Source organism: Micromonospora sp. NPDC092111 (assembly GCF_044755745.1).
Taxonomy (GTDB): Bacteria; Actinomycetota; Actinomycetes; order Mycobacteriales; family Micromonosporaceae; genus Micromonospora.
The window spans coordinates 230,310-287,980 of sequence record NZ_JBIVRQ010000006.1 but is presented as its reverse complement, the minus strand read 5'-3'; the positions used below and the strand labels follow the sequence as shown (position 1 = coordinate 287,980).

Annotated in this window: 39 protein-coding genes (2 of these 39 cut by a window edge); 15 read left to right on the top strand and 24 right to left on the bottom strand. The window is 74.1% G+C overall.

Translation table 11 applies throughout. From position 1 onward, the window contains the following. The 3 genes in view from ACIQG9_RS15485 to ACIQG9_RS15475 are tightly spaced (each overlapping or abutting the next) and all read left to right on the top strand, a layout consistent with a single transcriptional unit that may run on beyond the window. Nucleotides 1-118 carry the end of a glycosyltransferase family 2 protein gene (locus ACIQG9_RS15485; RefSeq protein ID WP_400402289.1) on the top strand. The gene continues 584 nt to the left of window position 1, outside the view, so the window shows 118 of its 702 coding nt (coding positions 585-702); its start codon lies beyond the left edge, outside the window; it ends in the stop codon at nt 116-118. Next, complete coding sequence (locus ACIQG9_RS15480) at nt 115-1,428, top strand: polysaccharide biosynthesis protein (RefSeq protein ID WP_400402287.1); 1,314 nt, start codon at nt 115-117, stop codon at nt 1,426-1,428. The genes ACIQG9_RS15485 and ACIQG9_RS15480 overlap by 4 nt, the downstream gene beginning before the upstream one ends. Further along, the gene (locus ACIQG9_RS15475) at nt 1,425-2,453 is read left to right on the top strand and encodes a glycosyltransferase family 2 protein (protein ID WP_400402286.1); all 1,029 of its coding nucleotides are present in this window, start codon (nt 1,425-1,427) and stop codon (nt 2,451-2,453) included. Before ACIQG9_RS15480 ends, ACIQG9_RS15475 begins: the two co-directional genes overlap by 4 nt. Before the next feature lie 115 nt (nt 2,454-2,568). Here the strand turns inward: ACIQG9_RS15475 and prcA are convergent, their stop codons facing one another. The 7 genes from prcA to arc all read right to left on the bottom strand — a co-directional run bounded on the left by prcA (nt 2,569) and on the right by arc (nt 10,507). Further along, the gene (gene prcA, locus ACIQG9_RS15470; RefSeq protein WP_400402283.1) at nt 2,569-3,402 is read right to left on the bottom strand and encodes a proteasome subunit alpha; all 834 of its coding nucleotides are present in this window, start codon (nt 3,400-3,402) and stop codon (nt 2,569-2,571) included. A gap of 58 nt (nt 3,403-3,460) precedes the next feature. Further along, entirely contained in the window at nt 3,461-4,300 is an 840-nt protein-coding gene (gene prcB / locus ACIQG9_RS15465) for a proteasome subunit beta (protein ID WP_400402281.1), read from the bottom strand. Further along, on the bottom strand, nt 4,219-4,401 hold the full coding sequence (locus ACIQG9_RS15460; protein ID WP_400402468.1) for an endonuclease domain-containing protein: 183 nt from the start codon (nt 4,399-4,401) through the stop codon (nt 4,219-4,221). The genes prcB and ACIQG9_RS15460 overlap by 82 nt, the downstream gene beginning before the upstream one ends. Before the next feature lie 191 nt (nt 4,402-4,592). Further along, on the bottom strand, nt 4,593-4,805 hold the full coding sequence (locus ACIQG9_RS15455) for a ubiquitin-like protein Pup (protein ID WP_328346538.1): 213 nt from the start codon (nt 4,803-4,805) through the stop codon (nt 4,593-4,595). Between the two features lie 108 nt (nt 4,806-4,913). Then, on the bottom strand, nt 4,914-6,431 hold the full coding sequence (dop, locus tag ACIQG9_RS15450) for a depupylase/deamidase Dop (protein WP_400402278.1): 1,518 nt from the start codon (nt 6,429-6,431) through the stop codon (nt 4,914-4,916). A gap of 58 nt (nt 6,432-6,489) precedes the next feature. Then, nucleotides 6,490-8,565, bottom strand: a complete 2,076-nt coding sequence (locus tag ACIQG9_RS15445) for a hypothetical protein (RefSeq protein ID WP_400402275.1) — start codon at nt 8,563-8,565, stop codon at nt 6,490-6,492. 160 nt (nt 8,566-8,725) lie between these two features. Then, nucleotides 8,726-10,507 carry a proteasome ATPase gene (gene arc / locus ACIQG9_RS15440; RefSeq protein ID WP_400402272.1) on the bottom strand — a complete coding sequence of 594 codons (1,782 nt, stop codon included), beginning with the start codon at nt 10,505-10,507 and terminating at the stop codon, nt 8,726-8,728. A 177-nt stretch (nt 10,508-10,684) separates the two neighbouring features. On the opposite strand from arc, the gene ACIQG9_RS15435 reads away from it, so the two are divergent. After that, complete coding sequence (locus ACIQG9_RS15435; RefSeq protein WP_400402269.1) at nt 10,685-10,981, top strand: ferredoxin; 297 nt, start codon at nt 10,685-10,687, stop codon at nt 10,979-10,981. 144 nt (nt 10,982-11,125) lie between these two features. On the opposite strand, the gene ACIQG9_RS15430 is transcribed toward ACIQG9_RS15435, so the two are convergent. The 3 genes from ACIQG9_RS15430 to ACIQG9_RS15420 form a co-directional block, all read right to left on the bottom strand. After that, on the bottom strand, nt 11,126-11,698 hold the full coding sequence (locus tag ACIQG9_RS15430; RefSeq protein ID WP_400402267.1) for a hypothetical protein: 573 nt from the start codon (nt 11,696-11,698) through the stop codon (nt 11,126-11,128). An 81-nt stretch (nt 11,699-11,779) separates the two neighbouring features. Further along, nucleotides 11,780-12,739, bottom strand: a complete 960-nt coding sequence (locus ACIQG9_RS15425; protein WP_400402465.1) for a tRNA (adenine-N1)-methyltransferase — start codon at nt 12,737-12,739, stop codon at nt 11,780-11,782. 44 nt (nt 12,740-12,783) lie between these two features. After that, nucleotides 12,784-13,938, bottom strand: a complete 1,155-nt coding sequence (locus ACIQG9_RS15420) for a M50 family metallopeptidase (protein ID WP_400402265.1) — start codon at nt 13,936-13,938, stop codon at nt 12,784-12,786. 82 nt (nt 13,939-14,020) lie between these two features. Between ACIQG9_RS15420 and ACIQG9_RS15415 the strand changes: the two genes are divergently transcribed. The 5 genes from ACIQG9_RS15415 (at nt 14,021) to ACIQG9_RS15395 (ending at nt 20,712) form a co-directional block, all read left to right on the top strand. Further along, nucleotides 14,021-14,935, top strand: a complete 915-nt coding sequence (locus ACIQG9_RS15415) for a RecB family exonuclease (protein WP_400402262.1) — start codon at nt 14,021-14,023, stop codon at nt 14,933-14,935. A gap of 202 nt (nt 14,936-15,137) precedes the next feature. Continuing rightward, complete coding sequence (locus ACIQG9_RS15410; RefSeq protein ID WP_400402259.1) at nt 15,138-16,331, top strand: sensor histidine kinase; 1,194 nt, start codon at nt 15,138-15,140, stop codon at nt 16,329-16,331. Nucleotides 16,332-16,357: 26 nt separating this feature from the next. After that, nucleotides 16,358-17,038 carry a response regulator gene (locus ACIQG9_RS15405; protein WP_400402257.1) on the top strand — a complete coding sequence of 227 codons (681 nt, stop codon included), beginning with the start codon at nt 16,358-16,360 and terminating at the stop codon, nt 17,036-17,038. A gap of 357 nt (nt 17,039-17,395) precedes the next feature. Further along, nucleotides 17,396-18,163: an ABC transporter ATP-binding protein gene (locus tag ACIQG9_RS15400; protein WP_400402254.1), complete on the top strand. Its 768-nt coding sequence runs from the start codon at nt 17,396-17,398 to the stop codon at nt 18,161-18,163. Continuing rightward, nucleotides 18,163-20,712 carry an ABC transporter permease gene (locus ACIQG9_RS15395; RefSeq protein ID WP_400402251.1) on the top strand — a complete coding sequence of 850 codons (2,550 nt, stop codon included), beginning with the start codon at nt 18,163-18,165 and terminating at the stop codon, nt 20,710-20,712. The genes ACIQG9_RS15400 and ACIQG9_RS15395 overlap by 1 nt, the downstream gene beginning before the upstream one ends. Before the next feature lie 61 nt (nt 20,713-20,773). On the opposite strand, the gene ACIQG9_RS15390 is transcribed toward ACIQG9_RS15395, so the two are convergent. The 7 genes from ACIQG9_RS15390 to ACIQG9_RS15360 all read right to left on the bottom strand — a co-directional run bounded on the left by ACIQG9_RS15390 (nt 20,774) and on the right by ACIQG9_RS15360 (nt 27,970). Continuing rightward, nucleotides 20,774-21,421: an HAD family hydrolase gene (locus tag ACIQG9_RS15390; RefSeq protein WP_400402248.1), complete on the bottom strand. Its 648-nt coding sequence runs from the start codon at nt 21,419-21,421 to the stop codon at nt 20,774-20,776. Nucleotides 21,422-21,542: 121 nt separating this feature from the next. Next, nucleotides 21,543-22,301, bottom strand: coding sequence for a neutral zinc metallopeptidase (locus ACIQG9_RS15385; RefSeq protein ID WP_400402246.1), 759 nt, complete (start codon nt 22,299-22,301; stop codon nt 21,543-21,545). A 125-nt stretch (nt 22,302-22,426) separates the two neighbouring features. After that, entirely contained in the window at nt 22,427-22,633 is a 207-nt protein-coding gene (locus tag ACIQG9_RS15380) for a hypothetical protein (RefSeq protein ID WP_400402244.1), read from the bottom strand. 172 nt (nt 22,634-22,805) lie between these two features. Continuing rightward, nucleotides 22,806-23,153 carry an Lsr2 family protein gene (locus ACIQG9_RS15375; protein WP_400402241.1) on the bottom strand — a complete coding sequence of 116 codons (348 nt, stop codon included), beginning with the start codon at nt 23,151-23,153 and terminating at the stop codon, nt 22,806-22,808. 260 nt (nt 23,154-23,413) lie between these two features. Beyond that, entirely contained in the window at nt 23,414-24,478 is a 1,065-nt protein-coding gene (locus ACIQG9_RS15370; protein ID WP_400402238.1) for a cobalamin-independent methionine synthase II family protein, read from the bottom strand. Nucleotides 24,479-24,554: 76 nt separating this feature from the next. Next, nucleotides 24,555-26,123, bottom strand: coding sequence for an LLM class flavin-dependent oxidoreductase (locus ACIQG9_RS15365; RefSeq protein WP_400402236.1), 1,569 nt, complete (start codon nt 26,121-26,123; stop codon nt 24,555-24,557). A 305-nt stretch (nt 26,124-26,428) separates the two neighbouring features. Next, the gene (locus tag ACIQG9_RS15360; RefSeq protein ID WP_400402234.1) at nt 26,429-27,970 is read right to left on the bottom strand and encodes a ricin-type beta-trefoil lectin domain protein; all 1,542 of its coding nucleotides are present in this window, start codon (nt 27,968-27,970) and stop codon (nt 26,429-26,431) included. Between the two features lie 272 nt (nt 27,971-28,242). Between ACIQG9_RS15360 and ACIQG9_RS15355 the strand changes: the two genes are divergently transcribed. Beyond that, complete coding sequence (locus tag ACIQG9_RS15355) at nt 28,243-29,841, top strand: beta-1,3-glucanase family protein (RefSeq protein ID WP_400402231.1); 1,599 nt, start codon at nt 28,243-28,245, stop codon at nt 29,839-29,841. Nucleotides 29,842-29,914: 73 nt separating this feature from the next. Here the strand turns inward: ACIQG9_RS15355 and ACIQG9_RS15350 are convergent, their stop codons facing one another. The 7 genes from ACIQG9_RS15350 to ACIQG9_RS15320 form a co-directional block, all read right to left on the bottom strand. Continuing rightward, entirely contained in the window at nt 29,915-30,910 is a 996-nt protein-coding gene (locus ACIQG9_RS15350) for a peptidoglycan-binding protein (RefSeq protein ID WP_400402229.1), read from the bottom strand. A gap of 34 nt (nt 30,911-30,944) precedes the next feature. Beyond that, on the bottom strand, nt 30,945-32,819 hold the full coding sequence (locus ACIQG9_RS15345; protein WP_400402226.1) for a hypothetical protein: 1,875 nt from the start codon (nt 32,817-32,819) through the stop codon (nt 30,945-30,947). A gap of 64 nt (nt 32,820-32,883) precedes the next feature. Next, nucleotides 32,884-34,803, bottom strand: a complete 1,920-nt coding sequence (locus ACIQG9_RS15340; RefSeq protein ID WP_400402224.1) for a hypothetical protein — start codon at nt 34,801-34,803, stop codon at nt 32,884-32,886. Continuing rightward, a complete protein-coding gene (locus ACIQG9_RS15335) occupies nt 34,800-39,497 on the bottom strand; it encodes a hypothetical protein (RefSeq protein ID WP_400402221.1) in 4,698 nt (1,565 codons plus the stop codon). The genes ACIQG9_RS15340 and ACIQG9_RS15335 overlap by 4 nt, the downstream gene beginning before the upstream one ends. Then, a complete protein-coding gene (locus ACIQG9_RS15330; RefSeq protein WP_400402219.1) occupies nt 39,494-44,449 on the bottom strand; it encodes a hypothetical protein in 4,956 nt (1,651 codons plus the stop codon). Before ACIQG9_RS15330 ends, ACIQG9_RS15335 begins: the two co-directional genes overlap by 4 nt. A 1-nt stretch (nt 44,450) precedes the next feature. Beyond that, a complete protein-coding gene (locus ACIQG9_RS15325; RefSeq protein WP_400402217.1) occupies nt 44,451-48,128 on the bottom strand; it encodes a DUF6603 domain-containing protein in 3,678 nt (1,225 codons plus the stop codon). Nucleotides 48,129-48,183: 55 nt separating this feature from the next. Continuing rightward, entirely contained in the window at nt 48,184-52,548 is a 4,365-nt protein-coding gene (locus ACIQG9_RS15320) for a peptidoglycan-binding protein (protein WP_400402215.1), read from the bottom strand. A 299-nt stretch (nt 52,549-52,847) separates the two neighbouring features. On the opposite strand from ACIQG9_RS15320, the gene ACIQG9_RS15315 reads away from it, so the two are divergent. The 5 genes from ACIQG9_RS15315 to ACIQG9_RS15295 all read left to right on the top strand — a co-directional run. Continuing rightward, nucleotides 52,848-54,938 (top strand): sensor histidine kinase, encoded by a 2,091-nt coding sequence (locus ACIQG9_RS15315; protein ID WP_400402213.1) that lies wholly within the window; start codon nt 52,848-52,850, stop codon nt 54,936-54,938. Next, nucleotides 54,935-55,585, top strand: coding sequence for a response regulator (locus tag ACIQG9_RS15310; RefSeq protein ID WP_400402210.1), 651 nt, complete (start codon nt 54,935-54,937; stop codon nt 55,583-55,585). Before ACIQG9_RS15315 ends, ACIQG9_RS15310 begins: the two co-directional genes overlap by 4 nt. A 269-nt stretch (nt 55,586-55,854) precedes the next feature. Continuing rightward, nucleotides 55,855-56,562 carry a GntR family transcriptional regulator gene (locus ACIQG9_RS15305; protein ID WP_400402208.1) on the top strand — a complete coding sequence of 236 codons (708 nt, stop codon included), beginning with the start codon at nt 55,855-55,857 and terminating at the stop codon, nt 56,560-56,562. 141 nt (nt 56,563-56,703) lie between these two features. Continuing rightward, nucleotides 56,704-57,588: a dihydrodipicolinate synthase family protein gene (locus tag ACIQG9_RS15300; protein ID WP_400402462.1), complete on the top strand. Its 885-nt coding sequence runs from the start codon at nt 56,704-56,706 to the stop codon at nt 57,586-57,588. Beyond that, nucleotides 57,588-57,671, top strand: the 5' portion of a protein-coding gene (locus ACIQG9_RS15295; RefSeq protein ID WP_400402205.1) for a proline racemase family protein. The gene runs 918 nt beyond the window's last position; only the first 84 of its 1,002 coding nucleotides appear in the window; it begins with the start codon at nt 57,588-57,590; its stop codon lies off the right edge, out of view. The genes ACIQG9_RS15300 and ACIQG9_RS15295 overlap by 1 nt, the downstream gene beginning before the upstream one ends.

Genomic DNA, 57,671 nt, shown 5'->3' with positions numbered 1-57,671 from the left:
GGTGCCGGTGGCCATGCGCAAGCGGATGGCGGGCACCCCCAGCCACTCCCCCGCCAAGGCGATGATCTACCTCGGTCGGGCTTTCGCGGTGCTCACCCTGGCGCTCATCCGCCGGTGATCCGGCGGCTGCTTCACCTCGTCCCGCCCGGCACCCTGGCCGTGGGAGGCGGGCTGGCCCTGCTCGGGCTCGCCTCCTACGTCCACCTCGCGGTCGCCGGGCACGCCCTCGACCTCGGCGACTACTCCTCACTGTCGGTGCTCTGGTCGATCGTGTTCACCGTCGGCATCGGCGTCTTCATCCCCGTCGAGCAGGAGGTCGCCCGGGTCGTCGCCGCCCGCCGCAGCCAGGGTCTGCCGCCCGGCCCGGTGCTGGCCCGGGGCGCCGCCGTCGCCGCCGCCGTCCTGGCGCTGCTGGTCCTGGCCAGCCTCGCCGGCTACCGGGCGCTGGCCGACCGGTTCTTCGCCGGCGACGGCACGATGGTCACCGTGCTGATCGGTGCGCTGGTCGCGATGGCCGTCGCGTACACCACCCGGGGCGTCCTGTCCGGGCTGCAACTCTTCCCCTGGTACGGCACCCAGCTCGGGGTCGACGGCGGGCTGCGCATCGCGCTGGTCGCCGGCCTCGGCCTCGCCGGGGTCACCGACCCCGTCTGGTACGGCGCGGTGCTGGTCGTCGCCCCGCTGCTGTCGGTGGTGGTGACCCTCCCGCCGGTGCTGCGGGCGGTCGGCGGCGGGGTTCCCGTCGCCTGGGGCACCCTGCTGCGCGGGCTCGGCCTGCTCACCGTCTCCAGCCTGCTCTCCCAGGTCGTGGTCAACATCGGCGTGATCAACGTACGGCTGCTCGACCCGGCCGACGTGGCCACCGCGGGCGCGCTGCTCTCCGCCCTGGTGCTGGTCCGCATCCCGCTGTTCGTCTTCGGCTCGATGCAGGCATCCCTGCTGCCCGGGTTGGCCACCACCGTCACCACCGGCGACGTCGCCGGTTTCCACGGGCTGCTGCGCCGGGCGCTCGGCGTCGTCACCGCCCTCGGCGTCACCGGGGCCGTCGGCGCGGTGGCGCTCGGCCCGTGGCTGGTCCGCCGGCTCTTCGACGCGCCGGGTGTGCTCGGTCACGGCGACTTCGCCTGGCTGGCCGTCGGCACCCTGGCCTACCTGTGGGCGATGGTCCTCGGCCAGGCCCTGCTCGCCCTGGACCGGCACCGTGCCCAGGCCCTCGCCTGGACCGTCGGGGTGGTCGCCCTGCTCGCCGTCACGGTCGTCCCGGCCCCGGTCGCGCTCCGCGTCGAACTGGCGTACGCCGTCGGCTCCGTCGTGGTGGCCGCCACCATGGCGGTCCTGCTGCTGCGCCGGGGTGCCAGCCCGACGTCCGCCCCCACCCGGCCGCTCGACGACGTGGTGGCCACTGGAGTCTCCGGAGGCATCCGATGAACCGTCCGCAGGTTTCCGCGGTGATGCTCGCCTACGGCGCCGAGCCCTACCTGGTCGACGCCGCCCGCGCCGTCCTCGACAGCACCGGTGTCGAGGTCGAGCTGATCGTGGTCGACAACGGCTGCACCGGCGACGGCATCGACGTGGTCAAGGGCTTCGACCGGGTCCGGGTGATCCGGCCGGAGGAGAACACCGGCTACTCCGGCGGTTGCCGGGTCGGTGCCGCCGAGGCCACCGGTGAGTGGCTGGCCTTCGTCAACTCCGACGCCGTCGTCTCCCCCGACGCCCTCGCCCGGACGGTCGCGGTGGCCGGCGAGCCGGGCGTCGGCGCGGCGATGGCCTCGATCCGGCTCGCCGAGAACCCCGAGCTGATCAACACCTCCGGCAACCCGTTGCACTTCATCGGCCTGTCCTGGGCCGGCGGCAACGGCGAGCCGGCCAGCGCGCACGCCGTGCGCACCACCGTTCCGTCGATCAGCGGCTGCTGCTTCGTCATCAACCGGGCGCTGTGGCGGGAGTTGGACGGCTTCGCCGCCGAGTACTTCGCCTACCACGAGGACACCGAGATCAGCCTGCGGCTGTGGCAGCGCGGGCTGCGCCTGGAGTACGTCCCGGACGCCGTCGTGGTGCACCACTACGAGTTCTCCCGCAACAAGCTCAAGCACTACCTGCTGGAGCGGAACCGGGTGATCTCGCTGCTCACCGCGTACGAGACGCGGACGTTGGTGGTGCTCGCGCCGATGCTGCTGCTCACCGAGGCGGCCATGCTGGTGGCCGCGCTGCTGGGCGGGTGGAGCCGGGAGAAGGTCCGTGGCTGGGGCTGGTTGTGGACCAACCGGGCCTGGGTGCGCGCCCGCCGCCGTCGCCTCCAGGAGGAGCGGATGGTCCCCGACGGCGTCATCGCCGAGCTGATGACCGCCAAGGTCGACCCGTCGAACGTCGAGTCGCCGCCCGGCATGGGCATCTTCAACGTCATCGCGGCCAGCTACTGGGCGCTGGCGAAGCCGCTGCTCCGCAAGCCCTGAAACGTTTCCGGATCCGCCGCTGACACGGGTCGGTGACGACGCCGGTTCGGGGGCGGTATGAGCTGGGGAGACGGTGCAGGGGCCGGGGTCACCCCGGCCCCTGCACCGTTCGACGCTAGGCTTCCGGCTTTTCCTGCGGCTGGCCCTCCAGGTCGGCCGAGCCCGCCGAGGTGGTCGGCTTGTGGGCCTCCTCGGTCGGCACCGCCGGGGTGCTGGCCTGGCCGTCGGCCGGCGCGGTGTCGCCCGCCGCGTCGCCGTCGAGCAGCGCGGTCAGCGCCGCCCCGGTGATCCGCCGGAACGTACGTCCCACCCGGCGACGGTCCAGGACCGCCACCTCCAGTTGGTTGGCGGCGATGGTCCGGGCCGCGCCGCCCTCGCCGCCGACGCTGCTCAGCGCCTGCACGGCCACCCGTACCGCTTCGCTGAGCGACATGTCGGGCCGGTGCTGGGACTTGAGCACTCCGGTGATCGCCTCGGCCTGGCCGCCCATGGCCATCCGGCCCGGCTCGTCGTTGACCGAGCCGTCGTAGGTGAGCCGGTACAGCTCGTCCTCGTCGGCCGTGGGGCCGACCTCCGCCACGCAGATCTCCACCTCGAACGGCTTGGACTGCTCGGTGAAGATCGCGCCCAGGGTCTGCGCGAAGGCGTTCGCCAGGGCCCGGCCGGTCACGTCGCGCCGGTCGTAGCTCAGGCCGTTCAGGTCGGCCATCCGCACGCCGGCGCGGCGCAGGTTCTCGAACTCGTTGTACCGGCCGACGGCGGCGAAGCCGATCCGGTCGTAGATCTCACTGACCTTGTGCAGGGCGCTGGAGAGGTTCTCCGCGACGAAGAGCACCCCACCGGTGTAACTCAGGACCACCGCGCTGCGACCCCGGGCGATGCCCTTGCGGGCCAGCTCGGAGCGGTCGCGCATGATCTGCTCGGGCGAGGCGTAGAACTGCATGGCCACGGCGGCGGTTCTCCTTCGGGCGCTGTGCTGGCGACTGCTGGTGGGTGTGGGAGCGGCGTCAGCCGCCCGGGTTCTCCATCCGCCCGGCGACGACCGCCTCGGCGATGGTCGCCGTCTCGGCCTCGGTGAGCCGGTGGGTGCCCTCGGCGGTCGCCGTCATCACCACCGGGTAGATCCGGCGGGTCAGGTCCGGCCCGCCGGTGGCCGTGTCGTCGTCGGCGGCGTCGTACAGCGCCTCGACGGCGAGACGGGTCGCGTCGTCGACGGAGATGCCGGTGCGGAACCGCTTCTTCAGGGCCGACTTGGCGAAGAGCGAACCGGAGCCGATCGCGTCGTAGCCGGTCTCCTCGTACGGGCCGCCGGTGACGTCGAAGCTGAAGATCCGCCCGGCCCGGGCCGGGTCCTTGGCGGCCAGGTCGAAGCCGGCGAAGAGCGGAACGACCGCGAGCCCCTGCATGGCCGCGCCGAGGTTGCCGCGGATCATCGAGGCGAGCCGGTTGGCCTTGCCGTCGAGGGAGAGCATCGCGCCCTCGATCTTCTCGTAGTGCTCCAGCTCCACCTGGAACAGTCGCATCAGCTCGATGCCGATGCCCGCCGTGCCGGCGATGCCGACCAGCGAGTACGCGTCGGCCGGGTGCACCTTCTCGATGTCGCGCTGGGCGATCAGGTTGCCCATGGTGGCCCGCCGGTCGCCCGCCATCACCACGCCGCCGGCGGCCGAGATCGCCACGATGGTGGTGGCGTGCGGCGCCAGGTCGGCGGCCATGCCCGGCGGCAGCGGCCGCCGACCGGGCAGCATCTCGGGGGCCACCCGGCTCAGGAACGAGGTGAAGGAGGACGTCCCCGCGTTGGTGAACACATCTGGTAGACGCCCGGATGGATCAAAGCCCGCTGCCACGTGGTTCCTCTCAGGTACGTGATCGCCCTGGCCAGCCTCGCGGGACTGTCACGGAACTGGCCAAGACCACCGTTGCAGTTGAAGCAGAGTATCCCGCGCACCCACCCGGTGCGATGATCGTGGTCCACATGTTCCCGATCGGGATCGTCAGGCCCAGGTGGACTGCCGCTCCGGCCGGAAGCGACGCCGGGCTGGCAGCGCGGAGCCGGCGCGGGTGGCCTCACCGTCGCGACCACGCCCGCCCGTCGTCGCGGACCAGCCCACCGAGCATGCCCGATGGACCCGGTATGCCCTATTCTCCGCCTTTTTGTACGTAACCCCTGACAAACTCCTCGGCGTTCTCCTCCAGCACGGAGTCGATCTCGTCGAGGAGGTCGTCGACGTCCTCGGTGATCTCGGCGTGCCGCTCCGCCACCTCGGGGTTGGCCTCGGTGGTGACGTCGTCGATCTCCTCGGCCTGGTGCGACTTGCCCGACTGGGTCTGGCCGCCCTCTTGTGAAGCCATCTCGCTGCCTCCTCCACGATCGTCTGCGATGAACTTACCTCGCCTGAGCGACGAAAAGCCCGTCGCGCGCCGGCATCCGGCACGCGACGGGCCACCGTCGTGGACGGGTCAGCCGCCGGTGAGGGTCTCCAGCAGATCCTTGGCGGTGTCGCACCGGTCGAACAGCGCCCCGACGTGCTTGCGGGTGCCCCGCTCCGGCTCCATCATCGGCACCCGGACCAGCGACTCGCGGCCCACGTCGAAGATCACCGAGTCCCAGCTCGCCGCGACCACCTCGGAGGCGTACTGGGCCAGGCAGCGACCCCGGAAGTAGGCCCGGGTGTCCTCCGGCGGCTCGGTCATCGCCCGACGGGTCTGCTCGTCGTCCAGCAGCGTCTTCATCGAGCCCCGGGTGACCAGCCGGTGGTAGAGCCCCTTCTCCGGCCGTACGTCGGAGTACTGGAGGTCGACCAGTTGGAGCTTGTGCGACCCCCAGCCCAGCTTCTCCCGCTCCCGGTAACCCTCCAGCAGCCGCAGCTTGGCCACCCAGTCCAACTCGTCGGCGCAGAGGAACGCGTCCCGGCCGAGCCGGTCCAGCACGCTCTCCCAACGGTCCAGCACGTCCAGGGTCTGCGCGTCGGCATCGGTGCCGTAGCGGTCCTCCACGAAGGACTGCACCCGCTCGAAGTAGGCCCACTGGACGTCCAGGGCGGTCAACCGGCGACCGTCGCGCAGCCGCATCCGATGCGTCAGCGACGGATCGTGGCTGACCGCGCGCAGCTCGTTGACCGGGTCGGCGATGCCCAGGTCGGCGCCGAGCGCCTTCTCCTCGATCATGGTGAGGATCAACGCGGTGGTGCCCACCTTGAGGTAGGTGGAGATCTCCGACAGGTTGGCGTCGCCGATGATGACGTGCAACCGGCGGTACTTGTCCGCGTCGGCGTGCGGCTCGTCCCGGGTGTTGATGATCGGCCGCTTCAGGGTGGTCTCCAGGCCGACCTCGACCTCGAAGAAGTCTGCCCGCTGCGAGATCTGGAAGCCGCTCTGCCCGCCGTCCTGGCCGATGCCGACCCGGCCGGCACCGCAGACGATCTGCCGGGTGACGAAGAACGGCGTCAGGTACGCCACGATGTCGGCGAACGGGGTCTGCCGCCGCATCAGGTAGTTCTCGTGGGCACCGTAGCTGGCACCCTTGTTGTCGGTGTTGTTCTTGTAGAGGTGGATCGGGTGGGTGCCCGGGATGGTGGCCGCCCGGCGGGCCGCCTCGGCCATCACCCGCTCCCCCGCCTTGTCCCAGCGCACCACGTCGAGCGGGTTGGTCACCTCGGGGGTGGAGTATTCCGGGTGCGCGTGGTCGACGTAGAGCCGGGCGCCGTTGGTGAGTATCACGTTGGCCAGCCCGAGGTCCTCGTCGGCGAGCGCCTCGGCCGGGTCGTAGGCGGCCCCGGAGTAGGTGAATCCCCGGGCGTCGCGCAGCGGCGACTCCTCCTCGTAGTCCCATCGGGCCCGCCCGCCACGGTTGAGTTCCGGACGCGCACCGTACGCGTTGACCACCTGGGACGAGGTGACCATCGGGTTGGCTCCGGCCTGGCCGGGCACCGAGATCCCGTACTCGATCTCGGTGCCCATGATCCGTCTAACGCTCATCGACCTACCCGCTCCGCTCGCCTCACCCGGTCCGCCGTCACGTCGAGCGTAGTCCGCCTCACCGGGGAAGTGGGCACGCCGGCTCAGCCGGCTCCGGTGTCGCCGGCGCGGTGCCGGGCGGCGGCGGCTCGTCGGAGACGGCCACCTCGCACTCGGGGACGGCCAGCGGCACCCAGCTCAGCCGGTGGCGCAGGGCGGGCTCCTGGCGGAGCATCCGCTGGACCCGACGCTCACCCTTCGGGTCGGAGGTGATGAAGCGGATCGGGCCGGCCACCCGCCGCACGATCAGTTCGGTGCGGTCGGGTTCGAGGAACGGCAGCGCGTAGATGCCCGGATCGGTCGCGGCGGTGGTGCCGTGCAGCGCGGACAGGCACAGCGAGATCCCGTACGACCGGTACGGGCCACGGTCGATGACCAGGGTGGTGGTGCCCGGCACCTCCGGGTAACGCTGCTGGGCGTCGGCGCACACCCAGGCCACTCTGGACGGCAGGGCGAGGTCCTGGTGGACCCAGCGCTGCGCCCAGGTCTGCTCGTCGACCACGAGCAGCCCACGGTGCCAGCCGGTGACCCCGCAGAGCGCGACGGCGACGGTCATCGTGAGCGTCCCGGCGAGAACCGCGGCGACGGTGCTGCCGACCCCACGGACGGTCAGCGCCGGCCGGGGCACCGGTAGCAGCCGGACCACCCCGGCGGTGCCGACGACGAGCAGCGCGGTGGCCAGGTGGGTCGCCTTGACGAAGTAGTAGCCGGGCGGCACCCCGGCGTCGGTGTTGAGCTGGGCGATGGTCAGCGGCAGGGCCGCGCCGACGACGCAGACCAGCAGCCAGCGCCGCCAGGCCGGATCGGCGCGGGCGACCTGGACCAGCAGGGCCACCCCGACGATGCCGCCGAGCCAGATCAGGGCGCGCCACCCCTCGACGGCCTGGGACGAGCCGATGACCAGCGCCTCGGTCTGCCCGGCCCGCAGCACGCCGAGCAGCGGGGCCACCAGGGCGAGCGCCCCGGCGAGCAGCCCCACGGACAGCACGGTGAACCAGCGGCGCAGCGCCTCCCGCCAGTGGGTGACCACCCAGCAGAGGACCAGGACGGCGGCGGGCGGGAGGAAGAGGTAGTAGGTGAACCCGACGGCGGCGAGGAGCGCGCAGAGCAGCACGACCTGTTCCCGGGTGCCGGGGACCGGCCGGGCGACCAGGGCGGCGAGCAGCACGGTCAGGGCCAGCCCGAGGACCTCGGTGGGGTAGCCGGAGTAGAGCAGGCGGGGCAGTTGGGTACCGAGCACCAGCGCGCCGACGACCACGGTGAGCACGGTGCGGTGCAGCAGGTGGATCGGGCCGGAGACCCGCTGGGCGGCCCAGACCATGGCCAGAGTGAGCAGCCCGAAGCCGGCGATGGTCCAGCCGGCGTAGTGGGCGACGAGGTCCGCGCCCCGGGACGCCCCGCCGGTGGGGACGAGGAAGCCGTCGAGCAGCGCGGTGATCAGGTGCCAGCCCTGCGGGTAGTAGACGAGTTGGGCGGTGATCTGCTCCCGGGCGGCGGCCGGATCGACGAAGGTGTAGCCGCCGAGGCGTCCCATGACGTCGAACAGGGCGAGGTGACGCCAGTTGTCCTCACCCAGGCCGAGGATGGTCAGCCGGTCGGCGAGATCGGTGGCGCGCAGCCAGGGTTGCCGCAGGTAGGCCACCATCGCCGCGGCGCCGGCGAGGGGGAACAGGTCGGCCCAGCCGGGGCGGGGCAGCCGGGGTCGGCGGCGCAGCGCGGCGGCGACGAGGACGAGCAGGGTGAGGGCGACGCCGGTGACCGGCACCGGCCGCATCCCCCAGGGCCAGACCGGGAAGAGCAGGCCGGCGACGGCGGCCAGGCCGAGGAGCAGGCCGAGGGCGAGCATCAGCCGGTCGAGCAGGGTACGGCCGCCGCGCAGCACGCTGGCGGTGGCGACCAGCACGACCGGGGGAAGCAGCCAGTCCCGGTGCAGGGCGTGCGCGGCGAGCGGCACGGCCCACGCCGCGACGAGCGCCACCAGCAGGACCGGGATCCACCGCCAGTGGCGCCGCACGGGGTTCGTCGGGGTGCTGGGGGGCGGCTGCTGCGCCACCGGGGACACCGGTGGCTCGACGACGGTCAACTCGGGCGGCACGCAGATCCTCGGGAAGGTTGACGACGCGGTGGGGGAAGTCTAGCGACGAGTCCGGCATTCCGCCCGCCGGACGCACCGGCGTCCGGTTAACAATGGGTGACATGGACGACGGGGCCCGTGGCGCGTCGCGCCACGGGCCCCGTCGCGGGGTGTTCGTCGGTCAGAGGTACTGGCCGGTGTTGCTGGCGGTCTCGATGGACCGGCCGGCCTCCGCGCCCTTGCCGCCGGAGACGAGCGTACGGATGTAGACGATCCGCTCGCCCTTCTTGCCGGAGATCCGGGCCCAGTCGTCCGGGTTGGTGGTGTTGGGCAGGTCCTCGTTCTCCCGGAACTCGTCGACGCAGGCGTCGAGCAGGTGCTGTAGCCGCAGCCCCTTGCGCCCGGAGGTGAGGAACTCCTTGATCGCCATCTTCTTGCCCCGGTCGACGATGTTCTGGATCATCGCGCCGGAGTTGAAGTCCTTGAAGTAGAGGACTTCCTTGTCACCGTTGGCGTAGGTCACCTCGAGGAAGCGGTTCTCCTCGGTCTCGGAGTACATCCGCAGCACGACCGCGTCGATCATTGCCGCCACGGTGGCCTGAGGGTCGCCGCCGTGCTCGGTCAGGTCGTCCGGGTGCAGGGGCAGCCCGGCGAGGATGTACTTGGAGAAGATGTCCTTGGCCGCCTCGGCGTCCGGCCGCTCGATCTTGATCTTCACGTCGAGCCGGCCGGGTCGCAGGATGGCCGGGTCGATCATGTCCTCCCGGTTGGAGGCGCCGATCACGATGACGTTCTCCAGCCCCTCCACACCGTCGATCTCGCTGAGCAACTGCGGGACGATGGTGTTCTCCACGTCCGAGGAGACGCCGGAGCCACGGGTCCGGAAGATCGAGTCCATCTCGTCGAAGAACACGATGACCGGAGTGCCCTCGCCGGCCTTCTCCCGGGCCCGCTGGAAGATCAGCCGGATGTGCCGCTCGGTCTCGCCGACGTACTTGTTGAGCAGCTCCGGACCCTTGATGTTGAGAAAGAAGCTGGTGTGCCGATCCTTGCCCAGCCGCTCGGCGATCTTCTTGGCCAGCGAGTTCGCCACCGCCTTGGCGATGAGCGTCTTGCCGCAGCCCGGCGGGCCGTAGAGCAGGATGCCCTTCGGCGGTCGGAGCTGGTGCTCCCGGAACAGGTCGGCGTGCAGGAAGGGCAGCTCCACCGCGTCGCGGATCTGCTCGATCTGCGACTGGAGGCCACCGATGTCGGAGTAGTCGACGTCGGGCACCTCCTCCAGCACCAGCTCCTCGACCTCGCTCTTCGGGATCCGCTCGTAGGCGTACGCCGAGCGGGGCTCGATCATGAGCGAGTCGCCGGCCCGGATCGGCGTACCGATCAGGGTGTCGGCCAGGTGCACGATCCGCTCCTCGTCGGAGTGCGAGACCACCAGCGCCCGGTCACCCGGTGCGCCCTCGGGACCCGCGAGGATCTCCTTGAGCATCACGACCTCGCCGACCCGCTCGTAGCCGAACGCGTCGACGATGTTGAGCGCGTCGTTGAGCAGGACCTCCTGGCCACGCCGCAGCTCCGCGGCGTCCAGCGAGGGTGAGACGGCGACCCGGAGCTTGCGTCCGCCGGTGAAGATGTCCACCGTGCCGTCGTCGTGCCGCGCGAGGAAGACGCCGTAGCCGGACGGCGGCTGTGCCAGCCGGTCGATCTCCTCCTTGAGCGTCACGATCTGCGCGCGAGCCTCCTTGAGGGTGCTCACGAGCCGGTCGTTGTTCTCGGTGAGCCGCGCCAACTGTGCCTGGGTGGCCGCCAGCCGCTCTTCGAGCTGCCGGACGTGTCGGGGGCTTTCGGTCAACTTGCGCCGCACCAGAGCGAGTTCCTCCTGAAGGAACGCGACCTGCGTGGAGAGATCGTGGGCCTCCTTCTCCCACCGTGCGGCGCGCGAGTCCGCGTCGTCGCTGCGTGCCACGTCCCACCTCCCCGGGGGCTTGAACGTTCTGCCCTAACACTAGCCGCTATGAGGCCGATTCGGTCCCACGCAACGCCCTCGTCACCGAACCTTGATCGCCAAGGGACGCCCGAGGGGCAGGTCCGGGCGTTCGGGTACCGTCGGGGGGTGGGACGGGAGAACATGGGGGGTGCACCGGTGGCCGAGGTCGCGACCGACCAGCTACAGGTCTGGGTGGACCAGGATCTCTGCACGGGCGACGGGCTGTGCGTGCAGTACGCGCCGGAGGTGTTCGAGTTCGACGTCGACGGCCTGGCGTACGTCAAGGGCGCCGACGGCGAGCTGCGGCTCACCCCGGGCAGCCGGGTCGACGTACCGGAGCACCTGCGCCTGGAGGTGATCGACTCCGCGAAGGAGTGTCCGGGCGATTGCATCCACGTGGTGCGCGGCAGCGACGGCGTCGAGGTCGCCGGCCCGGAGGCCGAGGACGACTGACCGCCGGCGACGGCGGCCCGGGCCGCGGACGACGCCTGTCGTCCGCGGCCCGTTCACCTACCGGCCGGACCCGGGTCCGGCCTCGGGCCGCGCCACCGCCGGTCCGGACCGCAGCCCGCCTCCGGGCTACGGTCCGTCTCCGGGCTACAGCAGCGGACGGCCGACCACCGACGCCACCAGCCGGGCGAACTCCTCCAGCCGGGCGATCTGACCGGCCCCGCCGTCGTCGAGGGTCTTGCCGAACCGCAGCGCGTCGTGCCGGGGCGCACCGACCGCCTCGTCGCCGGGCGGCGCCTCGTCCAGCGAGGTGAGCAGCAGGTACACGTCGATGCTGTCGACCCGCACCGCGCCGTCGTCGGCCCGGGTCAGCCGGCGCCGGCAACCGACCTCGGTGACCGTGGAGACCGGCACCACCCGCAGCGACGACGTCATCGACCCGGGCGGGCCCTCCCCGGGCGGCACGTCCTCACCGTGCCAGAGCACCAGCCGGCTGCCGTCGCAGACGACGACCTCCTGCCAGACCCCGTTGACCTCGTTGACGAAGCGTTCCAGGGTGAAGCCGAGCACCGAGGCGCCGCGCAGCACCCCGCCCAGCGCCTCCAGGGCGATGTCCGGGTCGCGCAGGTAGGCCCGCGCGGCCGACTCGAGGTCCTGGTACGGCGACCAGTCCGGGAACACGGCCGGCAGTTCGCCACCGCCGAAACCCGGCCGACTCATGCCCGCTCCCCCAGGTCGCGCCGCCGGCCCGCACCGGCCGGCGGGATCCGCCCGTTCACTCCCAGCCGCCCCGATCCGCCGTCACGGCCGGTCCACCTCGTCGGCCCCGGCGGCCTGTTCGGCCGCGGCCTGGCGGGCCGCCGCCGCCTCCCGCAGCGCCTGCTTGCGCTCGGCGTACGCCTCGGCGCCCTTGCTGGGCTTGCGGCGCCGGGGCGGCGCGGTGACGCCCGGAGCGAGCTTACGCGCGGAGACCAGGAACGCGGTGTGCGCGATCATCCGGTGGTCCGGGCGGACCGCGAGCCCCTCGGCGTGCCAGTCGCGGACCAGCGACTCCCAGGCCCGCGGCTCGGTCCAGCCGCCCCGTTCGCGCAGCGCCTCGACCAGCTCGGAGAGCTGCGGGGTGGTCGCCACGTAGCCGATGAACACGCCGCCGGGCAGCAGTGCCCGCTCGACCATGTCGAGGGTCTCCCACGGGGTCAGCATGTCCAGGATGATCCGGTCGAAGCCCGTCTCCGGGCAGTCGGCGACGTCGCCGACGTGCAGCCGCCAGGCCGGGTGCGGGGCGCCGAAGAACGCCTCCACGTTGCGCCGGGCGATCTGCGCGAAGTCGTCGCGCATCTCGTAGGAGTGCAGCTCACCGCCGGTGCCCACGGCGCGCAGCAGCGAGCAGCTCAGCGCCCCGGAGCCGGCGCCGGCCTCCAGCACCTTCGCGCCGGGGAAGACGTCGCCCATCGCCACGATCTGCGCGGCGTCCTTGGGGTAGATCACCTGGGCGCCGCGCGGCATGGACAGCACGTAGTCCGACAGCAGTGGGCGCAGCGCCAGGAAGGCCGTCCCGCCGCCGGAGGTGGTGACCACGCTGCCGTCGGGCTGCCCGATCAGCGCGTCGTGCTCCAGGATGCCCCGGTGGGTGTGGAACGCCTTGCCGGGCTCCAGGACCACCGTGTGCATCCGCCCCTTGGGGTCGGTCAGCTGCACCCGGTCACCGGGGCGGAACGGCCCCCGGTGCACCGGAGGAAGCTCCGGGATGGCGGCGGGCACCGGGGTGCCGTTCTGGGCCGAGGGGGCGGGGGGATGTGCTGCGGTCACCTGTTCATCTTCCGTGTGGGTTCGAGGACCTGCGCGAGATCCGCGATGTGCAGAACGCCGACGACATCTTCGCCTGACGTCACCACGTACCGTGCGCCCGGGTGGGTCTGGACGGCCGCCATCACCCGCTCACCGTCGAGACCGACCGGCAGGGTGGGCAGGCCGGCCAGCGGCCGGGCCGCCGCGTCCACCGCCAGCCAGGGCCGACGGGCCACCGGTACGGCGTCCGCCGCCGCCGGGTCCACCAGGGCGACCGGCCGGCCGGCGCCGTCGACCACGGCGAGCACGGCCCCCGGCGGGCCCTGCTCGGCCGCCCGGCGCTGCGCCTCGGCCAGCGGCATCCCGGTGGGTACGGCGAAGACCGGGCGGGCCAGCCGGGCCAGGTCGATCAGCGGGACCCGGCGGCTGATCCGGGCGTACCGGATCGCCTGGCCGGCCCCCCGCCACAGGGTGAACGCGACCAGCAGCATCAGCGGCAGCGCCAGCGGCACCAGGATCCGCTCGACGGTGAGCAGGACGACCAGCGCGGCGGTGCCCACCGCGACGGCCCGCCCGACCCAGCCGGCGACCTCGGTGGCCCGGTGCCGGTCCCGGGTGATCCCCCACACCACGGCGCGCAGCGCCCGGCCGCCGTCCAACGGCAGTCCGGGCAGCACGTTGAAGACCGCGACGATGACGTTGCTGAGCGCCAGTTGCAGCGCGAGCTGGTGGGCCAGGGTGTGCTCGGGCAGGGCCAGCGTGACGGTGACGGCGAGCGCGCCGAGCACCGCCGAGACCGCCGGCCCGGCCAGCGAGACCAGCAGGTCCACCCGGGGGGTGGGGGCGTCGCGGTCCATCTCCGTGTAGCCGCCGAGCAGTTCCAGGGTGATCCCGCGCACACCGATGCCGTACCGGCGGGCGGTCAGCGCGTGGCCCAGCTCGTGCAGCAGCACCGAGCCCAGCAGCGACACCACGAAGCCGAGGCCGATCAGGTAGCCGCCGAGCGGGGACAGGCCGAGCTGCTGCCGGGCGAACTCGGCGTAGGTGACGGTCACCAGCAGGGTCAGCAGCAGCATCGAGACGTTCAGGTGCAGCGGCACCCCGAACACCCGGCCGACGGTGAGGCCGGTACGCCGGGCGGGCCGGCGCGGTGCGCGGGGACGGGACTCCATCGCCCCGATGCTACGCGGTGCGCGATCATGCTCCGGTGCGCCGAGCGCGGCCCTGTCACACCGGTGTCCTAACCTTCGGGGCATGACGGCGGAACCGGTGATCGATAAGCAGCACACTCCGGCGGCGGCGCTGCCCGCCACGGTCCGGGCGTCGCTGTCACCGTCCCGGGCCGCCGACTTCAAGACCTGCCCGCTGCTCTACCGGTTCCGCAGCATCGACCGGCTGCCCGAGCGGACCACCGTCGAGCAGGCCCGGGGCACCCTGGTCCACGCCGTGCTGGAGCGGCTGTTCGACCTGCCCGCGACCGACCGCACCCCCGACGCGGCCGGTGACCTGGTGGCTCCGCAGTGGGACCGGCTGGTCACCGAGCAGCCGGAGCTGGCCGACCTGTTCGACGCCGGCGACGAGGCGGGCAGCGCCGAGTTCCTCCGCTCGGCCACGGCACTGCTGGCGGGCTACTTCGCGGTGGAGGACCCGCGCCGGTTGGAGCCCGCCGAGCGGGAGAGCCTGATCTCGGCGGTGGTCGACGACGAGCTGCTCATCCGGGGCTACCTCGACCGGCTCGACGTGGCACCCGACGGCGCGCTGCGGGTGGTCGACTACAAGACCGGCGGGGCGCCTCGGGAGGCGTTCGAGGCGCGGGCCCTGTTCCAGCTCAAGTTCTACGCGCTGGTGCTGTGGCGCACCCGGGGCGTGGTGCCCCGGGTGCTGCGCCTGCTCTACCTCCGGGACGCCGAGGTCTGCGACTACTCCCCCGACGCCGAGGAGCTGCTGCGGTTCGAGCGCACCGTGGTGGCGCTGTGGCAGGCCATCGAGCAGGCCACCGAGCGGCAGGATTTCCGCCCCCGGCCGAGCCGGCTCTGCGACTGGTGCAGCCACCAGGCGCACTGCCCGACCTTCGGTGGCACCCCACCGCCGTTCCCGCCGCGGTCGGCGACGGCCGACCCGTTGCGCGACGCCCGGTCCCGGCCGGCGGCCCCGGGCGCGGACGAGTAGCCGGCCGGGGCTGGCCGGGCACCACGGTTCGGGGGTCAGGCCCACCGTGGTCGGCGGGGTCCATCCGGGGAGGTGGGCTCGCGGCGCGGTGGATCCGCGCCGGTCGGGCCCGGCCGGGTGGAGCGGGCCTCATCCCCGAGGAGGAGAGCAGGTTCACCGCCGGCGACGACGGGCCGGCTCGCCGGGCGGATAGCGTCGCGGTATGACCGATGGACCCGAGCGTTGGTGGTCGCGGCGGCCGCTGGCCCGGGACGCGCTCTTCGCCGCCGCGCTGGTGGCGCTGGAGGTCGTCTTCACCCTGCTCGCCCCGCGCGAGTTCTGGCCCGGGCAGTTACCGGCCGCGCTGGGCTGGAGCGTGCTCTGCGCCGCGCCGGTGGCGCTGCGCCGGGTCGCCCCGTGGCCGGCGGTGGGCGGCGCGCTGGCCACCCTCGCCGTCCCGGCGCTGCTCGGGCACGCCCCGACCACCCAGAGCCTGGCCTTCGTGGTGCTCACCTACACGATGGCCGCCGACCGGCACGTACGCCAGGCGGTCGCCGCCACCGTGCTGCTCTGGGTGCCGGTGGCCGCGGTCAACGTCCTCACCCCGCTGGACACCGGTCTCGACGTCGGCCCGGCGTACCTGGTGCTCAACAACCTGCTCACCGCGCTGTTGGCGTACGCGGTGGGCCGTGCGGTACGGGCCCGGCGCACGTCGCTGCGGGCGCTGCGGGAGCGGGCCCGGGTGGCGGAGGCGAACCAGCGGTCGCTGGCCGAGCAGGCGGTGGCCGACGAGCGCCGGCGGATCGCCCGCGAGCTGCACGACGTGGTCGCCCACCACGTCAGTGTGATGGGGGTGCTGGCCACCGGGGCGCGCCGGGTGCTGCGCCGGGACCTCGACGCCGCCGACGAGGCGATCGCCACCATCGAGGACACCAGCCGGGTCACCCTGCGGGAGATGCGTCGCCTGCTCGACGTGCTGCGTACCGACGCGGAGCCGGCCGCCGATCTCACCCCGCAGCCCGGCCTGGCCGGCATCGGGGCGCTCGTCGATCAGGTCCGCGAGGCGGGGCTGCCGGTCACCCTGGAGGTCGACGGCGTCGTCCCGGCGGTGGAGGAGGGCGTCTCGCTGACGGTGTACCGGATCGTGCAGGAGGCGCTGACCAACGCCCTCAAGCACGCCGGGACGGCCACCGCGGTGGTCCGGCTGGGCGTCGAGGGCGGCGCGCTGACGGTGGAGGTCACCGACACCGGGCGCGGCCCCGGCCCGCAACCCGACCGGATCGGGCACGGTCTGGTCGGGATGCGGGAACGGGTCGGGCTCTACGGTGGGATCCTGCGCACCGGGCCACGCCCCGGCGGCGGCTTCCGGGTGCACGCGAGGATCCCGGTCGAACCGGTCGGGGCGGTCCCGGCGTGACGGAGCGGGCAGAACGGGGAGCGCGGATGGGCGAATCGACGGGGCGGCCGGTACGGATCCTGCTCGCCGACGACCAGCCGTTGCTGCGCACCGGCTTCCGGATGGTGCTGGGCACCGAGGACGACCTGGACATCGTGGCCGAGGCCGGGGACGGCCAGGAGGCGGTGGAGCTGTCCCGCCGGCTGCTGCCCGACGTGGTGCTGATGGACATCCGGATGCCCCGGATGGACGGGGTGGCCGCCACCCGGGCGATCGTCGACGCCCGGCTGCCGGTGCGGGTGCTCATCCTCACCACCTTCGACCTCGACGAGTACGTGGTGGGCGCGTTGCGCGCCGGGGCCAGCGGCTTCCTGGCCAAGGACGTGCCGGCGGAGGACCTGGTGACCGCCATCCGCACGGTCGCCGCCGGGGAGGCGGTGGTCGCGCCCCGCATCCTCAAACGGCTGCTGGACCGGTTCGCCACCGTGCTGCCCGATCCGGCGGCCAGCCCGCCGAAGGCGTTGGGCACGCTGACCGAGCGGGAGCGGGAGGTCCTCGTCCAGGTGGCCCGGGGGCTGTCGAACGCGGAGATCGCCGCAGCACTGTCGGTGAGCGAGACCACCATCAAGACGCACGTCGGGCACGTGCTGACCAAGCTGGGGCTACGCGACCGGGTGCAGGCGGTGGTGCTGGCGTACGAGTCGGGGCTGGTCCGCCCCAAGGCGTAGCGGGACGGGTCCGGGTCCGCCTCGGGGCGTACCCGGGGTGACGCCGGCAGGACGACGACGGCGTTGTCGCGCTCACCTACCGTGACGAAAGGCGGCACGGCGCGGTTGACCGTGACGTGGCGTCAGGTCCTACGGTCGACGCCGCCGCCGGTGGAGACGGGCGGCGAACGGGTGCGGACGTCGCTGACTCAGGGGCAACCCTGAGCCGGACTCCGGGCCGACCCGCAGCGGGAAATCCGCGACGGGTCAACCCGGAGTCGGACGGATCGGCGCCGGCCGGCACCGAGGATGGTTTCAGCCCCACCGACCAGCGGGGGCGGTGGGGACAGACACAGCCAGACGGAAGAGGTAGATGACGTGACCGCGACGGTAGGCCAGCATGGGCAGGCCGCGGCCCGGGCGAACGACGTGTGGAAGGTGTACGGCAGCGGCGAGGCCCAGGTCGCCGCGCTGCGCGGGGTCAGCGCCGAGTTCGAGCGGGGCCGGTTCACCGCGATCATGGGTCCGTCGGGCTCGGGCAAGTCGACGCTGATGCACTGCCTGGCCGGGTTGGACTCGGTCAGCAAGGGGACGGTGCAGATCGGCGACACGATGGTGACCGGGCTCGGCGACGCGGGCCTGACGAAGCTGCGCCGGGACAAGGTGGGCTTCATCTTCCAGCAGTTCAACCTGCTGCCCACGCTCACCGCGCAGGAGAACATCCTGCTGCCGATGTCGATCGCCGGACGCAGGCCCGACCCGGCCTGGTACGACACGGTGATCGACACGGTGGGCCTGCGGGACCGGCTGGGGCACCGGCCCGCCCAGCTCTCCGGCGGCCAGCAGCAGCGGGTCGCCTGCGCCAGGGCGTTGGTCGCCCGCCCCGAGGTGATCTTCGCTGACGAGCCGACCGGGAACCTGGATTCCCGGTCCGGCGCGGAGGTGCTGAACTTCCTGCGCAACTCGGTCCGCGAGCACGGGCAGACCATCGTGATGGTCACCCACGACCCGACCGCCGCCGCGTACGCCGACCGGGTCGTCTTCCTCGCCGACGGGCAGATCGTCTCCGAGCTGATCGAGCCGACCGCCGACACGGTGCTGGACACCATGAAGAAGCTGGACGCTCCCATCGAGGTGGCGCGCTGATGTTCCGCGCCACTCTCAAGAGCCTGCTGGCGCGTAAGTTGCGCCTGCTGCTGTCCGGCCTGGCCGTGGTGCTGGGCGTCATGTTCGTCTCCGGGGCGTTCGTGCTCACCGACACCCTCGGCCGGTCGTTCGACGCGGTCTTCGCCGACGCGTACGAGGGCATCGACGTCAACGTCGCCGCCAAGCCGAAGGTCGCGCTCAGCGAGACCCAGGGCGAGCAGGTGCCGGCGGCGGTGCCGGCCGCGACACTGGAGCAGGTCCGGGCGGTCACCGGGGTGGCCGAGGCCACCGGGGTGGTGGCGGCCGACGGGGCCCGGCTGATCGGCAGCAACGGCAAGGTGGTCACCTCGTTCGGGCCGCCCCAACTCGGTGAGAACTGGGTGGGCGAGAGCGACCTGGTGAAGCTGCGTGAGGGTCGTGAGCCGCGGGCGGCCGACGAGATCGTGGTCAACGCGGCGCTGGCGCAGGCGGCGAAGGTGAAGGTCGGCGACCGGGTCGGCGTGCTGACCCTGGAACCGAAGAAGGAGTTCACCCTGGTCGGGATCTTCGGTTACAGCGGTGACCGGGATTCGGTCGGCGGGGTCAACGAGGTCGCCTTCACCACGCCGGTGGCGCAGCAGCTCATGCTCGGCGAGCGGGACGTCTTCAACAGCATCACCGTCAAGGCCGCCGACGGGGTCAGCGACACCAGCCTGCGCGACGAGGTCGCCCGGGCGCTCGGCGGTGACTACGAGGTCAAGACCGGCGCGCAGGTGTCCGCCGACGCCTCGGCCGGCCTGAAGGAGGGGCTGTCCTTCTTCAACAAGATCCTGCTCGGTTTCGCCGCGGTGGCGCTGCTGGTGGGCACCTTCCTGATCCTCAACACCTTCTCGATCATCGTGGCCCAGCGGACCCGGGAACTGGCCCTGATGCGGGCGATCGGGGCGAGCGGGAAGCAGGTCATCGGCTCGGTGGTGCTGGAGGCGGTGGCGGTCGGCCTGATCGCCTCGGTGCTGGGGCTGGCCGCCGGCATCGGGGTGGGCGCCCTGCTGGCGTACCTGTTCGGCACGCTGGCCGGTGGACTGTCGCTGGCCGGGGTGGGGGTGCCCGCGTCGGCGGTGATCGGTTCGTTCGCGGTCGGCCTGGTGATCACGGTGGTGGCGGCGCTGTTGCCGGCGCTACGGGCGTCCCGCATCCCGCCGATCGCGGCGATGCAGGACGTGGCCACCCCGGACCGGCCGTTGACGAAGGTGACGGTGGCCGGGGGTGTGGTCACCGCGATCGGCGGCGTGCTGCTCTTCCTAGGGCTCAGCGGCAACGCCGGGGGCAGCACGCTGGCCACCATCCTCGGCGGGGTGCTCTTCGCCTTCATCGGGGTGGCGCTGCTGACCCCGCTGATCAGCCGGCCGGTGGTGTCCCTGCTCGGGGCGGTCTTCGCCTGGTCGGTGCCGGGCAAGCTGGGCCGGCTCAACTCCGGCCGCAACCCGCGCCGCACGGCGATCACCGCGGCGGCGCTGATGGTCGGCATCGCCCTGGTGACCGGGGTGACGGTGATCCTGGACTCGGCCAAGGGCAGCATCAGCGCGCTGGCCCGGGACACCATCAAGGCCGAGCTGGTGATCTCGGGTGCCCAGAGTGGCCCGCGCCCGCCGAGCTTCGACCCGGCGGTGCTGGAGAAGGCCGCGGCCCTGCCCGGCGTGCAGTTGGTCGACGGCGAGTACGGCGACATGGCCACGGTCAACGGCCAGAACACCTGGGTGTCCGCGTCGAGTGACGTCACCGCGCTGGAGCGGATCTTCGGGGCGAAGGCCACCGCCGGTGACATCAGCCGGCTCGGCCCGGACCAGATGCTGTTCAGCTCCGACAGCGCGACGTCCCGCAACGTGTCGGTGGGTTCGCAGGTGACCGTGCAGCTCTCCCGGGGCGAGGCCCGCACCTACACGGTCAGCGGCATCTACGAGAGTTCCCAGCTCACCAATCCGGTGGTGCTGCCGGCGCAGGCGGCGAAGAGCTTCGCCATTCCGCAGCCCATCCAGGGCTTCGTCCAGCTCGCTCCGGGCACCCGGGCCGCCGACGTGCAGCCGCAGGTGGAGGCGCTGCTCGCCGACAGCCCCGAGGTGTCGGTCGCCGACCGGGACGCGTTCATCGCGCAGCAGACCAGCTCCCTGGACGGCCTGCTCACGATGATCCAGATCCTGTTGGCGCTGGCCATCGTGATCGCGGTGCTCGGCATCATCAACACGCTGGCCCTGTCGGTGCTGGAGCGGACCCGCGAGCTGGGCCTGCTGCGGGCGATCGGGCTGCGCCGGGCGCAGACCATGCGCATGATCACCGTGGAGGCGGTGGTGATCTCGATCTTCGGTGCGCTGCTCGGGATCGCGGTCGGTGTCGGTCTCGGCGCGGCGGTGGTCGAGGCGCTCAAGGACGAGGGCATCACCGACCTGATCCTGCCCTGGGGTCAGATGGTGGTGTTCCTGGTGCTGGCCGCGATCATCGGGGTGGTCGCCGCGGTGCTGCCCGCGGTGCGGGCGGCGCGGATCAACGTGCTGGGCGCCATCGCCCACGACTGAGCTGCGGCGAAGTCGTCGAGGGGGTCCCGCCGGCCGGCGGGACCCCCTCGACGTGTCCCGCTCAGGCCGGCGGTTCGCCGAGCAGCGCCGCCAGCAGCGCCAGGTCCGCCGAGATCAGGCTCGCCAACTGGTGTACGCCGTCGGTGGGCGGCAGCGGCACCTCCGCCGGCACCGCCAGCACCGCCGCCCCGGCGGCGAGCGCGCTGGCCACCCCGGTCGGGGAGTCCTCGATCGCCACGCACCGGCCGATCGGCACGTCCAGCAGCCGGGCCGCGGTCAAGTACGGCTCGGGGTGCGGTTTGGCGGAGTCCACCTCGTCGCCGCAGACCACGGCGTCGAAGCTGTCCCGGCCCAGGGTGTCCAGGGCCACCTCGACCAGCGGCCGGCCGCTGGAGGTGACCAGCGCGGTGGGGATGCCGGCCGCGCGGACCGCCCGGAGCAGGGCCAGCGCGCCCGGCCGCCACCGCAGCCCGGTGCGGAACAGCTCCAGGATCCGGTTGTTGATCCACTCCGCGCTGGACCGCGGGTCCCGCCCGGGTTGCCCCAGGTCGTCGTGGAGGATACGCATCGACGCGGCCATGCTGGTGCCGATCATCGCGCGGCGCGCCGGGTCGGAGAGCGTGCCGCCGTACTCGGCGGCCAGCTCCTGCAGCGCGACGTCCCAGAGTTTCTCGCTGTCGACCAGGGTGCCGTCCATGTCGAAGAGCACGGCGGCGGGGTGTGGGCTGCTCAGCGGATCCTCCGGGCGGTCGACAGGAATGGTCTCGGGGCGATCCTGCCAGCCCGCCGTCGCCCGCCCGGCGGCGTACCGCCGGGACGTGACCAGTTCCTCAGCGGAGGTCGCAGGCGTCCACGGATTTCTCGTAGCCCCGGAAGAACGAGTCGGTGCGCTGCTCGGCGGTGCCGTGCGAGCCCTCGGCGAACCACGGCTGGTCCGGGTCGTCGCCGACGGCCAGCAGCCCCTCCCGGAACTCGTCGAGGTCACCGGCGTCGAGCTTCAGGGTCCCGTCGCGGACCGAGTCACCGAGGTACGCCCCGGCCATGCAGTCGGCCTGCAACTCCTGCTGGATGGTGAAGTCGGCGCGGATGCCGAGGCGTACCTGGACGCCGTGCGCGTACTCGTGGCCGAGCAGGTAGAACACGAACGCGTCACCGACCTGCCGGAACGCCGCCACCGACCAGTTGACGTCGTAGGCGATGAAGTCGCCCTGCGAGCAGTAGACCGCGTTGTTGCGCGGCAGCGCCTGACCGCCGCAGGAGACCTCCCCTTCCCGCTGGTAGGGCAGGATCCGGCGGATCGGCTGGAACTGCTGCCCGGACGCCTGGAACTCGGCGGTCCAGTAGCGCTCGGCGATGTCGACGGCGTCGTTGATGTCGCTCGTGAACTCCGCCACGCTGGTGGTGCCGTCGGCGCGGGTCGTCTGCGCCTCGGGCGACGTGGCCGGCCGGGACCGCTGCGGGGCCGGTTCCGCCGGCTCCCGCGCGCCGTCGTCCCCCACCCCGCCGGCCGCGCAGCCGACGGCCACCAGCAGCGCGGCCAGCGCGGCGAACAGCGGCCCGTGCGAGCGACGTCCCCAGCGTGCCGTCACCGTTGCCTCCCCAGGCGTTCCAGCCGATGCGGTCGGCAGTACCCGACCGTGGAACGATCATGCCCGGCCGGAGGCCCACTGACCATGGGCGGCCCGGATCCACCCGGCCGGCCGGGCGGACACCGTCATTGCTGGACCTGGCCCCGGTGGACGACCGTGCCCTGGCTGGCGTGCCGCGCCCGCTCGGACCGCTGCTGGTCCACCAGGGCGGACTGCCCGGCCGCCCGCTCCTCGCTGGCAGCGGTCCGCGCCCGGTCACGCCAGGCGACCCAACCGAACGAGCCCACCGTCACCAGGACGGCCACCCCGAGCACCACCCACATCGTCGTCATCACACCAGGGTAGGTCACCGATACGAGGCCGACCATCCCGTCGCTGTACGGGACGGGCCTTCGCCGCGCGTTCGCGCCCCGGGCGCAGCAGTGCGCCGGGGGCGACCGCTCGACGTTCCGCGCTACCGCGGCCGTCGGCCGGGTGCCGGGGTAGCGCGGAACGGGCGGGTGCTCAGCGACCCTTGTACGCCTCGACGACCGACACCGGGATCCGGCCACGCTCGGAGACCTCGTAGCCGTTCTTGGCGGCCCACGCGCGGATCTCACTGCTCTGCTTCCGATTGTCGGCCGTGGACCCGGACCGTGTCTGGCCGCGGGTGACGCGCCCACCGTCCGGCACGCCCCGACCGATCCGCCGGCCCGCGCTGAGATAGGGATCCAGCGCCTTCCGGAGTGCCCCGGCGTTCGCATCGGACAGGTCGATGGTGTACGCCACACCGTCCAGGCTGAACTCGATGGTCCGGTCCGCCGTCCCACCGTCGAGGTCGTCAGTCAGTACGGTGAAGACTTTCCTTGCCATATAGCTACTCCTCAACGGAAAAAGACCACGAGTCAAACCAGCAGAGCGTAACAACATGGCAGGCCAGTAGTGGAATATGGTAGCCATTGAGCTGGTGGAACTACAGGCTACCCATAATGGCCGGTGACTCTCGGCAACATCTCGTTACTAACTGAAGACATTGACCCGATCCGACACCGCGCCGGATCCACCGTGGTCGTCATGGCAGCGGGGCCGATCCGCCCGCCGATCGTCGAGAGGGCCGGTGACACCGACCCGGATCACACCCCCAGTTGCGCGGCGGCGAGCGCGGTGCCCTCGACGCGGGCCCGCACCTTGGCCCAGGCGGTCTCCCGCGAGGTCGACACGTCGTCGCCGAACGGCGCGAATCCGCAGTCGTCGCAGGTGCCGAGCCGTTCCGGCGCGAGGTGCTCGGCGGCGCGCAGCACCCGGTCACGCACCTGCTGCGGGGTCTCCACCACGGGGTCGATCGGGTCGGTCACCCCGACGAAGATCCGCTGCTCCGGGCGCGCGTGTTCGGCGATCGTCCGCAACACCCGCTCCGGGTCGGGCTCGCTCGCGAGCTGCACGTAGAACACCCCGGCGTGCAGCGCGAACAGGCTGGGCAGCAGCTCCGCGTAGTCGACGTCGGCGCTGTGCGTCGAGTCCTGGTCGCCACCGGGGCAGGTGTGTACGCCGATGCGGGCCTGTTCGGCGGGGCTGAACCGGTCCAGGACCCGGTTGTTGAGCGACACGAACGACTCCAGGATCCCTTTGGACGGGTCCAGCTTCACCGACAGCCGGGCCTCGGTGAAGTCGATCTGCACCAGGTGGGCGCCCGCGTCGAGCGATCCACGGATGTCCGCCTCGGCCTCGTCGACCAGGTCGTCGAGGAACGCCGCCTGGTCGTACCCCGGGATGCCGCCCGGCGGGTAGAGCAGGCTCATCGCGGACGGCGCGATCACCGCCTGCTTGACCGGCACGCTCGCGTGCCGCTGCGCGGACCGCAGGTACTCCGCCGATCGGGTGGCGTAACGGAACGGCCCGCCGGTCAGGCGGGGCAACTGCCGGGTGTGTCCGTCGGCGAACGGGATGACGACGCCGTCCGGCGCCAGGTGGTCGAGGCCGTCGATCGGGTACGTGGCGAAGCTGGGCTTGCGCTGCTCGCCGTCGGTGACCACGGGCGAGCCGAGCTTCTCGAAGCGGGTGACGGTGTCCTGCACCGCCCGGTCGTAGAGCACGTCCAGCGCCACCCGGTCCAGCCGCCCTGCGGCATGGTCGGCGAGGCCGGCGAGGAGCTCCGGTGAACGAGGCATGCTGCCGATCGGTTCAGTAGGAAGACTCATGCACCAGAAAGATAGACAGGCGTACAAGTCAATGCAATGGCCGTCCCGGTCCGCTTCCGCCGCCGACGGGGCCGGCTCACACCTGTCCGGCGTAGAAGCCGTACCGGGCCAGCGGCTCGGCGATGTTGCGTTCCTCGTACGAGAGGTGGGACAGCAGGGTGTCGGTGAGCACGTCCACCGCCTGTTGGAGCCCGGTGTGGTCCCCCGGCTCGCGGATCAGCGCGACCAGGGCCCGGTCGACCCCCTCCACGACGTCGTGGATGACCAGGTGCTCCTGCTCCAGCCGGTCGAGCACCGGGCCGAGCCCCGGATCGGCGCGGCGCAGGTGCGGGAAGACGGAGTTATCCTCCAGCCCGTGGTGCTGGGTCACCACCGCGCAGTACGCGGCGCAGTACGCCCCGAGCGTCCAGTCGTTCTGCCGCATGGTCATCCGGTTGAGCACACCCCGGGCGTCCCCGGCCGAGACCACCCCACGGCGGACCTGGTCCAGCAGGTCGCGGACCTGGGTCAACTCCTGCCGTAGGTGGTCGTGCACGTCGACGAGGTGCCCGCCGACGGCCTGCCCGTGCGGGGTGTAGACGTGCCCGGCCGGGGCGGGCGGCGCGACCGGGCGGGTCGACTCGTCCCAGAGCTGGTGGTTGCTGCGGCGTACCCCGGGGTCGGGGGTCGGGGTGACGGCGAGCGTGCTGGCACCGCCGGCCCGGATCGCCTCCCGCCGCGCCGTGGCGGACGTGGTGCCGGTACCCGGCGCGGCGCGCTCGACGTCGACCAGTTCGCGCACCGCGGGCGCGACCTCCTGGGCGAACAGTTGGATCGCGGTCGAGTCGTCGGCACCCAGGATGAACGCGGAGATGCCGTGCTCCAGGACCAGGCCGGCGAGTTCCTGCACCCACTGCTCGGGCGGGCCGTCCAGGAAGCCGGACCGGGTGCGGGTGAAGCGTCCGGAGATGTTGAGCAGCCGCCGGACCGCGCCCGGGTCCCGCCCGGCCGCCGCCGCGCCCTCGTCGACGAGGGCGTTGAGGTCGGCCAGCTCCGCCGGCCCGTTCGGCAGGTACGCCAGGGACGGCAGCCAGCCGTCCGCCGCCCGGCCGACCAGCCGCAACAGCCGCGGCTTGTACGCGCCGACCCAGATCCCCACCGGGTGGGCCGGGGCGGGCCCGCGTTTCGCGCCGACCACCCGGTAGTGCTCGCCGTCGACCCGGACCCCGCCCCGCCGGTCGGTGGCCCACACCTCCCGGATGATCCGGATCGCCTCGTCCAGCGCGTCCACCGCCTGGCCGGGGGTGCGCCGCCGGCCACCGTTGGCCTCGATGGCCTCCCAGAACGCGCCCGCGCCGAGGCCGAGTTCGACCCGGCCGCCGCTGAGCAGGTCCAGGCTGGCGACGCTGCGGGCCAGCACCACCGGCTGCCGCAGTGGCAGGTTCAGCACGTTCCCGGCGAGCCGGATCCGGCTGGTCGCCGCCGCCAGGTACGACATCAGCGTCCAGGTGTCGAGGAAGCCCGACTGGTAGGGGTGGTCCTGGAAGGTGACCAGGTCGAGGCCGACCTGCTCGCAGAGCTTCGCGCGGGCGACCACCTGCTCCGGCTCCCCGGCGTCCGGGGTGAGGAAGCCACCGAAGATGAGCTGGTGTCCGTAGTCGGTCATGACGCTGCCGCCACCTGTCCCCTCGTACCGTCCGGCTCGCCCGTCGTGGCACTGCCCGCCGGTGCGGTCGCGGCGCGCGGTGCGGGGCGACCCGTGTCACGGTAGCGCCCGCCGGCGGTTCGTCCGACGGAAGCGGGTAGGGCGGTGACCGACGGCGCGACCGCGCCGGCCGGACCGGGGCCGGCACCAGGTCCGACGGCGCGACCGGGCCGGCCGGACCGGGGTCGGCACCAGGTGGACGGGTGGCGACGGACGGTGGCCGGGTCGGCCGGCGACGAGGCCGACCGACCCGACCGGACCTACCGTCAGCCGCGCCGCCACTTCTGGTTGGCGCCGCCGTGGCACTCCCAGAGCAGCAGCCGCGCGCCGTCCGCGCTGTTCCAGTCCTGCACGTCGACGCACTTGTTGGCCTGCGGGTTGACCAGGTCGCCGGCGCCGCTGAGCACGAACTGCTGGGCGGGGTTGCCGCTGCAGTTGGCGAGCTGGATCACCGCGCCGTTCGCGGTCGACCCCCAGGCCACGTCCATGCACAGGCCGAGCGCCCGGACGGTGCCGTCGCCGGCGAAGGTCCACCGCTGGGCGTTGGTGCCGTTGCAGGTCCACAGTTGCAGGTACTGGCCGTCGGTGGCGTTGGAGTTGGGGACGTCGATGCACTTGCCGGCGTACCCGATGATCTGGCTGGCGCCGCCACCCCCGGTGGTGGTGAGGGCGAGCCCGTACGCGCCGAGGATCTCGTTCACCGGCTGGTAGACGGTGGTGCCGCCGGAGTTGCAGTCGCCGCCGGCACCGGAGGTGACGCCCTGGGCCTGGTTGCCGGAGATGAACGAGCCGCCGGAGTCACCGGGCTGCGCGCACGCGCTGCTGGCGACCAGCCCGTAGACCAGGGAGCCGGAGTAGTTGACCGTGACGTCCCGGGCGGTGATCGTGCCGCAGCGCCAGCCGGTGGTCCGGCCGGAGCGGCAGACCGAACTGCCGACCGCCGCCTCCGCGGAGCCGGCCACGCTGGTCGTGCCGCCGTTGTAGGTGTTCACCGTCGGCGTGGCCACCCAGGAGGAGTTGACCTGCACCCAGGCGTAGTCGTTGCCCGGGAAGGACGAGCCCCGGAAGGTGCCCTGCGCGACGCCGCTGCCGCTGGTGCTGCTACCCACGCCGCCGCAGTGTCCGGCGGTGACGAAGCCACCGGCGACCGCGAACCCGACCGAGCACAGCACGCTGTTGTTGATGACGTACTGGTCGCCGCCCCGGACGTCGTACACCGGGCGGTACGGCTGCGCGCTGGGCACGGTGCGCACCGCGTCGGCGGTGGCGCCGGTGGTACGGACGAACGCGCGGGCCGTCGCGGTGTCGGCGGCCCGGACCACCACGCTGTTGCTCGCCGGATCCACGTACCAGGAGTGCACGGTCGCCCCGGCGCGGCCGGCCCGGCGGTCGAGGGCGGCCTTGGTCCGGTCCAGGTCGGCCTGGCTCCAGCGGACCACCTGCGGCTGGGCGCCGGCGCTGCGGACCCGGGCGGCGCGGGCGGCGGTGGTCACCCCGACCACCAGGGTGGTGCCGTCCGCGGCGATCCAGGACCCGCCGTAGGCCGTGCCCAACTCGGCGCGTAGTCGCCGTTCGATCGACGGCGCGCCCGCCTCGACGGTCGACCGTTGCCGGATCTGGTCGTCGGTCAGGCCGAGGTCGCGGCGCAGGGCGGCCCGCTGGCCGGCCGGGAGGTCGGCTGACGGGTCGGCGGCGGCCGACGACACCGGGCCGGGCGCCGGGGCGGCCGACGCGCGGTCGGCGGGCGCCGAGGCCAGCGCGGTGACGAGCGTCGCGACCCCCAGGACAACACCCAGTTCGCGGATCATAGTGCACCCTCCAGGGTGGATTGACTCGGGCGCGAGAGCGCTCTCAAGCAACAATCCTTACTAATCGACTGACGGATGTCAATATCCGCAAGCCGCCGGGAGCCGGGCCACCCGCGACGCCATCAACCAGCACGTATTGACACCCATCGAGCTGGCAAGGATTCTGAGAGAGCGCTCTCAGCGACGCGTGTTCCGGCGACCGGCCACCACCGTCAGTGCCTCCCCGGAGCGGAGCGCGCGCCTGTCCACACCCCGAAGCGGAGGAGTCGTCCGTGTCCACCAAGAGAAGGTTCTTCCACGCCCTCGCGGCGTTCATGTTGGCGGCGACGGCCGTCGCGGCGGCACCGCCACCGGCCCAGGCCGTCGGGCCCAACCTGCTGCCGTTCACGGTCACCAACAACACCGGCCGGGGCGACGCCGTCTACCTGTACGTGCTCGGCGTCAACCTGAGCACCGGCCGGCTCGGCTACGTCAACTCCGCCGGCGCCTTCACCCCCTGGGGCGCCGGATCACTGCCGCCCGCCCCGGCGCCGGACGTCTCCATCGCCGGCCCCCGCAACGGCGCCAGCACCACCATCCAGCTTCCCCGGGGACTCTCCGGCCGGGTCTACATGTCCCTCGGGGAGAAGCTGAAGTTCTTCCTGGCGCCCGGCGGCCTCGTGCAGCCCGCCCCCTGGGCCGCGGGCGACCCCAACCAGAACATCCTGTTCGACTGGAGCGAGTTCACCTACAACGACGCGGGACTGTGGCTCAACAGCTCGCAGGTGGACATGTTCGCGGTGCCGCACGCGGTCACCGTGACGGGTGCCAACGGCGCCACCAAGAAGACCGGCGAACTGCTCTCCAACGGCCGGGACAACGTGATCAACCAGATCCGGGCCCAGGCCGGCTGGGCGAACACCGTACGCACCCGCGCCGACGGCACGGTGCTGCGGGTGCTGGCCCCGGGCAAGGCCGCGGACGCCGGGCTGTTCAGCACCACCTACCTGGACCCGTACATCACCAGCGCGTGGGCGGCCTACGCCGGCAAGACGTTGACCGTGGTGCCGTTCACCGACCAACCGAACACCAGGTACCTCGGGCGCACCGCCGGCAACGTGATGACCTTCACCAACACCTCCGGCCAGCAGGTCGCCTCCTTCAACAAGCCCTCCAGCGCGAACGTGTGGGGCTGCGACGGCAACCTGGCCGCCCCGAACGACCAGGTCGTCGGGCCGATCGCCCGGACGCTCTGCGCGGCGCTGCACCGTGGCACGCTCGGCACCATCGACACCCAGCCCGGCGGCGGGCCGGCGGACTTCTACCGGGGCACGATCACCAACCACTACTCGCGGATCATCCACGCCAACATGGCCGACGGTAAGGCGTACGGCTTCGCCTTCGACGACGTGCAGGCGCAGGAGTCGCTGGTGCACGACGGCGACCCCCGCGCCGCAGGCATCACGCTCACCCCGTTCGGCGCGGGCGGGCCCTCGAACCCGCCGGGCACCACCAGCGCCGTCGTCAGCAACTGGCACAACAAGTGCATCGACGTGCCGAACTGGAACTTCAACGACGGCCAGCGCCTGATCGTGTGGAACTGCACCGGCGGCACCAACCAGGCGTGGACCTTCGTCGACGGCACCCTGCGTATTCAGAACAACAAGTGCATGGACGTGGCCTGGGGCTCGACCGCGAACGGCGCGGCCATCCAGATCGCGACCTGCAGCGGCAACCCGGCCCAGCAGTTCGTGCTCAACGGCGCGGGAGACCTGGTCAACCCGCAGGCCAACAAGTGCGTGGACATCGCCGACTGGAATCCGAACAACGACGCCGTGCTCCAGCTCTGGGACTGCAACGGCGGCGCGAACCAGAAGTGGCGGCGCGGCTGACCCACCGCGCCCTCGTGCGCACCGCACCCCGCGCGGGCGCGGCGGTCCTCGACGACCGCCGCGCCCCCGCCGCTCAGTAGCTGACCGTGACCTGCATCTGCCGCCAGGTCTGCGGGCCGACGACCCCGTCGACCGTGATCCCGCGCAGGCCCTGGTACCACCGCACGCCGACCTCCGTGCGCGCGTCGAAGCCGCCGGTCGCCCGGCCACACCGCCGCTCCCCCACGAACCGCTGGACGAAGGCCACGTCGTCGCCGCTCGTCCCCCGGCGCAGGGTGCGCGAGCCGGGCGTCCGCTTGGGCGGCGTCGGCGCGGGGGGCCTGGTCGCCTCGCGCAGGGCGGCCACCGTACGCAGCCCCACGACGCCGTCCACCGCCAGCTTCCGGGCCTGCTGGAAGGTGCGCACCCACGCCTCTGTGGCGGCCCCGAAGTCACCGTCGACCGCCAGCCTGGCGCCCAGCCGGTTGGCGACGGCCTGCAACTCGCGGACGTCGCCGCCCCGGTCGCCGCGCCGCAGCACCCGGTCACCGAGCTTCGGCACCGGCGCCGCCAGGATCCCCCAGCTCCGGTCACTGCGCTCCAGGGCCGGCTGGTGGCTGACGCTGACGTGCAGGTGCCTGTCGTGCGGGTTGCTGCCGGTGTACCGGGCCGGGGCGAACCCCCGGGTCCGGCTCCAGATCGTCCGGTCGAAGATCACGTACTGGGTGGCCGGGTGGGCGATGCACTTGCGGATCACCAGCGCCGGGTCGATGCCGTCCCGGTCGATGTCGAGCGCGTTGACCGAGCGGTCGTCCGCGTCCGGGTTGTGGTCGGAGGTGCCGGCCTGGTGGGCGGCGTCCCCGATCCAGCCGTCCGAGGCACGGTCCCGATGCGGCCAGCGCCGGTCGACCTCGTCGCGCAGCAGCCGCAGCGTCGGCGCCAGGTGGTACGCCGCGAGCGCGGGCGGCTCCGGGGGCGGCTCCTCCTCGGCGGCGAAGAGGTCGTACTCGACCGCCTCCCCGATCCGGCTGCCCGGATCGTCGTCCTCCGGGACCGGACCCACGTCGACCTGATCGATCACCGCGTCCATCTCGTACTCCTGTCTGCTGACCGCCGGTGCGGTGTCACGCGGCGGTGGGGGTGGCCGGCACGGCGGCGGGCGTCGGGTCGACGTCGGCCGGGGCCGCCCGGCGGGCGTGCTGCGCCGCGGGCACCTCGACGGCCAACGGTTCGAGATCGGCACGGATCGCCGAGACCTGCCAGTAGAAGGCGTGCGACGCCTTCGCACCGTCGACGGTGCGGACCCGGAACTCCCCGGCGGCGACCCGCGACGCCGCCAGCGGCGACACCGGCTCGTCGTCCTCGAAGACCGGGGTGAGCTGGACGGTGCGGCCCTCCAGCCGGGTCAGCGCCTCGAAGTAGGCGGGCAGGTCGACGGTGGCGACGCCGTCGACGAGCCGCCCCTCGCCCCGGTAGTAGACGCCGTTCTCGGGGCCCTCCAGCGCGGCGTGCACCAGCAGCCGGCGGTCCGGATCGGCCGGATCGTCGAGCGGGTGGTCGATGACGAACTGCTTGGTCCGGCCCACGATCTTGCCGGTGCCGGCCTCCAGGGTGATCGGGTACGGGCCGCCGGCCGGGCCGGCGTACATCGCCCCGGCGACGAACAGGTCGAAGGTGCTGACGCCCCCGCCGCTCCAGGCGGGAATCGAGTTCCGCTGCTCCTTCACGCTGAGCGAGCCGTCGACCTGCACGTCGCCGCCGAAGGTGGCCTGCCGCTCCACCGACAGGGTGCCCGCGGTCGGCGCGGTGCTGCCGCCGTGCCCGACGTACACGCCCTGGGTGTTGAGCAGGTACAGCCGCTCCGGGCCGCTCAGGTGCAGCCGGCCGGCCCCGGCGAGATACCCCCCGGCGGGGAGGTTGACGGTCCCGGCCACCCCGAGCGCGCCCTGCACGGTCAGGTTCCCGCTGGCACCGGACTCCTTGACCACGGTCAGCCCGGCACCGGCCTTGACCGCGACCTGGCCGTCGCTGATCAGGGTCAGCCCGCCGCGGCCACGGACCCGGGCGGCCCGCAGCTCCTGCACCTCCAGGTCCGCGTACGGCTGGCTGTGCAGCGGGTAGCCCAACCCGGGGGCGTTGCTGCTGCGGTCGACCAGTTCGAAGCCGCGCCCGGCCCGGAAGGAGAGCTGCGCGTGCTGGACGCCCGGCCCCCAGAAACCGAGGCCGGTGACCACCTGGTCGGCCTGCACGGCGGCGCCGTCCAGGCTGCCCAGGTGCAGCATGCTCTGGCTGATCCGCAGCCGGTCCCCGCCGGCCTGGTGGAAGGCGATCGCGTCCTCGGGATCGTTGTTGTTGCCGATCCGCAGGATGGTGTTCTCGCCGGCCGCCGCCCAGTAGCGGATGAACGCCTCGTCGCCCACCCCGCCCCCGGGGTTGGCGGGGAACTGGATGCCGGCCGACGGCGAGTTGCCGACGGCCGGCACGATCGCCCCGACCGGCATCCGCAGCCCGGCGACCAGCCGGCCGGTGCTCTGCACCGTCACCACGCCCCGGCTGCTGACCACCTGGCCGAGCACGATGGTGCGCTCCGGGTCGGCCGCCGGGGCTTTGGTCAGCTCCAGCCGGCCCTCCTCGGTCCACCGGGTCTCGCCGGCCACCCCGCCCTCGTTGCGCGGGTCGGTCAGCGTCTCCAGGTAGCGCAGGGTGACCTGGAACGTGCCGTCGCCGGGCGGGCTCAGCCGCCGGCTGCCGGGCACCACGATGAGCAGCCCGTCGGCGTCGACGGCCGCGCCCTCGGCGACCGTGACGTCGCTCCCGGTCGCGCTCAGCTCCAGGCCGCTGACCACGCCGACCGGTTGCCGCAGCCGGGCGGTGAGGTGCTGCCGGGACAGCAGGTAGTCCACCGCCTGGGCCAGGTCGGCGGCCCGCAGGTACTGGTGGTCGTAGTAGCGGGGCCGGGCCATCGGCAACGGCACGTTGTTCTTCCAGTTGATCGTCATCGGTTTCTCCGCGCGAGGTCGAGATCGGTGGGTACGGGCGGGGCGTCCGCCGGGGTGGCGAGGCTCATCGGGGCTCCACGGCGTCGTAGCGCAGACCGCTGGACACGGCACCGCCGGTGGCGTGCCGGGAGCGACCGAGCCACAGGTGCACCGAGCCGTCCACGCCCCGGGCCAACTGCCACCGGCGGAGCACCCGGACCCCGGACCGGCCGATCTCCTCCTCGGGGACGGCCAGCTCGACCACCCCGGCGCCGCCCGGACCGGGCCGCCAGTCGAGCACCCGGCTGTGCCCGAGCACCGGGACCGGTGGTCCGTCGCGGGTCGGCTGCTGGATCGGCACCCGCCGCAGACGCACCGCGGTCGGGTCGCCGGGCAGCGGGGTGGGGACGAGCGGCACCCAGTTCTCCGGCACCGTGGTGGCGAACGCGTAGGACAGCTCGGGCACGGTCAGCGGGCGTCCGGTCGCCGGGTCGACCGGCGGCGGATCGGGCACCGGCGGGCGGGGCGGTACGGCCGACCGGGCGACCTGCGCGCTCCGGTCGATGGCCCGGCCGGTCGCGCCGGTCACCGTACGCTCGATCGCCCAGGCCAGGTTCGCCATCTCGTCCCGGCCGAAATGGACCTCCTCGATGGGCTCGGAGTCCAGGGTGGCGGCGGCCGTCGCGGGCAGGACCAGCACGTCGGCGGGCCCGTCGGTGACCGCGCCGGACGGCCGGAACAACGCCCAGCCGCGCCCGCCGGGTGCGGCCGGCACCAGGGTCGCGGTGCCGAACGTGTCGGTGACGATCAGCGACCGGATCCGGGTGGCCGAGCCGACCGGCAGTTCCAGCGGGACGATGAAGTGGTCGTTGGCGTAGACCAGGCCGTACTCGATCAGGAACATCCGGGCCAGGTCGCCGGCGCCCGCCCCGACCTGGGCCAGGTTGATCCGGGAGTCCTCCATCTCCCAGAACCGGGTGGCCGGCATCCCGGCGTAACCGACCGGCGTGGGCAGGGTGGTCCGGACCAGCTCCTCGCTGGTCGGCTGCGCCTGCAACGTGTCACCGGGCGCGTGGTCGAAGTGATACCAGTCCAGCCGGTCACCGTCGTACTCCCGGGCGGCGAGCACCAGCTCACCGGCCGACCCGGCGGCGGCGACGGCGAACTCGTACTCCATCCGCTCCCGCTGCCAGGCGGTGTCCTCCAGCCCGGCGGTGCTGATCAGCGGGTGGAAGTCCGCCGGCGGCCACGGTGGACTCGCCGGCCGGGGGTCGACCCCGGGCGAGATGACCGCCGGTAGCTGCAGCAGGTACCCGCCGGGTGGGCCGGGCGGGCGGGGCGGCACCCCCAGCCAGGCCAGCCAGCCGGTGATCGCGGTCCGCACCGCGCCGGTCAGCGCCGGCGGCACGGGCACGTCGGACTCGACGGTCCCGGCCGCGCAGGCCCGCAGCAGCAGGTCGCCGTGCGGCACCCGACCGGCGACCACCCGCAGGTAGCCGACCGTGGCCGGGTCGGCCGCCGACGGGGCGTCCGGCGGCACCGCGGGGATCCGGTAGCGGCCGGCGACCGCCGGTCCCAGCTCGCCGGCACCGGCCTCGGCCAGCAGCCGCAGGAACTGCTGGCCGGTCTCCGCCGCCAGGCGCAGGTCGACGGCGGTGGCCGCGCCCTCCCGCTCGGCCAGCGCCTCCAGCGGGATGGTGGCCGGCAGCCCGATGGTGCTGCCCGAGGCGGCACCCGGGCGGTACTTGATGAACGGGGTCACCTCGGCCTGCACCCGGGCGACCACCGGCGAACCGGCGTCCTCTCCGGTGAACTCGCCGAACTGCCACTGCCGGCCGAGCAGCCACAGCGGATCGGCGGTACGCGCCTCCAAGGCCGGGCTCAGGTCGCCCCGTCGGGTACGCGGCTCCAGCCGGGTCCAGGTCGTCACCGACGCGGACGGATCCGGCGCGGCGGCCGGGGGCGCGGCCGACGCCGACTGGTGATCGTGCCCGGGGTGGCTCATCGGCCCTCCTGCTCACCCGGCACGGCGGGCGCCGCGTCCGGAACGAAGTCGGTGGTGGTCGCCGCCTCGGCGACGTTGGTCGGCAGGTAGAACGCGGGCAGGAACTGCCCGCCGGCACCGAGCGAGTCGAGGTCGGTGACCCGGGCGATCGCCAGGTCGAGAGCCTCCTCGACGGCCTGGGCGAGGCCCGCCGGCTGCCAGCTCGTGGTCCCGTCGGCGCTGACCGCCAACAGCACCGCCTGGGGAGCGGCGGCGGCCGGCGCGTCGTACTCGAAGGTCAGGCCGGTCCGGGTCCGGGCGGCCGGCACCACCTCGGTCCACTCGTCGACGAGCAGGCCGTGCACCGGCTGGGTGAGGTCGAGGTCGCCGAGGCTGACCAGGACCAGCGAGGTCGGCTGGCTGTCCGGCTTCGGCGCGGCCTCACCCACCCACCGGTCGTCGGCCTGGAAAGGCAGTTGGGCGACCCGGACCCGCGACGGCACCCGCACCACCCCGCCCGCGTCGAGCGCGTCGGCGTGGGTCAGCGCCTCCTGCAACCGGGCCACCGCCGGGCGGACCCGACCGTAGCGGGCCAGCCAGCGCCGTACCGGGTGGGGCGAGCCGCCCTGGAGGGCGTCGCTGGCGGCGAGCGCGGTGGCCAGCGCGGCCGGATCGGGGGCCCGGCTGGCCGACAGCACCGGCATGTCGGCGCCGAGCAGGGCCCGTACCCGCGCGACGTGCAGCTCGCGGCGGGCCTCCGGTGACGCGCCCGGGTCGTCGAAGTCGGTCTCCGGGTCACAGTCGCAGCCGTCCAGCGGACACGGGACGGTGCCCCGGGCCTCGGCGATCAGCCGGCAGTGCGCGGCGATCCGCCGGGCCAGTTCGTCGCCGGCGGACCGGCCGGCCTCCGCCACGGCGGCACCGCTGTCCGGCGGCGGGAACACCCCGACCACGCCGAAGCCGGCGGCCGTACGCAGCGCGCCGCGCACGGTGGCCCCGCCCCCGGCCGGGTCGTCCGGGCCGCCGGTGGGACGCAGGTCGCCGGCCGTGGCGCGGGCGAGCTGCCACAGCTCGGTGGCCTCGTGCCGGGTGGTCTGGTCGACCTGCACCGGCGCGTCGGACTCGGTGCCCAGGTCGGCGGCGAGCAGTTGCCGGCTCCGGCCGAACAGGTCACGCAGCGCCGCGACCGCGGACAGGAACTCGGCCAGGCTGACCCGGGAGGCCGGCCAGTCGGGGTTCCGGTCGTAGTCCAGCTCCAACCGCCAGTCGGGGGTCACCCGGGGCGGCGCGAAGCTGCTCCAGGCGACCAGTTCGATCCGCCGGTCCAGGTCGGTGCCGGACGGCACGCCCGGATGCGGCGGTGCGGCGAGGTGGTCCACCGCCGCCGCCTGGAGGAAGTCCAGGCTGCCCTCGACGGGGTCGGTGACCTCCCCGCCGTCGGGTGCGTGCCAGCGCATCCGCCAACACACCCGGTTGGCGGGCGGCAGCAGCGCGGCGGTCAACGCGTCGACCGCCGCGCCGATGATCCGGGGCTGCGCGGACCGGCCGGCCGGCCAGTCCACCCGCCGGTCGGCGAACCGGGCGTCGAGGTTGAACAGCAGGGCGACCCGGTGGGTGACGGTCACCCCGCTGGCCGGGGTCCGGGTGAAGTGCAGCTCCGGCGGGCTGCCGGCCGCGCCGGAGGCGACGTCCACCGCCGCGGCGGCGCGGTCCATGTCGCCCACGGCGAGCTGGTGCACGCCCTCGGCGAGCAGGGCGTCGGCGACCGCGTCGGCGTGGTCGGCCAACTCGGCCAGCACCTCGCCGACGGCGACCCGGGCGGCACCGGGCAGCTTCGCCAGCTCGCCGGCGAGCGCGCCGGCCCGGTGCAGCCGGTGCAGCTCCAACCCGTCCGCGACGGCGGTGGACGCGACGGTGTCGACGATGCTCGGCAGGCCGCCGTCCTCGGCCGGGTCGACCCGGTGCGCGCGTACCGGGGCCAGCCGGCGGAACAGCGGGAGGTACTGGTCGAGCGGGCCGTCCGGATGGTCGTGCAGGCCGCGCTCGAAGCGGTAGCCGAGCAGCTCGCCCAGGGCCTGCCCGTCGCGCATGCCGGCGAGGAGCTGCCCGGCCAGCCGGACCCGGCGCGAGGAGAGGTCGACCGCGACCGGGTTGTCGTCGCCGCCGCCGTGCGAGCGCCACGCGCTGCGCAGCACGGCGGCGGTGGCCGCCTGCGCCGGGGACGGGGCGTGCACGTGACCCGCGCCGGCCGGGGCCGCCACCAGCCTCGCCGGCACGCTGGTGTCCAGCACGTGCGCGGGCCGGTCGACCAGGGTGGGCGGCGGCGCCGGGTGCAGGTCGGTGAGCCAGCCGTACGCGCCGACGTGCAGCCCGTCGGGCGTACCGGCCGGCCGGGTGGCGGGCAGCCGGTCCAGCCGGGTGCTGGCCAGCGAGGTGACCCAGGCGTCCAGCCGGTGCGCGGCGAGCCCGAGCGTGCCGGCGACGTACCGGTCCAGGTCGTCCGGGTCGAGGGTGGCCGTGTCCAGCCCGGTCGCCAGGTCCTCCAGCACGCCGCGCAGCTCGCGCAGGTCGGCGGTGGCCGCCCGGTGCCGGGCGTCGTCGTCCCCGGCCTCGGCGGCCAGGTACTCGCCCACACTCCGCCCGCCGGTGCCGGGCACGGTGACCGCCAGCCGCCGACGCAGCGTCGGGGTGACCTCGCCCGGTCGGACGTCGACCAGTTCCGGCTCGGGGATCTCGGCGGCGGCCGGCAGCCCCGCGGCCTGCGCGAGCAGGTCGGCGGCGGCCGAGTGTTCGGCGATCAGCGCCGCCCGCAGCAGCCGGTGGAACAGCGGCACCGGCCCGTCGGCGGCGGGTGCGACGGGGATCTGGTCGCCACGCAGGCCCACCACGGCGAGCGCGTCGAGGTAGGCCCGGATCCGGTCGGCGCGGGCCGGACCGGGTGCGGCCACCAGCGGGGTGCCCAGCGCGAAGGCGCCCTCGGCGAAGACCGCCAGGGACAGCCGGGGATCGACCGGGCCACCCAGACCGAGCGCGGCCAACAGCGCCCGGCCGGGTTCGACGACCTGCTGCCGCCAGTCCGCGCCGAGTTCGAGCCGGGCGAACCGCCACAGCCAGCTCACGTAGTCGTTGCCGAGCATGCTGCGGGCCCGGACCTCCAGCACCCGGGCGTCGGTGGCCAGGATCTCCACCATGGTCAGCTCCGGGTCGGGCAGCCCGGGCCGGATCCGGGGCGCCGGGGTGGCCAGCCAGACCTGCCGCCAGAGCTCGCGCAGCACCGGGACCGCCCGTGCCTCGGCGGGGCCGGCCGGCTGCCAGCGGCGCAGCGCCGCGATCGGCAGCAGTCCGTAGGGCTGCGCACCGATCCGCAGGGTGGGCAACGGCCCCTCCGGGTGCAGGTGCTCGACGAAGTGGGCGCGCAGCCTGCGCTGCTCGTCCGGAGTGGCCACCGGCAGCAGGTGCCGCAGCATGCTGCCCGGCCCGGCCGGCCAGAGGGCCCGCCGGACCAGCCGGGCCATCCGCCGTTCGTCCCGGTCGGCGGCGGCGGCACGGGCCAGCGCGGTCGGCGCGTCGGCGCGTACCGGCCGACGGCGGACGGTCGCCAGGTCGTCGGCCGGTGGCGCGGTCGTGGGCGACCCGGCCGGTGCGGCGCGCAGCGGTACGGCCAGGGCCCGGCTGGCCAGGGCGGCGGCGTTCTCGTCCGGCGCCCCGGTGCCGCCGGGTACCGCGTCGGTGCCGGTGACCCGGGCGACCGGGGGACGCTCGGTCACGGTGACCGTCTCGGTGTTGTTGGTCGGGGTGCCCGGCGGCAGGAAGGCCAGCCCGTCGGTGGCGGCGTGGGCCTCCAGCAGCCGGCCGAGCCGGGCGGCGGAGATGTCCGGGGCGGTGTCGGTGTCGACACCGAAGACCAGCAGGCGGTCCACCGGTTGGGGCCGGCCGGCGCTGTCGGTGGGCACGTCGACGGCGAAGGCCATTCCGGCGGCCACCGCGGCCGGGTAGTCGACCATCCAGCGCATGCCCTCGTCGGCCGGGGGTGACTGGGCGCCACCCGCCCCGACCGGGGTGCCGGTCACCGGGGCGTCGGGCAGCACCGGGGTCGGTCCGGCGGCCAGGTCCCGGGTCACCGGTGGGGAGATGCCGGTGAACAGCGTGTTGCCGGTGGTGCGGCCCACCGCGTACCAGCGGGTGGGCAGCAGTCGGACCCGGGCCGGCTCGCACCACGGCGCCGGCCGGCGCAGCGGATCGGGCAGGTCGCCGGTAACCGGGTCGGGCTCCATCACCCGGGCGATCCAGCCGGCCCGGGTCTCCCCGAACCGCCGGACCAGCTCGGTCCAGGCCTCCGTACCCGGTCCGGCCGGCAGCGGGTCGCCGGCCGGGCTGACGCCGGTCGGTGCGGCACCGTCGACCAGGGCGGTGCCGTCGGCGGTCGGGCCACGCCAGTACGCCTCGCCGGCCGCCACCTCGTCGTCGGTGAGCCGGGGCTCGTGGCTGTCGATGTGGATCTGGTCGGGATAGACCCGGATCCGCAGGGAGGCACCGTCGAACCGGGTCTCCAGCCGGACCGGCAGCAGCGCCAGCGGGTATCCGGTGGACAGCGTCCACGGGGTGCCGGTGAGCGCGTCGGACAGCGGCGTCGGGGTGGCCGGCGGCTCGGCCAGCGACGGCCGGGTGGCCCGCGGGACGGAGATGGTGCCGGCGGGGCGGGGGGTGACGGTCATGGTTGGGTCTCCGGCGTGAGCAGCAGGTCGCTGGCGTGGCGGGCGAGCATGACGGGCCGTTGCAGCGCCACCCGGGCCATGTCGGCGGCGTTGCGGCCGAACACCGCGCCGTCCACCGGCGTGGCCGGGAAGCCCGGCGCGTACGGGGAGAGGAACCGCGCCCCGGCGGGCAGGTCACCCCAGTGCAGGTCGTCCCAGTGCTGACCGGCCCAGACCGGGGCGCCCGACGCCGGCCGGTCGGCCGGCTCGATGTCCAGACCGAACCGGGGTGCGGTGGGCTGCTCCCGCAGGACGAAGAAGTAACCGGGGTCGCCGTGCGCCTGGTCGGTCGCGCCCCGGGCCTGTTCGGCGGTGAACGGGAAGCCGAACAGCAGCAGGTCCGGGGAGAGCCAGGCGTTGAAGATCGGCGGCAGGTCCACCCCGGTCGGCTCCCGCCGCTGCGGCCCGGTCCAGCGGGCCCGCCGCATGGTGACCACGGTGGACGGGAACCGGCGCAGCACCTCACCCCGGATGACCAGGACCAGGGACTGCTCGTCGGCGGCGCCGACCGCGGTCAGATGGCTGCCGAGCGGGCCGGTGCGCCAGGCGTCGTCGGTCAGCGGTGGGATGTCGGTCAGCGGCCCGCCGGCCGACACCGCGCCACGGACGTCCCAGAACTGCCGGAACCAGGTCTGCCGGGGATCGGCGGGGAAGCCCCGCCACAGCATCTCCCGGCTCATCTCGTGGTTGAGCCCGACCAGGAACGCCTCGATGAACCGGGGATTGGCGGCCAGCGCGGTCATCGTCTCCGGCGCCACCGCCGGCAGGTTCGGCACCACGTACTCCTGGGACAGCCCGCGCAGCAGCTCGTAGCTGGGCACGTCGAAGGTGATCCCGGCGAGCAGTCGGCGCAGCGGGTCGGTGGTCTGGGGCAGCACGTCGACCAGGAGGTCACCGGCGACGCTCAGCCCGGCCAGCACCTCACCGGCGACCGCGGTCTCCGGGCGTACCGTGGCGCGCACCGCGCCCGCCGCCGGGCCGAGCGGCACCCGTGGCGGCTTCGGGTCCCTGGGCAACGTCTGGGCCGGGGCCAGCCGGTCCTGGTGGTTCGCGGCGGCGGCGATGAACCGGTCGCCCATCGTGCTCCGGGCCGCCACCAGGTCGGCGCGCAGGTCGCCGACGAGCATGCTGCAACCACGCCCGGTCGTCGCGTCCGCCGCGCCGGGGATGTCCTGCGGCGGGCTCCAGATCACCGGCACGCCGTCGGGGTCCAGGTCGAAGCCGACCCTGGTGGTGAGCACCCCGACCCGGGAGCGGTGCGCCACCACCAGGTCGGGACGCCGGGTGCCGCTGACGTCGACGACCGCGACCCCCGCCGCGCCGCCGGCGGCCACCGCGGCCTCGCCGTCGACCGGCAGCGGGCCGGTCCACCCCGGGTCGGCGATCCGGCCGCGCCGGTTGATGCCCCGGCCGGTGAAGTACCGGGCCGTCGGCAGCCCGGCGGCGTCCGTGCCGGCCACGAAGACCAGCAGGTCCGGCACCTGGTCGCCGGTCATGTCGACCACGTCGACGCTGACCGAGTGGATCGCCTTGAAGGTGTACGGCGTGGGCAGCGAGTCGGTCCAGCCCCGGGTGACCCGGCCGGCCGCGTCCAGCCCCCAGCCGACCCGGTAGTACACCCGGCTGGTGGCCCTCGCCGGGTCGGTGCCGTTGACGGCGTAGCCGATGACCAGTTCGGGTGACCCGTCGCCGTCCAGGTCGGCGACGGTGACGTCGACCGCGTCGGCGTGCCCGCCGACCGGATCCGGCAGCTCGTACGGGCCGGCCCAGCCGCCGGTGGCGGTGCCGTTGCCGTCGATCCCGCTGCCCACCCAGTAGGCCAGCCGGCGGGTGCCGGGCGCGCTGCCGGCCAGCACCGCCACCGCGATCAGGTGCGACGGTCGGTTGCCGGTGAGCGTGGCGGCGGTGACCGAGGTGGCCGATGCGGTCACCCCGGTGAACGGTCCGGCCACCGGCGCGGTGAGGGTGTTCTCCCGCAGCAGGCCGGCCTCGTCCAGGTGGTGGACGGCCTGCGAACGGATCCGGCTGCCGGCTCCCTCGTCGACGGTGTACGACACCAGCAGCGAGGAGAGCAGGCCGAGCCGGGGCGCGAAGCGGACGTGGGCCGGGGCCGGGGCGGTGTCCGGGCCGGCGCCCCGTGGATCGGCCGGGGTGCCGTGGTCGACCCACCCGACGGCCCGGTCGCCCCAGGTGTACGCGGCCAGCCGCCCGTCGGCGGTCCGGACGAAGATCTCACCGGCGCGGTCGTCGCCGACGACCGGGCCGGGTCGGTGCGCGGCGATCCCGTTGGCCGGCCGGCCAATCTCCTCCCAGTTCCAGGAGTAGACCCCGGTCTCGTCGTTGCGCCACTGGTAGCGGCCGTACAGCCGCAGGTCGGTCGGGTCGCCCTCGGGGTGGGCCAGGACGAGCAGCTCCGGCTCCTCGTCGTGGCCGCTGGTCACGGTCTGCTGGCCCAGCGAGACGATCCGCAGGTTCTGCGCCAGCGGGGGGCGGAAGGACACCCGGCCGTGGTTGACGATCCCGCCCCAGCCGGGCACCCGGGTGACCAACTCCCCGGTCGGGGTGAGGTAGCCGAAGCCGTCGGCCCGGGGGTGGCTGAAGGTGTGGTAGGCCGCCGGGGAACCCCAGATCGGCGGCGGCTGGCCGGGACCGTCGGCGATCAGGCTCCACTGCCCGTTGTGGACGAAGAGCCGCTGGGCGGAGGTGGCCACGAACACGCCGGCCGGGGTCGGGCGCGGCGAACCCCACAACCGCTCGCCGGTGGCGAGCTGCGGGCGGCCGAGCGACACCCAGGTACGGGCCACGGTGGCGAAGCGGTACAGGTCGCCGCCCGGGGCGAGCAGGTAGATGTCGGTGCCGCCGGCGGTGGGCCGGCTGGCGGTCCCACCGGGTGGGCTGCCGCAGTCCGTCCACACCCACCGGTCGCCGTCGTAGCGGCGCTCGTAGAGCCGGCTGTTGCGGGTCCGCACGTACACCCGGTCGGGGGCGACGGTGGCGCCGGAGGTGACCACCTGGGTGCCGGCCGGGGCGCCGTGGTCCCGCCAGGTCCAGGCGCCGTCGAGCCGTCGTCGTTCGAACAGCCGGCCGTCGGCGGCGGCCACGAAGAACCGGTCCGGGCCGAGCAGGTCGCCACCGTTGCTGGCCAGCGTGGTGACCGGATCGTCCGCGGCGGCCCGGGCGAGGGGCGCCGGGAGCAGGTTGACGGCCGGGTGCCACCACGGGTCGGCCGCTTCGAGGATCCCCCGGGTCAGCCGGGCGATGCCCTGTTCCTGCGGTACCAGGTCGTCGAAGACGACGCCGCCGGCCGGGATCTGGGCCGGCGGTACCGGGCTCGCGCCGCCGGCCAGCCGCAGCAGCGCCGCCGGTGCCGGCGCGGCGGGGCGCAGCCGGCGGGCCAGTGGGCCGCGCGGACGGGCCAACCGGCGAAACGGCGCGCTGGTCGCCGCCCGGGCGCCGGCGTTGCCGTCGAGCAGTTCGTCCAGCGACTCGACGGGGGCGACGCCGGCGCTGGCCAGCCCGGTCGGGGCCGGGGCGGGGACCAGGTCGTGCACCGGACGGGCCAGTGCGACGAGCTGGTCGTCGCCGAGGGCGGTACCCGGTGCGGCCGGGTCGACCCGCTTGGCGAACAGGGCGGCGGCGCTGTCCCGGGCGGCCTGCCCACGGCGCAGTTGCTCGTTGACCTCGAACAGTTCGGCGGCCCGCTGCCAGGCGGCGGCGGCCAGGTCCTCCTGGTGTTTCTGGATGACCCGGGTGCCCAGCGCCGCCGCCGCCCGGTAGCGCGGGTCGAGGTTCAGCCCGGCCAGCCAGCGCGGCTCGTCGCCGGGTGGTGGCACCTGTCCCTGCTGGCGGTGGATCTCGCCGTACAGCGGCGGGGTGAGCCAGTCCTCGACGTGGGCGAGCAGCTCGGTCATCCGGGCCTGCCAGGGTCCGGCGGCGGCCGGCTGCCAGACGGTGGGGGTCATGCTGGGCGAGGCGAGCGCGCCCTCGAAGGCCAACACGGAACGGCCCTCGACGCCGGCGGGTTCGAGGTCGGGCAGGCCGCCGCCGGCGGCGCCGATGTCCACCGGCTGCCGGCCGACGTCCGCCGGCAGGGCCCGGCCGCGCAACCGTCGGGCCAGCGACTCGAAGTCGCCGTCCGGGCCGGTGCGGAAGGTCCAGTGGTGGTAGACCGGCAGCACGATCGGGGCCTGCGGGTCGGCCGCCGGTGAGCCGGCGCCCCAGGCCGGCACCAGCGGACCGGCGTCGACCGGCAGGCCCAGCCCGGCCCGCACGCCGGCGTCGAAGGCCGGTACGACAGCGGCCAGGTAGTCGGTGTCCGGGGCCAGCCGCCGGGGGCAGATCAGCCGGGACAGGGTGCGCTGCGGCGCGTCGGCGATGATGTCGGCGACGTTCTCGTCCTCGGCGAGGACCAGCACCTGGGCGTGCGCCCAGGCCCAGGACTCGGCGAGGTCGGGAAGCTGCCCGACGGTGGTGCCGAGCCGGGCCAGCGGCTGCCCCGCCGAGGTGTCCAGCCGGCCCTGCGGACCCGCCGGCACGACGACGAGCACCAGCCAGGGACGCAGCCGGCCCTGCGGGTCGGGCTTCGCCGGGGTGTACAGCCAGGGCAGGTCGGGCCGGTCGAACTCGACCGCCGCGAACAGGGTCACGTCGACGTTGTCCGCGCCCGCCGCCGGGTGGCTGCGGATGATCTGCTGGCCGTCCAGGCCGGTCACGTCACCCGGCCCGTGCAGCAGGGCGGTGGTGGTGCCGACGACGTCCACCGGTTCGACCCCGGCGGGGCCGGTGCCGTGCGCGGTCACCGCGAGCGCCACCTCGGAGCGGGCGTGCGGCAGCGCCCCGCCGAGCGGGTCGGGTTCGGAGACGAGTCGGGCGACGCCGTCGCGTACCCAGGGCAGGAAGCGGAGGCCACCCATGTCAGGACACCTTCTCGGGTTCGGCGAGGACGATGGTCGGGTTGGGCATGCGGACGCTGGCCCGGCGGAACAGCCGGCCACGGTCGCCCCCGGGGGCCACCTCGGCGGCCTGCGTCGCGGTCGGCAGGGCGGCTACCGGTGGGCGTACCCGGGCCGGTCGGGCCCGCCGGCCGGTGGGGTGCGGGGTGCCCCGGCCGGGCAGCCAGGACGGCCCGGCGTCGCGCAGGCCGAGGCCGGCGCCGCTGAACCGGGCCGCCCCGGTGGTCCGGCTGCGGGCGTTGGCGGCCGGGCCGGTGGCCGCGAACAGGGCGAGCAGCCCGCCCGGTCCGGCACCGGCGGCCGAGAGGGTGGCAGGCGCCGCCGGCATCTCCCGGCCGGCGTCCTCCGGGTCGTCGATGATCACCCGGTCGTAGGCGTCGTCGGCGTCGAGCCCGGCGAAGACGGTGACGCCGTCCGCCGGCAGGGCGGTGCCGTCCGGCAGGGCCACCTCACGGCCAGCTTCCATCCGTTCGAAGCCCGGGGTGAGCACCCGCTGCTCGGGGGTCAGGTCGCGGAACTGGCCGGGGGCGAAGTCGTCGAGGATCGGCGTGCCGAGGGTGCCGCGTACCGTGTCGTCGCCGGTGCCGACGCTGACCTCGGTCAGGGTGAACCGGTGCGGACCGCGAATGCGGGAGGTGCCGATCCGGTGCAGCTCGACGCCGAGGGGCAGGACGTTCTGGCGTACGCCGAGGGTGGCCCCCGGGGAGAGCAGCAGCGCACCCCCGGGTCCCTCGACCGCCCGTAGGGCCACCGGTTCGGTGCCGGCGACGGCACCCCGGATCTCCCAGGCGTCCGGGCTGGACAGCGCCGAGCCCAGCAGCGCCGCGGCGTCCACGTAGCTGGGTTCCAGCGCGTCGGCGCGCTTCCCGTCGGTCCAGTCGAGTTTGGCCGACACCTCCCACCACAGGAACTTGATCCGCGCCTCGCCCCAGGCCCGCCAGGGGCCGGGGCCGCTCACCCCGAGGACGAGCCGGACCACCAGCAGCTCGGTGCCGTCGTAGGTCAGGGCGACGTACGCGCCGATCTCGGCGGTGAACCAGAACGGCGTGAACTGGAACAGCACGTCCAGCCAGGCCCGGCCGTCGAGGACGAAGCCGCCCGCCTCGAAGTGCATCACCAGTTCGGCCCCGAACTGGGCGGTGTTGCTGGTGATCGCCAGGTAGGCGTTGAGCTTGAGTCCCTTGCCGGACTTCTGCAGCGCGATCTCGAACCGCTTGACCGGCGGGAAGCCGGCCGGCGGGCAGAACCTCGGGTGGAACCCGCCGATCGACATGGCGAACGACGACGACCGGCCCCACCGGGCCCGGACCATGAACTCGCCGGCGACCGGCCGACCGAACAGGTGGGAGCCGATCAGGGCCCCGTCGAGGCTGATCTCCCGGCGGGCGACGTCGATGATGCCGGCCGAGTCCAGTCGCAGCCGTCCGGCCGACTGGAAGTCGATGACCAGCTTGCCGAGCAGCAGCACCCGGACCGGGTCGGGGAACTCGACCAGCACGGCGAGGTCCGCGACGACCTGCCCGGAGAGGAAGTTCAGCCGGACCATCGCGCCGAGCACGGTGCCGGTGGGGTCGACCGGGAAGATCCGGCTGAGGGTGGCGATCACCGCCGGCGCCCGGCCCACCACGTCCTCGGGGAACAGCAGCGAGTCCAGGGTCCCGGCGCGGGCGGCGTTGCGGACCTCCTCGGGGTCGCTGCGCCGGTTGTGCCCGACCACCAGCCCCAGACCGGTGATCGAGATGCCCCAGAACAGCATCAGCCCCGGGTACCACTGGAAGGTGCCGACGACCAGCATGGAGAAGGTTTGGTCGCCGTCGGCCTCGACCAGTCGGCTGCCGTCGGGGTTGCGGGTGTTGAGGATGGCGGTGGCCTGGAGCAGGAAGCCCCGCATCGGCGACGCGCCGTCCGTGCCGGCGATGCCCAACTGGAGGGCGCCGGCGTACATGCCGCGGGGCTCGTCGACGAACAGGTAGCCGCCGCCGTTGACGAGGCCGTTGTCGATCCGCAGCCCCACCCCGTCCGGGGCCTTGAACCGGGGCACCAGGTCGGCGTCGCCGAGGTTGCCGGTGCCGGCCGGCAACGCGGGCGGGAAGGTCAGGTCGGCGCGGATCCCGATGTTCTCCACCACCGCGTGCAGCGGACCGAGCTCGGCCCGGACCGTGGTGGTGACGGTCAGGCCGACGCTGGCGGTGGGCGTGCTGGCGGCGAGCGCGATCCGTAGCCCCTCCAGGTGGATGCCGCGCAGCGAGAGGTGCATCGGGTAGTCGGCGGTCAGCGCGGCGGCCCCGGACAGGTGCAGGCCGGTCCGCAGCGACCAGCCCAGGCCGAGGTCGAAGCCGAACCGCAGACCGTCGGACGGCAGCAGCCGGGCCAGCAGGCCGTCACCGTCGCCGGCCTTGACGACGAGTTCGGCGCGGCCGGCGGCGAGCATCAGCTCGACGTCGTCCCGGCCGGTGCCCAGCGCCGCCCGGCCGCGCAGCACGAGCTGCCCGACGGACAGGTGGGTGCCGTCGGGTGCGCCGATCACCCAGCCGGGCTCGTCCTTCGGCGCGATCCGGGCGATCTCGGCGGAGAACCTCACCGCCGGGCCGCCCCCGGCGACGGTCACGCCGGCCGAGTTGATCGCGATGGCCGGGCCGGCGCCGGCCAGGTCGGTGGCGACGTTCCAGCGGCCGAACGCGCCTTCGAGGTGCACCTCGCCGGTGGGGGCGACGATCCCGGTGAGCAGGCCGTCCCAGCAGGCCAGGGCGAGGGTGACGCCGAGGTGGAGCTGGGCGTCCGGGTCGGCGGCGACCAGTGGCCGCGGTCCCGGCGGGCCGAGCAGCGCGGCCGGTTCCCCGCCGGGCGGCCCGGCGACGGCGAACCGGAGCCGGAGCAGGCCGTCGGCCAGCCGCTGCCCGACCTCGCCCTGGTCCGGACCGATGCCCGGCCGCACCCCGTGCGCGGCGTCCACCCCGAACGCGCGCAGCGTCGCGGCGAGCCGGGGCAGCAGCCGCGCGGCCAGCGCCTCGACCGCCTCGGGGGTTTCCCAACCGGCCGGCGCGTACAGCCCCTTGAGGTATCCGCCGGGGTCGGAGACCAGCTCGACGAGCCGTTCCAGGTGCAGTTCGTCGCGGTGGCGGGGCAACCGGATCGGCGCGTCGCCGGCCGGCATCGGCGGGCTCGCCGGCAGCTCGACGCCGGGGGTGACCAGGCCGAGCAGGGTCAGCAGCGGCACCGTCCAGGGCGCCCGGCGCAGCAGGTAGGTGAGGATCAGGTGGTCGACGAGGTCGTCGGCCAGCGCCTCGGGCAGGCCGGCCAACGGCGGTAGCTTCCCGCGTACCGCCGGGGGCAGCGTGCCGACCTGTCCGAACGCGGTGCCGGCCGCGGTGCCGATCTTCTTGAGTTCGGCCAGCGAGTCCGGCAGGCCGTCGGCGATCGCGGCGTCCAGCGTCTCGATCGCCACCCCGACGGTGCCGACCCACTGCTCGAACGCGTGCGCGTCGACCCCGCTGATCGCCTCCAGGTCCCAGCCCAGCGCCCGCATCAGCCGGGCCCGCCGCCACGGGTCGGACGAGCCGAGCACCGGTTCGGCCAGGGTGCGGAGTTCGCCCCAGAGCAGGGCGAGGACGTTCCGGTTCCGCTCGACGTCGTCGCTCATGCGTCCGGGTCTCCTTCACTGCGGTGGTGGTCGTCGCCTCGGGTCGGGCGGGGGCTCATCCGGTCACCCGGGACAGGTCGCCGGTGTCCAGCCGCAGCGAGCCGCGCTGCGGCGACAGCGTCCGGTCCGCCGCCGGGAGCACGGCGACCGGAAGCTGGTAGTTCGTACCGCCCGGCCAGGTCGGCCAGGCCCGCACCGCGGCCAGCGCGGCGGGCAGCTCGGCGTCGGGCGGGGCCCCGGCGACCTGGCCGATCGCGGTGATCAGGGCGGTCTCGTGGGCGTCGGTCCAGCCGGTGGGCGGGCCGGTGAAGTCCGGCCCGAGGGTCCGCGCCACGGTCAGCACGGTGCGCAGTTCGGTGCCGGCGCGGGGCACCGTCCGCTGCTCGGGCGGCTCGCCGGCCACCGGCGCACCGAGGGCGACCAGGTGGTGGGCGCGGTACGCCTGCCAGCAGCCCAGCAGGGCCACCGCCCGTTCCGAGGTGAACAGGTCACCGATCCGGACCCGGCGGGGCTTGCCGTCCGGGCCGGGCACGTCCGGCACCGTCACCGGGGCCGCGCCGGGCGGGTCCCACGGGGTGCTGAGCAGGTCGTGCAGGCCCTGGCGGGCGAAGCGCCAGATGCCGTGCCGGACGCCGGGCCGGGTGCGCAGGCCGGTGGTGAAGCGGTGCACCCAGTGCCAGCCGCGCAGGTCGAGCAGTTCGAGGACGTACTCGATCGGCGCGCCCGCGCCACCGGTGTGGTCGCTCAACGCCGGCCGGGCCCGGCTGACCCGCAGCTCGGGGTAGAGCAGGGCGCCGCCGTCGACACCCCAGCCGGGTGTCCCGGACAGCCCGGCCAGCCCGCCCATCGCCTCGTACGCGTCGCGGTCGGTGGCGCGCAGCGCGGCCAGCCAGGCCCAGAGCTGGCCGGGTTGGGTACGCCAGTCCGGCCGGGGCGGCAGGTTCACCGGTGCGCTGCGGGGCCCGTCGGCGGGCCAGCCGAACGGGCCGATCCGCAGCACCGCCGCGTCGGTGCCGTCCAGCACGTCGAACCAGCCGCCGGTGGAGCCGGGTCGGGTGTTCTCGGCGACCGCCCGCAGCACCTTGAAGGTGGACAGCCGGCGGCGGGCCGGGTCGGCCACCGCGGGGTCGCCGCTGCCGGCGGCGGTGGCCAGCGCGGCCAGCGACGGTCCGCCGGCCTCCCCGTCCTTCGGCGGGATCAGCGCCTCGGGGAGCAGTTCGAGCGTCGGTTCGACCAGCGGGCCGGCCCACTGCGGCGCGGCGGCCCGGCTGCTCCAGCGACCCAGCGGGATCAGCTCGGGGTGGTTGGCCGGCGCCGGGCCGGCGCCGGCCGGCCGGCCGGTCACCACCCGCGAGTAGAGCCGCTGGTCGGCCGGGTGGCCGGCGTCGACGTACCAGACGTTCCCGGCGGCGAGCTGCTGCGGGCTGCCACCGGCGACCTGCCACGCCTCCACCACCACCGGGCAGCGCCAGCGCTTGTCCAGCCAGTGCCGGATGGCGAGCTGGGTGGCCAGGTCGGCGACCCCGCTGACCGGTCCGAGGTAGCGCTCGGCCGCCGGCACGTCGACCGCCGCCAACCGGTCGGAGTACCGGGTGGCGGTCGCCTCGGCGGGTTCGTGGGCGACCCGGTCCGCGCGGGCGTACGTCTGGAACTCGCGCACCGCCCAGTAGGTCGTCGAGTCGAACTCGCCGGGGTCGCGTGCCGGAGCGAACCCCAGCGTGGCCAGGTCGGCCTGCAGCCGGGTCACCCACCGGTCGGTGACCAGGTTCGCCGGCCGGTCGGCACCGTCGTAGTGCGCCTTCCCGCCGGAGCGGGCGTCGTGGTCGTCGAAGCGCAGCACGTAGCCGTACGGTGGGTCGGCCAGCAGCGAGCAGCCGTACGACAGGTCGATGGTGTAGCTGGTCAGCGCGGCGGCCCGGGTCTCCGACGGCAGGTGCCACCAGAGGCGTTGGGTGGCCGTCTTACGCTCGCCGGCCGGCCAGTCGAAGGTGATCTCGCCGAGGTTGTTGTGCCCGACGATCTCCTTGCCGTTGCCCCAGGTGCCGAGATACCCGTCGAGGTTGCGGGCGGCGGCCAGGTACTGCGCCAGCGCCTGCTCGCGGGGCAGCCCGGCCGGGTCGAGTACGGCCTCCGGGGTGCCGTCCCGGCGTACCGTCGGGTCGGCCTCGTCGTGGTGGGCGAACTGCACCTGGATGCTCCACTCCGGCGGCCGGCTGAGCAGCTTGAGCCGGTCGTAGTCGCTGACCGCGGGCCGGCCGGAGACCCACCAACCGGAGACGGCGTCGGCGGCCACGCTGACCTGCACCCCGGCCTGGAAGCGCCGGCCCTCCTGCCGCTCGTCCTCGTTGGCCCAGCCGACCAGGTCGATGCGGCCGAGGCTGTCCAGCAGCGGCACGTACCCGACGTCGTGCAGCAGCCGGGTCAGCGACACCTCGTTGCGCAGGGCGCTGGAGACGAACCCGGCGATCACCCCCTCGGTGCGGTTGACCCCCTGGAAGGGGTGGGCCGGGTCGGGGCCGCTGGCGTAGGGCAGCGTCGCGGAGTAGCGGATCCGCTCGGCCGAGCCGAAGTGGATGTCGCCGCCGAGCATGACGATCCGGCGGCGGCGGACGCCGTCCGGGCCGGGCGGGGCGGCGGAGAGCAGCCGGCCGAGGAACTTGTGGGTGGCCGCGTCGCTGGTGATCCAGGCGTCCTCGGCGTCGGCCTCGTACCGGCCGGCGATGGCCTTCATGGCCGGCTGGGCGAGCTGTTCGAGCAGCGGCATGCCGAACACGGCGACCGGCTGCGCCAGCACGGTGACCGCCTCGTCGTCCAGCACCCCGCCGCCGCTGATCATCTCGTCGAGCGGGTGGTCGGCGAGCAGCAGCCCGCCGGGGTGCCCGGCGCCGGCCGGGTACTCCCGCCAGGTGCGGGTGTCCAGGGCGACGAGCTGGTAGCGCGGCCAGGTGACCGTGAAGTGGTAGCTGAGGGCGCCGGCGGGGCGGGCCGGCCGGCCGTCGGCGCCGATCGCGGTGGGCAGGCCGAGGCGTTCGCGCAGCCGCAGGTCGTCCACCGCCGCGGGGGCGGCCAGCCAGCCGCTCAGCGCGGCCAGCAGCTCCCGGCCCGGCTCGCCGGCCGCGCCCTGCTCGGCGAACCGGTCGGGGGTGTTGCCCCATGCCTGGAAGACCGCGTACGCCGCCATCGCGTTGCGCACGATGCGCCGGCCCAGCTCGGACCCGATCACCGCACCGGTGACGAACTCCCGGGTCATGTTCCAGTCGTCGGTGACCTCGTGGTCGTCGGCGATCATGTAGGTGGCCACGTTGGCCAGCGACCGCCGTACGGCGACCAGGCCGCGCTGGAAGTTCTTCAGCCGGATCGCCTGTTCCTGCCACCGCACGAAGCGCTGGATGATCTTCTGCTGCTGGCTGCTGGCGTCGTAGGCGCGACCGACCAGCAGCCGGTCGTAGACGGTGTCGCCGGGGCCGCCGCCCTGCGGGTCACGCAGGATCCGGGTGTCGGCCGGGAAGACGTGCTCGAATCGCGGGTAGGTCGCCGGCCAGAGCTGGTCCGACCAGGCGAGCAGGTACATGCAGGCGTACTCGCGCAGCGACATCAGGTGGCTGGCGGCCTCGCCCGAGGTGAACTTCGCGTCCCGGGACAGGGTCACCGACCGGTTGCCGGGGGTGAACAGCCGGTCGGCGGGTGGACTGGTGGAGCCGTCGGGGAGCAGCTCCGGCGGCAGGCCCAGGGTGGCCCCGATGCCGGGCAGCGCCGGGACGGCCGGCAGTCCGTCCCGGGCGGGGACCGCGTCGTGCCCGTGCACCATCGCCAGCAGCACGTCGGCGACGTCGTCGGCGTAGATCTGGTCACCGCCGAGCACGAGCTGGTGCGGGCGTACCGTCGGGTCGCCGCCGGCCGCCGCGATGATCGGGTCCAGGACGGCCAGCGCGTCGTGGCCCTCGCCGTGCGGCTTGCGGCACGACCCGTGGAAGATCCGGAGCTTCCCCGGGTCCGACGGTGGCGTCACGAAGCTGGGGTATCCGGGTGCGCCGCCCGTCGCCCGGGGGTCACCGGCGTAGCTGAGCAGCGACCGGGCGGCGGTCTCGCCGGCGGCCACCGCCCCGGCGGCCAGCAGGCTCGGCCAGTTGCCGGTGGAGCCCGGGAAGGCCAGGTCGTAGCCGTAGAGCCGGCCCTGCTGGAGGCCGCCGACGGCCTGGACGGTGGCCACGTACAGGTTGCCGCCGAGGCGGACCGCGGCCCGGCTGCCCGTGGCCACCGTGGCGCCCCGGGCGTAGGTCGGGCCGGGGCCCACCTCGAACACGGTGAGGGTGACGGTGCAGGCGGATCGGACCGCGACGAAGACCGCCACGCTGCCCGGATCGACCCGGCGCACGATCGGCCCACAGACAACGTGGGGTGGTCCGCCCGGAGCGTCCATCGTCGAGGTTCCTTTCGCATGTCCACGAGCCGGATTCAGCCGCGGGTCGGCGCATCGCGGTGCCGGGCCGGCGGGGAGTTCCCTCGTCGCTGCCGGCTGCCGCTGGTTCGTGGCACGGGACCGCGCCACGGTGGGTCGGCCGCTGCGGTAGCGGCGCACGGCAGTCTGTGCGGCGGTCGCACCCGCCCACCAGGGACGGGTGTCCCGGGTGGACGGGACACCCGCCACTCGGCCGTACGGGCAGCCGGCCCCCGGCCCGTTCGGGCGGCGGCGGTCCGGGGGCAGAATGAGCGGCTGTCATGACCTCCCGCCCCGGCGACGAGCCGCCCCCGCCGCACCGCGACACCCGGCACCGAGTCGCGGCCTGGACGGTGCTCACGCTGACCGCGACGCTGACCGCGGCGGCCGTGGCCGCCTGGTGCGCGGTGCTGCCGCCGATGACCACCACGCAGCTCTTCTCGCTGGTGGACCTGATGGACGGGGTGATCTACGGCGGGGTCGCCTGGCTGATCCTCGGCCGCCGGGCGCACCTCGCCGGCTGGATCGTCGCGGCGGCGGCTCTCGGCGGTTCGCTGGCCGCGTTCGCGGCGCAGTGGACCCTGCTGGCCGAGCGGCACCCACAGTGGTGGGCGCCGGCCGCGCTGACCAGCGCCCACCACTGGGCCTGGCTGCCCGGCCTGTACGGCCTGGTGGTGCTGATGCCGTGGCTGCTGCCCGACCGTCCGATGCGGTGGGGCGCCCGGACCGCCGTCGCCGCCGGGGTGCTCTACCTCGCCTGCGCCCAGGTCGCGGCGGTGACCGCCCCGGCCCCGTACGGACTGTTCCCGATCACCGATCCCGGGCTGCGGCAACTACGCGTCGACCTGTTCGCACCGATCATGCCCGCGCTCGTGCCGTTGGGGCTGATCGCCGCCGCCGGGACGGCCTGGCGGTGGCGTACCGGCCCGCTGGGACAGCGGCACGGGATGGGTTGGCTGACCGTCGGCAACCTCCTGCTGTGCCTGGCCTTCCTGCTGGTCTCGCCGCCGTTCTGGCCGGGCTTCGGGCCACCCTGGGCCGCGCCGCTGCTGATGCTCGCCTCGCAGGCGTTCTTTCCCGCCGCCGTGCTCGTCGTGGTGCTCCGGCAACGGTTGTGGGGTATCGAGGTGGCCGTCCGGCGGACCCTGGTCTGGCTGTTGATGACCGCCGGCGTCATCGCCACCTACATCGGCGCCGTCACCCTGCTCGACCGGTTGGTGCCGGCGGGCTCCCTCGCCCCGAAGATCGTGGTCACCGCGCTGCTGGCCGCCGCCTTCCAGCCGGTACGCCAGTGGGTGCAACGACGGGTCGACCGGTTGGTGCACGGCGACAGCCAGGAGCCGCTGATGCGGCAGGTCGTCCACCGGCTCCGCAGCGCCGACTCCGGCGGCCAGATGATCGAGAACGTCGCGGTCGCCATCGCCACCTCGTTGCGCCTGGCGCGGATCACCATCACCGTGATCGAGCCCGGCCGGTCGGGTCCGGGCAGCGCGCCGACGGCCTACACCGGCACCGGCCACCCCGGGGACCACCAGCCGACGCCGACCGGCGCCGGACAGCTCACCGTCGACCTGGTCAGCGGTCAACGGACGGTCGGTCAGTTGACCGCCTGGCCGCGGCCGGGTGAACGGCTCGGCGGCCACGCCGCCGCCGCGCTGGCCGACCTGTCCCCGGTGGTCGCCGCCGTCGTCGACCTGGCCAGCACCAACGAGGCGCTGGCCCGGTCCCGGACGCGCCTCGCCGAGGCCCGGGACGAGGAGCGCCGTACGCTGCGTCGCGACCTGCACGACGGACTCGGGCCGGCGCTCAGCGGGATCGGGCTCGGCCTCGCCGCGGTCCGCAACCTGCTCCACCGGGACGTGGCCCTGGCCGGGGAACTGCTCGACCGGCTGGTCGTCGAGACCACCCAGCGTGCCGACGAGGTACGCGACCTGGCCCGGGCCCTGCTGCCGCCGGTCCTCGCCGACGGCGAGCTCATCCCGGCCCTGCACACCCTGCGCGAACGGTACGCGGTCGCCGGCCTCGACATCCGCGTGGCGGCCCCGGCGCAGCTCGGCCCGTTGCCCGACACCATGGCGACCGCCGCCTACGGCGTGATCACCGAGGCGGTCCGCAACGTCCACCGGCACGCCGGTGTCGGCACCTGCACGGTCACGCTCATCCACCGGCCGGACCGGGTGGAGATAACGGTGGCTGACGACGGTTGCGGGCCTCCGCCGCCCACCCGGTCGCGCGGGGTCGGGCTGCAGTCGATGCGGGAGCGGGCGACCGGCATCGGCGGCACGTTGACCATCGGCCCCGCCTCGACCACCGGCGGCCCGCAGGGTACGGCGGTCACCCTGACCATCCCGACCCGGGGAGCCGGGGCGTGACGGCGCCGATCCGGGTGGTCGTGGTGGACGACCACCCGGTGTTCCGACTCGGCATGACCGCGCTGCTGTCCACCCTGGACGGCGTCTACTGCGTCGGCGAGGCCGCCGACGTCACCACCGCGCTGGACGTCGTCGCGGCCGAACGTCCCGACGTGGTGCTGATGGACCTGCACTTCGCCGAACGGTCCGGGATCGAGGCCACCCGGATCATCACCAGGCGCGCGCCGCAGATCGGGGTGCTCGTCGTCACCATGCTCGACGACGACGAGTCGCTGGTCGCCGCGCTGCGCGCCGGCGCCCGTGGCTACCTGCTCAAGGGGGCCAACCCGACCGAGGTCGAGCGCAGCATCCGGGCGATCGCCAACGGCGAGATGATTCTCGGCCCGGCGGTCGCGGCCCACGCCACGGCGCTGTGGTCCGGGGTCCGCGCCACCGGGCCGGCACCCTTCCCGCAACTCACCGATCGGGAGCGTGAGGTGCTGAACCTGGTGTCCCGGGGGCTGGACAACGGCACCATCGCCCAGCGGCTCGGGCTGAGCCCGAAGACCGTCCGGAACAACCTGTCCAACATTCTGGTCAAGTTGCAGGTGAGCAGCCGCGCCGAGGCCATCGTCCGGGCCCGGGACGTCGGTCTCGGCACCGACTGAGGGCGAGGGCCGCCGGCCCGGCGGGGGCTCCCCCCGGGTGGTGGTGCCGGTCGGCCGGGATGAACGGTGCCGGGGCCCACCGGGGACACCCGGTAAGCTCCAGAGTCGGCGTGCGCACGCCGGCCGTGACGTCGGGGCGGGCTGTCCGCCGTACCGCGTCGGGCAGCGGGTGTCCGCCGCCTGAAACTGATGTTGACCTGAACGGACGGCAGTACGGGACGACGGTCCCCGGGTCAGGTTGCTGGCTGACGAGCCGGGGTGGAGTGGTGGTGGCAGCCGACTGGCAGGCGGGCGGCGTCCGCGCCACCGGGTCCGGGCCGGCGCTGGTGGCCCTCACCGGCCGGCAGAGCCTCCGCGAGGAGGTGGCGCAGGCGCTGCGGGCGGCGATCGTGGCCGGCCAGATCAGGCCGGGCACGATCTACTCGGCCCCGACCCTGGCGACCCAGTTCGGGGTGTCGCCGACCCCGGTGCGGGAGGCGATCCTCGATCTGGCCAAGGACGGTCTGGTCACGATCGTCAAGAACAAGGGGTTCCGGATCAGGTCCCTCTCCGAGCGGGAGCTCGACGAGATCACCGAGATCCGGGAGCTGCTGGAGATCCCGGTGGTGGCCGACCGGGTGGGCCGGCTCTCGACGGAGCAGCTCCGGGAGCTCCGGGAGCTGGCGGAGGCGATCGTCGCGGCGGCGGGTCGGGGGGACGTGGTGGCCTACATCGAGGCGGACAGCGCGTTCCATCTCACCCTGTTGCGCACGGGCGGGAACCTGCGGCTGGTGGACATCGTGGCCGATCTGCGCAACCGCACCCGGCTGTACGGGCTCGACCCGTTGGTCGAGAGCGGCGAGCTGGTCGGCTCGGCCAACGAGCATGTCCGGCTCGTGGAGTTGCTGACGGCGGGCGACCGGGAGGCGGTGGTCGACCTGATGCGTCGCCACCTCCGGCACGTCCGGGGCATCTGGGCCGCTCGCCCCGAGCGGTAGCACCGGCCGGCACACCGGCCGGCCGGCCGACGTTCCCCGCGTCGACCGGCCGCCCGATCCGGGGATCGCGCGGCTCTCGACCGGCCCACCCGAAGATGCTACGGTGCCATGTAACATATTACTGGAGGCCGCGTGGAAGACATGCCCTGGCGGGGCGTCCTGGTGGCGACCGCCCTGCCGTTCACCTCCCCCGACCTGAGCATCGATCACGACGGGTACGCCGCGCACGTACGGTGGCTCGCCGACAACGGCTGCCACGGGGTCGTCCCCAACGGATCCCTCGGCGAGTACCAGACGCTCACCGCCGAGGAACGGGCAGCCGTGGTGCGGACGGCGGTGGCCGCCGCACCGGCCGGATTCGCGGTCATCCCCGGCGTGTCGGCGTACGGCGCGGACGAGGCGCGACGCTGGACGGAACAGGCCGGCGAGGCGGGCTGCCCGGCGGTGATGCTGCTACCGCCCACCGCCTACCGGGCCGACGACGCGGCGGTGCTCGCGCACTACCGGGAGGCCGCCCGACCCGGGCTGCCGATCATCGCCTACAACAACCCGCACGACACCCGGGTGGACCTCACCCCGACGCTCCTGCGCCAACTCCACGACGAGGGTCTCGTCGTCGCGGTCAAGGAGTTCAGCGGTGACGTCCGCCGCGCGTACACGATCGCCGAACTCGCGCCCGGGCTCGACATCCTGGCCGGGGCGGACGACGTGGCCCTCGAACTGCTGACGGCGGGGGCGGTCGGCTGGATCGGCGGCTACCAGAATGCCGTGCCGGCCAGTTGCCTGCGCCTCTACCAGGCCGCGGTCGCCGGAGACCTGACCACCGCCCTGCCGCTCTACCGGGCACTGCACCCGCTGCTGCGCTGGGACTCCCGCACCGAGTTCGTCCAGGCGATCAAGCTCTCCATGGACGTGGCCGGCCGACCGGGTGGCCCCACCCGCCAGCCTCGGCAGCCCCTGCCGCCGGCGGTCGCCGCGAACATCCGGGAGATCACCGGGACGCTGCTCGCGGCGGGGCATCGCTGATGCGCAGCAGCCGTGTCATCCACGTGGTCGACTCGCACACCGAGGGGATGCCCACCCGGGTGGTGACCGGGGGCGTCCCGGTG

Excerpts from the sequence above, each read along its gene's own strand:
- ACIQG9_RS15475 (WP_400402286.1), top strand. The coding sequence starts at position 1,425 with ATGAACCGTCCGCAGGTTTCCGCGGTGATGCTCGCCTACGGCGCCGAG.
- ACIQG9_RS15455 (WP_328346538.1), bottom strand. The coding sequence starts at position 4,805 with ATGGCTTCACAAGAGGGCGGCCAGACCCAGTCGGGCAAGTCGCACCAG.
- dop (WP_400402278.1), bottom strand. The coding sequence starts at position 6,431 with ATGAGCGTTAGACGGATCATGGGCACCGAGATCGAGTACGGGATCTCG.
- ACIQG9_RS15430 (WP_400402267.1), bottom strand. The coding sequence starts at position 11,698 with ATGAGTCGGCCGGGTTTCGGCGGTGGCGAACTGCCGGCCGTGTTCCCG.
- ACIQG9_RS15420 (WP_400402265.1), bottom strand. The coding sequence starts at position 13,938 with ATGGAGTCCCGTCCCCGCGCACCGCGCCGGCCCGCCCGGCGTACCGGC.
- ACIQG9_RS15415 (WP_400402262.1), top strand. The coding sequence starts at position 14,021 with ATGACGGCGGAACCGGTGATCGATAAGCAGCACACTCCGGCGGCGGCG.
- ACIQG9_RS15410 (WP_400402259.1), top strand. The coding sequence starts at position 15,138 with ATGACCGATGGACCCGAGCGTTGGTGGTCGCGGCGGCCGCTGGCCCGG.
- ACIQG9_RS15405 (WP_400402257.1), top strand. The coding sequence starts at position 16,358 with ATGGGCGAATCGACGGGGCGGCCGGTACGGATCCTGCTCGCCGACGAC.
- ACIQG9_RS15395 (WP_400402251.1), top strand. The coding sequence starts at position 18,163 with ATGTTCCGCGCCACTCTCAAGAGCCTGCTGGCGCGTAAGTTGCGCCTG.
- ACIQG9_RS15380 (WP_400402244.1), bottom strand. The coding sequence starts at position 22,633 with ATGACGACGATGTGGGTGGTGCTCGGGGTGGCCGTCCTGGTGACGGTG.
- ACIQG9_RS15375 (WP_400402241.1), bottom strand. The coding sequence starts at position 23,153 with ATGGCAAGGAAAGTCTTCACCGTACTGACTGACGACCTCGACGGTGGG.
- ACIQG9_RS15370 (WP_400402238.1), bottom strand. The coding sequence starts at position 24,478 with ATGAGTCTTCCTACTGAACCGATCGGCAGCATGCCTCGTTCACCGGAG.
- ACIQG9_RS15365 (WP_400402236.1), bottom strand. The coding sequence starts at position 26,123 with ATGACCGACTACGGACACCAGCTCATCTTCGGTGGCTTCCTCACCCCG.
- ACIQG9_RS15360 (WP_400402234.1), bottom strand. The coding sequence starts at position 27,970 with ATGATCCGCGAACTGGGTGTTGTCCTGGGGGTCGCGACGCTCGTCACC.
- ACIQG9_RS15350 (WP_400402229.1), bottom strand. The coding sequence starts at position 30,910 with ATGGACGCGGTGATCGATCAGGTCGACGTGGGTCCGGTCCCGGAGGAC.
- ACIQG9_RS15345 (WP_400402226.1), bottom strand. The coding sequence starts at position 32,819 with ATGACGATCAACTGGAAGAACAACGTGCCGTTGCCGATGGCCCGGCCC.
- ACIQG9_RS15340 (WP_400402224.1), bottom strand. The coding sequence starts at position 34,803 with ATGAGCCACCCCGGGCACGATCACCAGTCGGCGTCGGCCGCGCCCCCG.
- ACIQG9_RS15335 (WP_400402221.1), bottom strand. The coding sequence starts at position 39,497 with ATGACCGTCACCCCCCGCCCCGCCGGCACCATCTCCGTCCCGCGGGCC.
- ACIQG9_RS15330 (WP_400402219.1), bottom strand. The coding sequence starts at position 44,449 with ATGGGTGGCCTCCGCTTCCTGCCCTGGGTACGCGACGGCGTCGCCCGA.
- ACIQG9_RS15325 (WP_400402217.1), bottom strand. The coding sequence starts at position 48,128 with ATGAGCGACGACGTCGAGCGGAACCGGAACGTCCTCGCCCTGCTCTGG.
- ACIQG9_RS15320 (WP_400402215.1), bottom strand. The coding sequence starts at position 52,548 with ATGGACGCTCCGGGCGGACCACCCCACGTTGTCTGTGGGCCGATCGTG.
- ACIQG9_RS15315 (WP_400402213.1), top strand. The coding sequence starts at position 52,848 with ATGACCTCCCGCCCCGGCGACGAGCCGCCCCCGCCGCACCGCGACACC.
- ACIQG9_RS15300 (WP_400402462.1), top strand. The coding sequence starts at position 56,704 with ATGCCCTGGCGGGGCGTCCTGGTGGCGACCGCCCTGCCGTTCACCTCC.